Here is a 53,583-nt window from a genome sequence, read left to right on the forward strand (position 1 = left end):
CCACCGCACCCCGCCGTCTCACCCCGCTTCCCGCACCCCGGCTCAGGCCCGATCATGGTCCGGGAACCATCAAGGGCCTAGGAAAAGGGCCTGGGAAGAGGTGTGACGTGCGGCTGCGCTGTGCTGTGCTGGACGACTTTCAGAGGGTGGCGACCGAGGTCGTCGACTGGTCGCCGGTTGCCGACGAGGTGGAGGTCGTCTCCTTCGACACCCACCTGGACGGCGAGGACGCGCTGGCCGCGGCCCTGGCCGACTTCGACATCGTGGTGACGCTGCGGGAGCGCGTGCCCTTCCCCGGGTCGCTGATCGCTCGCCTGCCGCGGCTGAAACTGCTCGTCGCCTCAGGCATGCGCAACTCGGTCATCGACTACGCGGCCGCCGAGGAGCACGGCGTCACCGTGTGCGGCACGTCCAGTTCCTCCACCCCGCCCGTGGAGCTGACCTGGGCCCTGCTGCTCGGTCTGGCCCGCGGACTCGTCGAGGAGAGCAACTCCCTGCGCTCCGGCGGCCCCTGGCAGTCCACCGTCGGCGCCGATCTGCATGGTCGCCGCCTCGGGCTTCTCGGGCTCGGGAAGATCGGCAGCCGGGTGGCCCGGATCGGCCTCGCCTTCGGCATGCGCGTCAGCGCCTGGAGTCAGAACCTCACCGAGGAGCGCACCGCCGAGATCGGCGTCGAGCTCGCCCCCTCCCTGGAGGACCTCCTCGTGAGCAGCGACTTCGTCTCGGTCCACCTCGCGCTGAGCGACCGCAGCCGCGGACTGCTCGGTCCCGGCGAACTCGCCCTGCTCAAGCCGACCGCGTATCTGATCAACACCTCGCGTGCGGCCATCGTCGACCAGGAGGCCCTTCTCGCCGCCCTGCACGAGGGCCGGATCGCCGGCGCCGGTGTCGACGTCTTCGACATCGAGCCCCTGCCCGCCGACCACCCGATGCGTACCGCGCCCCGTCTCCTCGCCACCCCGCATCTCGGTTACGTCTCGCAGGCCAACTACACGACGTACTACGGCCAGGCGGTGGAGGACATCCGTGCGTTCCTCGCGGGCGCGCCCGTTCGACGCCTGCCCTGACGGGGCCGCTCCGACCCGCCTGCCGGGCGCCGCACGCGAGCGGCAGAGCGGCAGAACGGGCAGAGCGGCAGAATGGCAGAGCGGCGGCGGACCCGGACACCCGGACACACGCAAATGGCCGGGACCCGTATCGGGTCCCGGCCATTCCTGTCCGTCGGGTGGACTTACGCGACAGGTGCCGACGTGAACAATGGCGCCTCGGCTGCCCCGGACGTCAGGACTCCTTGCCACCGATGACGACACTGCTGCTGCAGCCCTCACTCGAACAGCTCTGCGCCTGGCTCGCGACGACGTGGATGTTGCCCTTTCCGTCGCGGTACACGGCCTCGTGGACGCAGCGAACGTTCCCCTTGCCGTCATCGACGCACTTGCCGGAGCCACTGGACCCGCCGGAGCCGTCTAGGGCGAAGGCCTGGCCGGCCCCGGCTCCGAGGAGAGCGACGCCCCACAGAACTCCCGCTACGACTGCGATCCTCTTTGCATTCGGCATGTCCATACTCCTTTACGTCGGTTCCCCGGGTGGACGACGGGGACCTTCGAGAACTTGCATCGGCAAACGCGAGGGGCGGGCCCCGGGCCCCGAAACGTCGTTCGAGTCTCGAGGCCCGCCCGGATCACTTGTTCAGCGACCGCCACCGAGAGCGAAGGCGTTGGTGCAGGACACCGACTTGCTCTGGTCAACGGGCTGGTTCGCCAGGATGTCCAGGACCTGGACGTTGATGCGGCCGATGTTGAGGACGCCCGACTGGCTCTCGTTGCCGCACGCGTTGGACTGCGTGCTGTCCACCTCGAGCGAGCCGTCGCCGGCCTGGCTGACGCCGGCGCCGAGGAAGGTGACGGTGCCGAGCGCGGCCATGACGACCGCGGCCTTCTGGAACTTGCGCATTACCTCTCCGTTTCTTGCGTCGCACACGGTCCGTTATGAACCGCCTACCGACAGTGTTCAACTTAGGAGAGGTTCGCGGCTTTTGACAGCCGAAACGCCGAGTCGCGCAATTTTCTCGGAATGTCGCCGGGGTCCCGCCGCGACACCGACGAGCGGTGGACCCGCACAACGACGAGCGAGCCCCGCGCCCGGACACATGGTCCGGACGCCGAGGCCCGCTCAGATCACCTGGTCAGCGACCGTTACTTGCCGATGCCGAAGGCGTTGGTGCAGGGCACCGAGGTGCTCTGGTCGACCGGCTGGTTCGCCAGGATGTCCAGGACCTGGACGTTGGCGCGGCCGATGTTCAGAACGCCCGACTGGCTCTCGTTGCCACAGGTGTTGCTCTGGACGCTGTCGATGTCCACGTTCGGCTTGTCCCCACCGTAGGCCTGGCTGACGCCAGCACCGAGGAAGCTGACGCTGCCGAGCATGGCCGCGACGACCGCGGCCTTCTGGTACTTGCGCATTACTTCTCCGTTTCTTGAGTTGACACGATCCGTGAGGGATCGGTCACTTACAGTCGTGACGGTAGACCATTTTTTGCCCCCTTTCCTCGACAAAACGCGCACAAGCGCAACTTTCATGAAAAAACCATCGTTGGGGCGGCCGTGACCGGTCCCCGGCCGTCGCGTTGAACGGGCAGTGCGGCCGCGCGTACCGCTGCCGCACCATTCCAAGTCACTAAGGAGAACGTGATGTCTCGCATCGCGAAGGTTGGCGCTGTCGCTCTCGGCACGGGCGCCGTGGTGCTCAGCGGGGCAGGTCTCGCTGCGGCCGACGCCGGCGCCAAGGCCGCGGCCATCGGCTCGTCCGGCGTCCTGTCCGGCAACGTGGTTCAGGTGCCGATCCACGCACCGATCAACGTGTGCGGCAACACCGTCAGCATCTTCGGCCTGCTCAACTCGGCGCACGACAACGTCTGCAAGAACGGCGAGGACAAGAAGGACGACGACAAGAAGAACAGCAAGAAGAGCAGCACGAAGAGCGGCCACCGTCACTGACGTGTGGTGTCCTCCCCCCGAGAGCCCCGGTGTCCTGAACGCCGGGGCTCTCCCCCGTCAGCCCGCGTCACCTCACGCGTATCGGTAGATCCGGCTGACGTCCTCCAGTTCGTCCGGCGTCACGCCCCACGGCGGCAGGCTCTGGTGCCGTGCCACGATCCGGCCGTGCTGCGCGTCGCCCGGGCGCGGCGGCGCCGCGGGGAGGTAGCGGACACCGCGGTGCCGGCGCTGCCAGCGGTACCACTGCAGGTCGATGAAGGCGTGGTGCAGCCAGAACACGGGGTCGTTGACGGAGGCCGCACCGAGCATGGCCCCGCCGACCCAGCCGTGCACGCGGTTGTGGTTGTGCCAAGGAGTGTCGCCCGGGCCGGTGCCCCAGCCCTCCACCTTGTTGCGGAAACCCCGTGTGACCGTCGAATCCCAGGGCGCCACGTCGTAGACGGGGTCCTTCAGTGCCCACTCCAGCTCGCTCTTCGTGGGCAGGGCGATCGGGTCGCGGGGGTGTCCGAGGTCCCGGGTGAGGAACACCTTGTCGGTCACGTTCACCTTGATGGCCCAGTGGCCCTCCCGATAGGCGAAGGGACCGGTCATCACCTGGTGGTCAAAGCGGCGCCCGTTACCGCCGAGGAGGTCCGCCGTCCAGGGCGCGGAGGTGGTGGTGCGGTCGCGCGTCCAGTCCCAGTACGGCACCGTCACCGAGGAGTCCACCCGGCGCAGCGCGCGCTCCAGCTCGAGCAGGAACCGCCGGTGCCACGGCAGGAAGGAGGGTGCCATGTGGGCGGCGCGCAGTCCCTGCTCGCCGTCGGAGGAGAAGTACTCGATGTGCATCCGCACGAACTCGTCGTACTCGCCTCGCCGTTTGACCTCGAGCAGCGCTTTGACGAACCGCCGCTTCTCGGCCCTGGTGAGCGTGGCGGCGTCCCTACGCGTGTACGCCATGACGATCCCCTGCGTGCATGTGCCCCGCGCCTGCCGGCCCCGGATCCAGGACGCGCAGCCCTTCACCGGGGCCGAGTTCGTCGACGGCGGCGCGGGCGGCCTCGATCGGTGACCGGTACGAGCAGTAGTGGTCGACCATGCTCAGCCAGGTGCCGTCGGCCCGGCGCATCAGATGCAGAGGGCGGTCGTCCACGGTTACGTGCCACCGGTCCTGCTCTCCGGGGCCGCGCCGTGGGGTACACACCGCGCGGATGCGGCGGCCGTGGTACGTCTCGGCGAAGACGGTGGCGTCCGGGACGTTCCCGGAGCCGGGGCGCCGAGGCCGGATGACGGCGGCCACCGGTGCCGCCAGGACCGCGGCGAGGGCGCAGACGGGCAGACGGCGCGTCACGTCCCGCCGTGTGCTGCCCGCCGGGGCGGGCTGCGCCGAGCCCGGCGCCTCCTCACCCTCCGGTCCTCCGCCGATGCTGACGACCATGGTCCACTCCTCGTCCGGTTCCGGTGTCGCAGCCGTAACCGCCGGACGTCCCGCGCGGTCACCGTCGCGCGGCCAAGCAAGTGATCGCCGGTGGCCGCACACGGTCGCGGCGCACAGAGCGGGCCGCGTCACCGGCCGGACACAAGGAGGGCCGGTCCGCGGACTTCCGCGGGCCGGCCCTCCTTACAGCTTCGCCCCAGCCTAGAACCACAGGTTGCCGTGCGCCGGCTTGGCACCCTCCACAGTGGACTGCGCCAAGGGGACGAGCGACTCCCTGCCCTGAACGACGGGGATCCTGGTGCTCACGCCGCCCGTGATGTCGGTGACAGCCAGCTCGCGAGGGCTCTCGGCAGCCGGAGCCGACTGCGGAGCCGGAGCCGACTGCGGAGCCGGAGCCGACTGCGGAGCCGGAGCCGACTGCGGAGCCGGAGCCGGCTGGGGAACTGGAGCCGACTGCGGAGCCGGGGCCCACTGGGGAGCCGGAGCCGACTGCGGAGCCGGAGCCGACTGCGGAGCCGGGGCACTCTGAACAGCGGGAGCAGACTGCACAGCGGGAGCGCTCTGAGCAACCGGAGCACTCTGGGCGACCGGCGCGGCCTGCACGTCCGGGACGCTCTGAGCGGCCGGCGCGCTCGGGGCGACCATCGCGTCCTGGGCGAACGCCGGTGAGGCGGAACCAGCGGCGATCAAGGACCCGGCAAAGACGGCGGCAGCCTTCAGAGACTTCATCGTGTTCCTTTCTTCGGCAACGCACGTCGCCGGAGGGGATTCTGTCGCCGTGCCTAACGAGCCCTGGCCTGGGCGGAAACCGAGATACCGAAGATTGCCAATACCTCATATGAGAGCTATTTAAGGACCGGGCCCCGGGAGGAACCGGAAGCAAAGGCGGAGACGGACGGGAAGCACAACAGTCGTGGTGCCGGCACCACGGGGCCGGCACCACGACTGGACGGGCGAGAGCCGTACGGCTACGACGCTCATGAAGCCGGCGGCAGCACCGGCTTGGGCAGCGTGATCTCCGGGAGTGTGACGGTCACCGCTGCAGGCTCCTGCGCCGGTGTCGAAGAGGTGCTGGACGACGTCGACGTGTCGGACGTGTCCTTCAGCAACAGGTCGCCTCCGAGCAGTGCGTCGAGGAGGTCGTCCACCCCGGTCAGCAGGTCGTCCACCGTGGGAAGTACGTCGCCCACACCCGAGGTGACCGCCCCCAGAAGGCCGTCGACGGCCTCGAGCACGGCGTCCAGCAAGTCGCTCACGGGGTCGGCGGCGCGCCGCTCGGGCGCCACCCTCGGTTGGGCGGTGAGCAGGAGGGGAGTCGACAGCAGCACGCCGGTCGGCACGGTCGAGACCGTGGGCGCGGCCGGGGCTGCCACACCCTTGGCGGCCGCCTCGGCCAGGGCGGCCTTGGCTTCGGCTCCCAGCTTCGTGGCCTCGGCCGCGGGCAGTCGGCCGTTGCTGCGGAGCGCGGCGTTCAGCAGGTCGGCGACGGGGGTGAGCTCACCCCAGTTGAGTGTCGCGATCTGCGCGAGACGCATGTCCGCGCCGGGAAGCCGGGCGTCGGGCGCCACATGAGCGTGCCCGCGGGCCGAGTCGGCCGCCATGGCGACGGGGCCGGTGATCCCGACCAGAAGGGCGGCGCACAGGGCGCTGGACGCGATGCGCCGTGCGGGCAGAGCACTCATGGAAATTCCTTTCGACGGCGTTGGATCTTGAGCCCACCGTGAAAGCGCCCGCGCCTTCCCGCAACCGCTCATACGCTTTTCGGGATTTAACAATTCCCCCATTCGCCGCGCCCACCCTGATCAGACGGTGTGTCAGGACGCCCCCTCCTCGGCCCCTCCCGGAGTAAGGCACCGGCCCGGCTCGAGTGGATGCGCTGACCGGCGTCGGGGGCGACGGCCGGAACCGGCAAAGTCCTGTAGTTTCACGATTCCGACACACTTGTCAGACTTCACCGAATTTCTTCGACTATGTCCGATTGTTGACTAGAGTTGCGAACCGCCCGACGCACTCCTCAGCGCGGACACATCGCACTCGTGGCGCTGCCGCCACGGCCACCTGTTCCGAAAGGGCAACGACCGGTCATGCGCCATTCTCTGGGCCCCGTGTTGCGTCGCGCGACCGTGGGCGTCCTGGCCCTTGCCGCCATGTGGGCAGCCGGCAGTTCCCCGGCCGCCGCGCCGGCCGCCGCGCCCGCACCGGAGGCCGAGAGCCTCACCTTCACCGAGCGGTACCGCGCACTGCAGCACGGCGGCATCGTGCGCGCGGCCAACACATCGATCACCTGCCGCACGGCCGAGGGGCCTTCGTGCACGGACACCCAGGCAGGAGGGTCCGGCGTGAACGGCGACTTCGACATGTTCTACGTCGATGTCGACCGCGACCCCAACACCTACAACTCCTCCCGCGCGGAGGTCCGCCTCCCCAGCGGCTCCCGGGTGACGTACGCGCGCCTCTACTGGGGCGGCAACCTGCGCGTGGGCGAGCAGAAGCCGCCGCAGGACAACGAGCGCGTGCTGATCGCCGAACCCGGCGGAGAGTACAAGGAGTTGGTCGCGGACACGACGGTCGGACACCGCGTGGCGGACGGCATGGACGCCTTCCAGGCCTCGGCCGACGTGACAGGGCTCGTGCGAGAGGGCGGGCCGGGCCTGTACACCGTGGCGCAGATCAACATCGCCATGGGCCGATCGGCGGCCGGAGCGTGGGGCGGCTGGACGCTGGTGGTGGCCTACGAGAACGCGTCGGAGCCACTGCGTCACCTCGCGCTCTGGGACGGCTTCACCCCGCTGAGGTCCGGTACGGCACCGGAGATCCGTGTGACCGATATGGGTTTCGCCGCGGACGCGTGGGGCCGTGCGGGCCTGGTGACGTACAACGGCGACCGCGGAACCACCGGCGACTCGCTCACCGTGACGACCGGCCAGTCCGAGTCCGCCCTCACCAACGCCGCCAACCCCCAGTACGACGTCCTCAATTCCACCATCAGTGAGCCCGGGGCGGATGCGGCACGTGTGCCCGCCTACGCCAACAACCTCGGCTACGACTCCGACGTGTTCGATCTCGGAGGCCTGCCGCACGCCGGTGACCAGGCGACCTTCCGGCTCCACTCCCAGCAGGACGCGGCGTGGGCCGGCGTGCTCTTCGTCGCCGTCGACGCACGGCGGTGACGTTGTCGCCGCCCGCCCCGAACACCTTAGCGAGCGAGGAATCCGCCCACATGCACCTGTCATCCACCGACCCTCTCCCCAGAGTCCTGCACCTCACCCAACCGGTGGACGGCGGCGTCGCGCGCGTCGTGACGGACCTGGTCCGGGCACAGCTGTCGGACGGCCTGGACGTCACCGTGGCCTGCCCCGACAGCGCGCTGACCACGAAGCTGCGGACGCTCGGCGCGCGCGTACGGCACTGGCACGCGACGCGGTCGCCGGGTACGTCGCTCGTCCGGGAGGTACGGCATCTGGCACGGGTGATCGACGAGGTGCGTCCCGATCTGGTGCACGCGCACAGCGCGAAGGCCGGGCTCGCCGGACGGCTCGCGGTACGCGGGCGGATTCCGACCGTCTTCCAGCCGCACGCATGGTCGTTCGAGGCGGTCAGCGGCGGCACCGCGGCCCTGGCGCTCATGTGGGAACGCTGGGGGGCACGTTGGGCCTCACGCGTGGTGTGTGTGAGCGAGGCGGAACGCGCCACCGGCATGGGTGCCAGGATCACCGGCCGGTGGACCGTCGTGCCCAACGGCATCGACCCCGAGCGCTTCCACCCGGCCGCCGCGGGCGCCGTGCGGGCCGGGCTCGCACCGCTCGCCGGCATCCACCCGGCCGCACCGCTCGCCGTGTGCGTGGGGCGGCTGTGCCGGCAGAAGGGGCAGGATGTCCTGCTGCGGGCCTGGGAAGCCGTCGTGCAGCAGGTGCCCGACGCCCGCCTCGTCCTGGTCGGCGACGGGCCGGACCACGACCGGCTTCGCGAAGGCGCCCCGCCGTCCGTGGTGTTCGCGGGAGCCGTCGCCGACGCCTCCCCCTGGTACCAGGCCGCCGATCTCGTCGTCCTGCCGTCCCGCTGGGAGGGCATGGCCCTGGCGCCACTGGAGGCGATGGCCTGCGGGCGGCCCGTGGTGGTCACGGACGTCGACGGCGCCCGCGAGAGCCTGCCGCCCTCCTTCGCCGCCCGGTGCCTGGTCCCGCCGGAGGACCCGGCCGCGCTGGCCCGGGCCGTCACCGAGTTGCTGGCCGATCCCCTGCTGTGCGAGTCGCTCGGCAGCCAGGGACGCCGGCACGTGCTGTCCACCCACGACGTGCGGTACACCGCCGAGGCCGTCTCGGACGTCTATCGCGACCTGCTCGGCCCATGGACCGCCACCACCCCCGGCGCTGAGCACGGTCAGCCGCTCGGCACCGGACGTGGCGCCGAGGCGACCCGGACAACGCAGCGCGTCGAGCCCACCGAGTACAGGGAGTCCATCCACTCGTGACCGCCGAACGTACCGTGCCCTCCCCCGGCGTACCGCCACGGGACCACGGGTCCTCACCAGTCTCGGTCATGCCGCCGCGCGGCACCGCCACCGGTTTCCGGTCGTCCGCCCCGCGGCGCCCGGCCCGCCCCGCCTCCCCCGTCCCGCTGCTCGTCGCGGACGGCGTCGCCGCCCTGGCGGGCGCACCGGCGCTCACCGATGGCCAGCGCCATCCCCTGCTCGTCACCCTGCTGATCGTCATGTCGCTGCTGCTGCGCCGGCGCGACGGACGGCCGCCGGTACCGGCGCTGCTGGACGAACTGCCCGCCGTGTGCGGCCGCATCGCGGTGGCCTGGCTGGCACTCGCGGCGCTCGTGGCGGCGTACCGGCCGGAGCACGCGTTGTCCCTGCGTACCGTGCTGACGGGCCTCGCCCTGCACGCGGTGGCCGGCTGTGTGCTGCGCGGAGCCGTGCACGCTCGGCGGCGCGGCGCGCTGCTGCGCCACCCGCACACCGCACTCGTCCTCGGCCCGGCCGTGACCGCGCAGCGCGTGGCCACCGCCGTACTGCGTCATCCGCGGTGCGGCGTGCGGCCGGTGGGGATCGTCACCGAACAGCCGGACGGCACCGAGAGCCTGCCGGTGCTGACGACCCCTGAGGAGGTCGAGCGTGCGGTCATCCAGAACGGGGTGCGGGCGGTGCTGGCCGTGCACCCCTCGGTACGGGCCGAACAGGAGCCGCTGCTGCGGGCGCTGGCCGAGTCGGGCTGTGTGGTCTGGGAGGTCGACGCCGAGTCCCCGTCGTACGCGACGCGGGAGCGGCTGGCCGGGTTCTCCTGCCGGCGCCTGGACATGTCCCCGGCCCGGCGCGGCAGCGCGGCCAAACGGGCGCTCGACATTCTCGTGTCGGGGACGCTGCTGGTGCTGGTCAGCCCGCTGCTGCTGGCCTTCGCCGTGGCGCTGCGGCTCAGCGACGGGCCGGGCGTGGTGTTCCGGCAGGAGCGCATCGGCAGGAACGGCAAGCCGTTCACGCTGCTGAAGTTCCGTACGCACCGCCCGGTCGACGAGCACGAGTCGGCGACCCGGTGGAGCGTGGCGAACGAGAACGAGATGCGCTGGTTCTGCCGGATGCTGCGGCGCACCTCGCTCGACGAACTGCTCCAGCTGTGGAACGTGCTGCGGGGCGACATGAGCCTGGTCGGACCACGGCCCGAACGCCCTTACTTCGTCGCGCAGTTCGGCCAGACCTACCCCGGTTACTCGGTCCGCCACCGCATGCGGACCGGCATCACCGGCCTCGCCCAGATCCACGGCCTGCGCGGCGACACCTCGATCGAGGACCGCTGCCGGTTCGACAACGCCTACATCGACGACTGGTCCCTGTGGCAGGACGTCTGCATCCTGCTGCGCACCGCGGCCACGGTGGTACGTCCCACGGGGAGCTGACAGAGGTGAGCCTCGCACTGACACCGCTCCCCCGCCGCGTCGCCGCCCTGGCGCCGGCCCTGCCCGTGATGGCCGTACCCGCCCTGCTGGCGCTGCCGCTGACGGCGGACGGCGCGGGGCCCGCCGACGTGCTCTCCGGGCTGGTGGTGGTGTACTGCGTGTTCCGTCTGCTGTTCGAACGGCGGCGCCCGTTGTCGCCCGCCGCCGCCGTGGTGCTGGGCCTGCCGGTGGTGGGGCTCGCGCTCGCCGCCATGGGGGCGTTCTCGTCCCAGGCCGGGCTCACCGGCCTGGGACGCTATCTGCAGACCTTCGTCCTCGTTCCGGCGGCCGTGCTGCTGCTGCTGCGCGACCGGTCCGGCTTCCGGCTGGTGGCCTGGTCGTTCGTGGGGCTGGGTCTGTGTCAGGGGGCCGTCGGCGTCCACCAGTTCGTCACCCGGACCGGCGCCTCCTACCAGGGCGAGAACATCCGGGCGGTCGGCACCTTCGGGGCGCACGACGTGATGGGCATGGCGACGGCGGTCGCCCTCGGCGTGGTGTGCGCGGTCGGGATCGCGCTGGGCCGGGTGTCCGTACGGCAGCGGGTGGCCGCCGCCGCGTGCGCTCTGGTGCTGCTGCTGCCGCTCGCGCTCTCCTTCAGCCGCGGAGCCTGGATCGCGACCGTCCTGACGTGCACCCTGCAGCTGGTGCTGACCGGGTTGCGGCGCGCGCTCAAGGTGGCGGCGGCCACGTTCGCCGCGGGTGTGATCCTGGTGGGCGGCTTCGGTGTGGGTTCGGCGGTTCTGCAGGAGCGGATCGACAGCATCGCCCAGGTCGCCGACGCCCCCGACCAGTCCGTCGTCGACCGGTACACCCTGTGGGCGTCCGCCACGGACATCTGGCGGCAGCACCCGCTGACAGGTGTCGGGCTGAAGGGCTTCCCCGAGTACCGGGACGGGCACGCCACGCTTGCGCTGTCGTCGGGCAGCGAGACCGACGGCCCGGGTATGAAGTACCAGAGGCAGCCGTTGCTGTCCCCGCACAACATGTACCTGCTGGTGCTGAGCGAGCAGGGCCTGATCGGGCTGCTCGCGCTCGCCGGGAGCTGGCTGGCGCTGCTGGTGTGCGGGACGCGGCGTCTGGTGCGCGTCCGCGCCCGCGGCCCGGGACTCGACTGCGGGCTCGTCGCCTGCGGGCTGCTGGTCTGGACGCTGACCGACTTCGTGTACGGAGACATCGGCGGTCCCTCGACCGTGCTGATGGCCGTGTCCATGGGGCTCGGGGCCTGGTGGGCGCTGACCGGCGAGGCGCGTGTGGACGCGCCCCGCAGCGAGGTGCCGGAACCCGCCGAGGAGGCCCTGGCGCGATGACGGTGGTGCCCTCGCAGTCCCCCGGGTCCGACACGGACGACGCGGCGACCGTGCCCCCGGCGCGTGCCGCCACCAGGGCCGGGGACCGTACCGACCCGGCCTCGGCGGCGTCGGTCTCCGGAAGTTTCCTGGCCAGGGCCGCGCTGGTCACGGCGTCGCTGTCCATCGTCGGCTCACTGCTCGGCCTGGTGCGCGACCAGTCGCTGGCGCGGCTGTTCGGCGCCGGGAGCGACACGGACGCCTTTCTGGTCGCGTGGACCGTCCCGGAGTTCGCCTCCACACTGCTCATCGAGGACGGGCTGGCGATCGCGCTGATCCCCGCGTTCAGCATGGCGCTGGCCCGCCGCGCCCGGGGCGCCCCGGGCGACCCGGTCCGCGCCCTGGTCGGCGCCACCCTGCCCCGGCTGTGCCTCGCCCTCGCCGCGGTGGCCGCGCTGGTCGCCGGCACCGCCCCCTACCTGGTCCAGGCCCTCGCCCCCGGCCTGCCCGACCCCCGGCTCGCCGCCGACTGCACCCGGATCACCGCGACCTGCGTGCTGGCCTTCGGGCTCGCCGGGTACTGCAGTGCCGCCCTGCGGGCCCACCGCTGTTTCCTCGCGCCCGCGGCGATCTACGTCGCCTACAACACCGGCATCATCGCCGCGATGTTCCTCCTCGGCGACGGCTGGGGCGTGCGCTCCGCCGCGGTCGGGGTCGCGGCGGGCGGCTGTCTGATGGTGGCGGTGCAACTGCCGTCGCTGTGGCGGCGACTGGCGTCGCGTACGACGCCCCTCGCCCGGGCCGGGGCGCCGGTCGAGGAGCGGCCGATGCAACTCGCCCTGGTCGCCGCCGTGCTCCTCTTCGCCCTGTGCCGTCAGTCGCAGGTCCTCGCCGAACGCTTCCTCGCCTCCGGCCTGCCCGCCGGTGCCATCTCGCACCTGAACTACGCGCAGAAGGTCGCCCAGATCCCGATGACGCTGTCGCTGATGGTGTGCACCGTCACCTTCCCGGTGGTGGCGCGGGCCCTCGCGGACGGCGACACCGCGCGGGCCCGCAGCCGCGTGGAGCGGGACCTGGCGCTCGCCTCGTGTGTGGTGCTGCTCGGCATGTGCGCGGTGATCGCCTGCGCCCCCCAGATGATCGAACTGCTCTTCCAGCGGGGCGCGTTCACCGCGGGCGACACCGCGGCGACGGCGGACGTCATGCGCGTGTACGCCCTCGGGCTGCTGAGCCAGACCCTGGTGGGCGCCCTCGTGCGCTCCTACTTCTCGGCCGGCCGGGCCAGCTGGTACCCCCTCGGCGCGATGGCGGCGGGCATCGCCGTGACGTCCTGGATCGGCGCCGCCACCGTGCACTCCTGGGGTGTGGCGGGGATCGCCGCCGCCAATGCGCTGGGCATCACCGTCACGGCCGTCCTGCTGCTCGCCGGACTGCGAACGGGCCGGCCGAACAACCCCCACAGCGTCTCGGTCGGTGTCCGGCGGGTCCTGGCCGAACTGAGCAGGCTGGTGTGCGCCGCGGTCGTCGCCACGGCCGCCGGTGCGTTCGCCGCGAGCCGGCTGCCGTCCCCGGCGGCGGGCCTCGCGGCCGGCTGCCTGACCGTGACCTTCGTCTTCGTCCCGCTCACCTGGGCCCTCGGTGCCCAGAGTCCCGCGTCCGCTCTGCGCTTCCTACGCGCCGTCACACGAAGGCTCACACATGGCCGCTTCCGTTGATTCCCTCGACACCGGCAGACCCCCGGCCCCGCACCGGGGTCCGGCCCCCTGGGTGGCGATGTACCACTCGGTGGGCGACTGCTCGGACGACCCGTACCGCATCACGGTCACGCCCGAGCGGCTCGGCAGGCAGCTGGCCTGGCTGCGCCGGCGCGGGCTGCGGGGCGTGTCCGTGACCGAGCTGCTCGCCGCCCGCGCCCGGGGCGAGGGGCGGAACCTGGTCGGGCTGACCTTCGACGACGGGTACGCCGACTTCGTCACCGACGCCCTGCCGCTGCTGCACCGCTGGGACTGCGGGGCCACCCTCTTCGTGCTGCCCGGACGGCTCGGCGGCGACAACGCCTGGGATCCGCTCGGCCCGCGCAAGCCGCTCCTGACGGCGGACGGCATCCGGCACGCGGCCGCCCAAGGAGTGGAGATCGGCTCGCACGGGCTGACGCACGTCGACCTCACCAAGGCGGACGACGTCACCCTCAAGGCCGAGGTCGCCGAGAGCCGCGCACAGCTCGAGGAGCTGACCGGCGCCCCCGTCGACGGCTTCTGCTACCCCTACGGCACGATCGACGCCCGCGCCGTCCAGGCCGTACGGGAAGCGGGCTACGCCTACGCCTGCGCCATCGACCCCGGCCCGCTGACCGGTCCGCACGCCCTGCCGCGCGTGTACGTCGGCCAGGACGACACGGCATGGCGCCTGCACCTCAAGCACTGGCTGCACCGGCTGCGCCGGCGCCCGGTGGAGGGCCTGTGAGATGAGGGCTCTGCACATCATCACCGGCCTCGGCGTCGGCGGGGCGGAACAGCAGTTGCGCCTGCTGCTGCGTCACCTGCCGGTCGACTGCGACGTCGTGACGCTCACCAACCCCGGTGCGGTCGCCGAGGGCCTCGCGGCCGACGGCGTCCGTGTCACGCATCTCGGCATGGGCGGCAACCGTGACCTGGCCGCGCTGCCGCGCCTGGTCCGGCTGATCCGCGCCGGCGGCTACGACCTGGTGCACACCCACCTGTACCGCGCCTGCGTCTACGGCCGGTTCGCCGCGCGCGTGGCCGGGGTCCGGGCGGTCGTCGCCACAGAACACTCCCTGGGCGACTCGCAGATGGAGGGCCGCAGGCTGACGGCGGGGGTGCGCGGGCTGTACCTCGCCAGCGAGCGGCTCGGTTCGGCGACGGTCGCCGTCTCCCCGACGGTGGCCGAGCGCCTGAAGCGCTGGGGCGTGCCCGCGCCCCGCATCGAGGTCGTCCCGAACGGCATCGACCTGGACCGCTTCCGCTTCGACCCGGAGCGGCGGGAGCACACCCGCCGGCGCCTCGGCCTGCCGGAGGACGCCTGGGTCGTGGGCGGTGTGGGCCGGCTCACCGCGGGGAAGCGGTTCGACGTCCTCGTCCGCGCGCTCGCCCTGCTGCCGGACGACCACCGGCTGCTGCTGGTGGGCGGCGGCCCCGAGGAGCACGCCCTGCGGCGCACGGCCCACGAGGCGGGCGTGGCCGACCGCGTGGTGTTCACCGGCGAACGTCCCTACGTGTCCGACGGCTCGCCCGGTCCGGACCTGCCCTCGCTCACGTCGGCGATGGACCTGCTCGCGTCCCCGTCCACGGAGGAGGCCTTCGGCCTGGCGGCCGTGGAGGCGCTGGCCGCCGGCCTGCCCGTGCTCTACGCCTCCTGTCCGGCCATCGAGGACGTGCGGCCGTCCGCCGCCGACGCCCGGCGTGTGCACGGCGGCCCCGAGGCATACGCCCGCGCGATCGCCGAGGTCCGCGAGGCCGGCGCCCGGCCGCGCACGGCCTCGGAGGTCGCCCACCACTACAGCATCACCCACTGCGCGGCCCGTCTGACGGACGTGTACGCGGCAGCGGTCTCCAGTTCACCGTCCCCCTCACTTCTGGGAGCCACCTCCTCATGACCGACACTCCGACCCGCCAGCGCCGCCTGTCCCCGGCTCGTCTCAAGGGACTTCCCCTGTGGTCCGTGCTCGCGGCCGGCACCCTCGCCGGGGGGCTGCTCGGCGGTGCGTACGGCTGGCTCACACCGTCCACGTACACGGCCACGAGCTACGTCATCGCCGTACCGACCGAAAAGTCCACGCCGGACGCCGCCCTCGGATTCGCTCAGGCGTACGGCCGGGTCGCCGGCCAGCTCGCCGTGCTCGGGGACGCGCAGGTGTACGCGGGTGTGCCCGTGCAGACCCTGCAGCGCAGTGTGCGCACGGCGACGTCGCCGGACGCGCCGATGGTCGCCGTCTCGGCCACTTCCTCGCGCCCCGGCCTCGCCGTCGACATGGCCAACGCGGTCACCCGCGCGCTGACCCGCCACGCCGAAGACAGCAGGGGCAACACCAACGTGCGGCTCGTGCCGTTCTCGCGGGCGGTGGAGCCGCGGGAGCCGACGTCCGCGTCACCGGCGGTGACCGGTCTGGTGGGGGCGAGCGCGGGCGGTCTGCTGGGCGGTCTGGCCCTGCTGGCGCGGCCGAGGAGGAACGGCCAGGACGACGAACCCGCCCAGGCCCCCTCGGTGCCCGGCCCCGCCGCCGCCGCCGATGTGCGCGGACAACGGTGACGACGGGGGGCCTGGCCGGACACGCCGGGGAGCGCTGTTTCGCCGCGCTCTACCACCAGTCGAAGCGGAGGCAGAGCTTCCCTCCGAGCCACTCCTCCACCCAACTGCCCAGGTCGAGCGGCGTGCAGTCCGCCGGGGGCGGCGGTGTGCTGGGCGGGGTCGGCTTCGGCGTGGGCGTCACGGGCGGGGTCGCCGAGTCGGTGCGGCCGAACAGGGCGGACCGGTAGAGGTGGGACGACCTCGGGTTGGCCCCGCACTGCCACACACCGTGCGGGCAGTAGTCGGTCAGCGTGTTGTAGAGCGGTTTGTGCTCCTCCATCCAGGCGAGCATGCGCCGCATGTACTCGGCATTGTCACCGTTGCGGAAGAGACCCCATTCCGGATAGGAAATGGGCTTGCCGTGAGCCTTCGCGAAATCCACGTGGTGCTGCAGCCCGTAGGGCTCTTTCACCTGTTGGTCGAACGACATCCCGGCCGGCTGGTCGTAGGAGTCCATGCCAATGATGTCGACCGTGTCGTCTCCCGGATAGCATTTCGTCCAGGGAACGGCGTCCACGCCACGACTGGGCGTGAAATCGAACCGAAACTTCTGGCCCGGCACGGAACGCATGGTGGTGACGATCCGATTCCAGTATTTCTTCCAGGCCTCCGGGTCCGGCCCACACCGATGGGTGTACGTGGTGCCGTTCATTTCCCAGCCGAGCACGATGACGGTGTCCGGCACCTGCAACTCCACCAGCCGCTCGGCGAGGACACGGAAGTGGTGATCGAACTCCCCGGCGACGCCTTGCCGCAGCAGCTGCCGGACCTCGCTGTCGGAGACGCCCTCCTCGTTGCGCTCCTGCATGGGGACGTTGAGGACGAGCATCCGGTCGGGCTTCTTGTTGCGCCAGTGCGCCCACACCTTCAGGAAGTCGGCGGAACCCTCGATGTCATGCCAGCGGTGGCCCGGCAGATACGTGTGGCCGGCGCGCAGCTCCGCACCGCCCAGCCAGTGGCTGAACAGCGGCATCCGGGCCACACCGCGGCCGTCGGACTTGAGGAAGACACCGAAGGCCGGGGCTTCCTGGCCCGCCACCGGAGTGGTGGCCGGGGCCGGCGCCGAGGGGAGGGGGACGGCCGCAGGAGTGAGGGCCGAGGGCGTGGCCACGGGCATCGGGCTCGGTGCCGGAGCCCGAGGATCGGCGGCTCGCGCCACCCCCACCCCCGCCGCGGGGCCGGACGCCAGGGCGGCCGACGCGGCGACCGCTGCCGCGCCCAAGGCCAGTCGGCGGACCCCGGCCCGCTTGTGCTGTGGGGCCATGCCTGTTCCTTTCTTCGCTCTCGTCCGGACCACTGCCACGGTTTGTGTTATTGACGGGCAGTCATATGAAGTCAGTCACAGAAAATCCAATAGCGCCACAACCGTTACGACTTTCGAGTGCCGGGCTCGCCCGTGCGGGTGAGCCGACCGAAGAGAAAGAGAGAATTCGTGTCGCTGCTCGACATCCGCGTCCCCGCTGTGCTGCTGCGGATCGACCGGAATCCCTTTCACCACGGAACCCTGGGGGCCGCGCGTTCGCTCGGCAGGTCGGGAGTGGAGGTACACGTCGTCGCGGATTCCGCGGAAAGTCCCGTGGGCGCGTCACGTTACGTACGGAAGATGCATCCCCCGCCGCTCCCGGGAGCCTCCCCGGACGACGTTCTCGCCGTGCTGCGCCGCGTGGCCGACGGGATCGGGCGCCCCGCCGTGCTGGTCCCGCTGGACGACGCGAGCGCCATCGCCGCGGGCCGGATGCGGGACGAACTCGCCCCGTCCTACCTGCTGCCCTCGATGCCGGGCACTCTCGCCGAACGCGTCGCCGACAAGGCGGAACTGGCCGCCGTGTGCGCGTCCACCGACGTCCCGCACCCGACGACGCTGATCCCGGACAGTCCCGCGGAGGTCGCCGACGCCATGCGGCGCCTCGGGCTGCCGGTGGTGGCGAAGTGGAGCCGGCCCTGGCTGCTGCCCGCCGGCAGCGGGCTGCGCAGCACGGTACTGGTCCGGTCCGTGCAGCAGGCCCGGGAGCTGTTCCTGCGCACCGAGGAAGCCGGTAGCCGGCTGCTGCTCCAGGCGTACCTGCCACCGGGGCCGGACCGGGACTGGTTCTTCCACGGCTACGCCGACCACTCGGGCGCCGTGCGCGCGGGCGGACCGGGCCGCAAGCAGGTGTCCTGGCCGCGCGGGGCGGGGCTGACCGCGGTCGGCTGCTGGACGCCCAACACGCAGGTGCAGGCGCTCGCCGAGCGGCTCACCCACGAGCTGGGCTACCGGGGCATCTTCGACCTCGACTTCCGCCGCTGCGGCGTGACGGGCCGCTACCACCTGCTCGACTTCAACCCGCGCGCCGGCGCCCAGTTCCGGCTCTTCGCGGACAGCGCGGGCCTGGACGTCGTACGGGCCCTGCACCTGGATCTGACGGGCCGTCCACTGCCGGACGGGGCCCCGATGGCCGGGCGGGCGTTCGTGGTGGAGAACTACGCCCCGCTGGCGGCGCTGCGCGCGGCGCCGGGCGGGCGTGAACTGGCCTGGTACGCCGCGGACGACCGCGCCCCCGGACGGGTCATGTGGGCCCAGTGGTGCCGGCACGTGTCCCGCCGGCTGCGTGAGCGGCTGGGCACGACGACAGCGCCCACGCCCCGGCTGATCCCCCGGGCGGCCTCGCCCTCCCTGACCGACAACGAGAAAGCGAGCAGTTGATGGTGTACGACCTTCTGGTGGTGGGCGCAGGCCCGTACGGCCTGTCCATCGCCTCCCACGCCGCGGCCGCCGGGCTGAACCTGCGCGTGTTCGGCCGGCCCATGGCCTCCTGGCGGGACAACATGCCCCGCGGCATGTTCCTGAAGTCGGAACCGTGGGCGTCCAACCTCTCCGACCCGGCCGGGCGGTGGCGACTGGACGTCTACTGCGCGGAGAACGGCCTGCCGGCACGTCACGCGACGCCGATTCCCGTCGAGGCGTTCGCGGAGTACGGCCTGTGGTTCGCGCGCCACGCCGTGCCGGAGGTGGACGAGCGCACGGTGACTCGTGTGGCGGCCGGGCCCGGCGGTTTCACGGCGGTCACCGAGGACGGTGAGGAGGTGCACGCGCGGACGGTCGCCCTGGCGGTCGGAGTGATGCCGTTCGTCGAGGTACCGCAGGCACTGCGCGGACTGCACCCCGCACTGGTGACCCACAGCAGCCACCACTGCGACCTCGACCGCTTCCGCGGCAAGGACGTCACGGTGATCGGTGGCGGTCAGGCGGCCCTGGAGACGGCGGCGCTGCTCGCCGAACAGGGCACGCGCGTCCGGGTGCTGGCGCGGGCGGAACAGCTGCGGTGGAACGATGTGCCGCCGCCCTGGGAGCGCCCCTGGTGGCAGTCGGTCCGCTCCCCCCACAGCGGGCTCGGCCCCGGCTGGCGGAACTGGTTCTACGCGGAGCGTCCCAACCTGTTCCGGCGGCTGCCGGAGCCGACCCGGGCGCGCATCGCGACCACCGCGCTGGGTCCTGCGGGCGCGTGGTGGGTGCGGGACCGGGTGGAGGGCGTGGTGGAGCTGCTGCCGGGCCATGAGGTCACCGCGGCCTGTGCGGTGCCGGGCGGGGTACGGCTGGACACGGTGAGCCGCGCCGGTGCCCTGCGCAGCCTGGAGACCGAACACGTCATCGCCGCGACCGGCTTCCGGGCGCGGTGCGACCGGCTCGGACTGCTCTCCCCCGAGTTGCGCGGCATGCTCGCGGCACTGCCGGACGGCTCCCCGGAGGTCGGGCGCAGCTTCGAGTCCTCCCACCCCGGCCTGTTCCTCGCGGGTCTGGTGACGGCCTCGGGCTTCGGCCCGGCCATGCGCTTCGTGCAGGGGGCGTCCTTCACGGCGTCGACCCTCGTCCGAGGTGTGCGCCGCCGGCTCGGGGCGACTCCGGCCGGCGGCACCGTCCCCGCACCGGTGGACGGCAGCCGGAGCGAGTCGCCGTCGCCGGTACGGCGCTGACGGGGAACCGCGCGGGAGACACGGGGGCCGCTGACGGCTACGGTGCCGTCAGCGGCCCGCCCCTGTGCCCCGGACTGCGGTAGGGGGTGCGGTGTGACGCGACGGCCGACACCCCCCGGATCATGTCGACGGGGGGTGCGGATGATGCTGGTCCCGGGAAGCCAGGGGCCTCGCACCGGGACCGTGCGGCGTGTGGCCCCCGGACCGGCTGTGGCCTGCCGCGGGTGGTGGCGGGCGCCGGTCCGGGGTGGGGTGCGGGTGCCGGGCGGGTCGCGTCCGGCACCCGGTGACAGCTAGCGGGACCAGGTGGTGCGACCGCGGCGGTACAGCATCACCCCGCCGGCCATCAGAGCGGCACTGGCGACCGAGGCGGCCACCAGGGCCTCGCTTCCGGTCTCGGCGAGCTGCGGCGGCCGGCCGCTCTCCTCTTCCGGAGTGGACGGCGCCTTGCCGTCCTCCTCGGGCGCGGACGGGGAGTCCGGCTTCTCCTCGTCGTGCGGGGTGGGACGGTCCTTGGCCGGCGGGACCGTCCGGTCCTCGTCACTCGGCTTCGAGGTGTCGTCCTCGCTGCCGTAGCCGCCGGAGGAGCCGTTGTGGCAGGAGTTCTCGGCCGCCTCGTTGAAGAACCCGAGTCCGGTGACGTTGTTGCCGCACACGTTCACCGGCACCTCGATCGGCACCTGCACGACGTTCCCGGATCCCACGCCGGAGGAACCCTTCGCGACCCCCGAGGCGTCCGTGCCGGAGCCCTTCCCCTTGTGCGAGCCGTTGCGGCAGACGTTGCCGAACGACTCGTTGAGCGCGGCGAGCACGTTGACGGTGTTGCCGCACAGGTTGATCGGCACGTCGACCGGCACCTGCACGTTGTTCCCGGACAACACACCGGCGGAGTCCTTCGCCACTCCCGACGCGTCCGAGTCAGCGAGGGCGGGGCTGCCGTACAGGGACAGAATCCCCGTGGCGGCGGCCGCCGCGAACGCTCCCTTGCTCAGGGTCTGTCGCATTGCAGTTGTCCTCCTGCTTGAAGAATGGGGGCAGCCGGCCGCGGAACGGAGATCCAGGTCCAAGGTCGGCGGTGTGGCGCACGAAAACTCGCAGCGCTGAACAGCAATGAGGTGTCTGGGGTGCTCGCTCGCGCCGAAGGGCTGCGGAGTCGGTTCAGCGTTCCTCGCCCATGCCCGTCGCGGCGGCCGGTCCGTCGGCAAGCGCCGTGGCAGCGGCCGTCACCGGCACGTCGATGGCAGGAGCGGCGGCGGCCGCGACGTTCATTGCCTCCTTGAGCACTGCGCGTTCCTTTCTCGTAGCGCCGCATGCTCTACTGCCTCATCAACCCGGTGCAGGAGAATTGGTTCCGCAAGTTCACCCGGTTGGCCCGCGTCGCAGGCCGAAACACCGCAACCGTGTTCAACCCCGGCGGTCCGCCAGTTCGATGGTCTCGGCGAGTTCACGCACCGCCCCGTCCTGAGTGGTCCGGGCCAGCGCGCGAGCACGGCCGGCGAGTTCCGCGAGGGGAACCGGGGCTCCGGGGAGGCGGTGGTAGCGGCCGTCGCCCGAGCGGAGGGCGTCGGCGAAGTAGGCCGCCACCGCGGTGACCTGGAAGCGGCTGGGGGCTGCACGCAGGGAGTCGTGGAGGGTACCGGTCTCCAGGTCGCCGGACTCCTCGTGGGGGTCGCGGGTCTCCGGGTCGAGCCAGCGGACGGTGGCGGTGGCCAGGTGGCCCTCGGCGCCGGGCCGGGTGCGGACGGCGTACAGGGCGGTGACGGTGTGGCCGGGGCCGACCTCGCCGCCGTCGACGCGGTCGTCGCGGAAGTCCTCGTCGGCGACCTGGCGGTCGTCGTAGCCGACCAGGCGGAACTCCTCGACGGTCTCGGGGTCGAAGGCGACCTGGGCCTTGGCGTCGCGGGCGGTGAGGTCGATGTTGCGCGGGAGTTCCTCGCAGAAGACCTTGCGCGCCTCGTCGGTGCCGGACACGTACACGGTGTGGCCGTCGCCCTTGTCGGCGAGGCGTTCCATCAGGGCGTCGCCGTAGTCGCTGCCGACGCCGACGCCGAAGAGGGTGATGCCGTGCTCGCGGCGTTCGCCGGAGATCCGTTCCAGGATCGTGTCGGCGTCGGTGTCTCCGGTGTTGGCGAGGGCGTCGGAGACGAGGACGACCCGGTTGGTCGCGCCCTCGCGCAGGCCCTCGACGGCCGTCTCGTAGCCGGTCTCGACTCCCGCGCCGAGGTTGGTGGAGTCGCGGGTGTCCAGCTCGGAGATGACGTCGTGGATCTCGTCGCGGTTGCCGTCGAGGCGGGTCATGGGCAGGGCGGTCTCGGCCTCGTCGCTGAAGGTGACGATCGCGACGGAGTCGTCGTCGCGCAGCCGGTCCGTCATCACCGCGAGGGACTCCTGGGCGAGGTCCAGCCGGCCCGGTTCGGCCATGGAGCCGGAGATGTCGATGACGAAGGTGAGGGCGGCGGGCGGGCGTTCGCCGGTGCGTTCCGTGGTGCGGGTGGCCAGGCCCACGCGGACCAGGGACCAGTCCTCGTCGTCCGTGCGAGCGCCGTCGACGGTGACCGAGAAGCCGTCGCCGTCGGGGCGTTCGTAGTCCTGGCGGAAGCTGTTGACGAACTCCTCGGGGCGGACCGTCGACGGGTCGGGGAGCCGGCCGTCGGCGAGGGTGCGGCGGGCGTAGTCGTAGGAGGCGGTGTCGACGTCGAGGGCGAAGGTGGAGAGGTGGTCGGGATCTTCTCGGCGGTCGTCCAGCTCGCTGGTGCCCCGGCTCTGGGCGGGCGCGGGCAGGCCGGAGGTGTCGCGGTCGGCGGCATTGCTGCCCTCGCCGCTGCCGCCTCCCCCGCTGCACGCGGTGAGCAGCAGCCCGCCCGCCACCGTCAGGGCGAGCAGCGCTTTTCGTGTCCGGAACCGCTCCATCGTCCGTACCCCCTGCATCCGTTGGCGTCGCCTTCTTGCGACTGTGACGGCGCAGGGGGCCGGAACGTGCGGTACGGAGCGTTGCGGAAGCGTCTCGAAGCGGCCACGGGGACCGGCCTTCGAGACCGGTGGGTGATCGTCCGTTGACCTAGGAGACGACGTCCTTGCGGGCGAAACCGCGGAAGGCCAGGGCGAACAGCACGAGCGCGTACGTTACGGAAATCGACGTGCCCTGGATCATGTCCGTCCACTGCAACCGTGGCTGGACGGCGTCGAGCCAGGCGTACTGCCAGTGCGCGGGCAGGAAGTGCCGCCAGTCGCCGAGGGCCGTCACCTCGTCGAGGACGCTGCCGATGATGGTCAGGAACACCGCGCCGCCGACCGCGCCGAGCGGTGCGTCCGTCCGGGTCGACAGCCAGAACGCGAGGGCCGCGGTGACCAGTTGGGACACCATGATGTACACGACGACGATCAGCAGGCGCTGGGCCGCGGTGCCGGTGGGCAGGGTGCCGCCGGTGGGCAGCTGGAGCGGGCCCCAGCCGTAGGCGGCCGTGCCGACGACGAGGGCGACGATCGGGAGCAGCACCAGCGCGGCCAGGCTCAGGCTGAGTCCGACGGCGAGCTTGGACCACAGCAGCCGGGCCCGGGGCACGGGGGCCGCGAGCAGGTAGCGCAGGGACGACCAGCTCGCCTCCGAGGCGACCGTGTCGCCGCAGAACAGGGCGACAGGGATGACGAGGAGGAAGCCGGCGCCGGAGAAGAGGTTGACGGCGGCGAAGTTGGCCCCGGACGCCGTCGCCGTGTCCATGAGGTTCACGCGGGTGTTGTTGCCGCCCGGGTCGCCGCCGACCTGGAAGGCGATGAGCAGGATGAGCGGCAGGGCGAACAGGACGCCGCCCATGACCATCGTGCGGCGCCGCTTCAGCTGCCGGACCAGCTCGACGCGGAAGGGCAGGGTGCGGCCCGCGCGGTAGCCGTCGGCGACCTCGACGGGCTCGGCCCGGTCGGCGAGCTTGCTCATGCTTCGGCTCCGATCAGGGTGAGGAAGGCGTCCTCCAGGCGGCGGTGCGGGCCGACCGACCGCACGGGCACGTCCAGCCGTACGAGTTCGGCGACCAGGCGCTGCGGGGTGCCGTCGGCGTCGAGCTGGACCAGGAGGCCCTCGTCGACGGGCACGGCCGAGGCGACACCCGGCAGGGCGGCGACCTTCTCGACGACGGGCTCGTCGACGGGCGTGGCCGTGCCCACCAGGAGGGTGTCGCCCGAGCCGACGATGTCCTCGACCGGGCCCGCCTGGACGAGCTGTCCGTGGTCCATCACGACCAGGTGGGTGCAGGTCTGCTCGACCTCCGCGAGGAGGTGGCTGGAGACGATGACCGTGCGTCCCGCGGCGGCGTAGCGGATCATCACCTCGCGCATCTCGCGGATCTGGGGCGGGTCGAGGCCGTTGGTCGGTTCGTCGAGGATGAGCAGGTCCGGCATGCCGAGCATGGCCTGGGCGATGGCCAGGCGCTGGCGCATGCCCTGCGAGTAGGTGCGCACCGCGCGGGCGAGCGCGTCGCCGAGGCCCGCGATCTCCAGGGCTTCGTCCATGTGCGCGTCCTCGGCGGGGCGGCCGGTGGCGCGCCAGTACAGCTCCAGGTTCTCGCGGCCGGACAGGTGCGGCAGGAAGCCCGCGCCCTCGACGAAGGCGCCGACCCGGGACAGGACCGGGGCGCCCGGGCTGATGGCGTGTCCGAAGACGCGGATCTCGCCGCCGTCCGGCTTGATCAGGCCCATCAGCATGCGCAGGGTGGTGGTCTTGCCGGCGCCGTTCGGGCCGAGCAGGCCGAGGACCTGGCCCTTCTCCACACGGAGCGACAGGTCCTTGACGGCGTACCGGTCGGAGGACTTGGCGTACCGCTTGGTCAGGTCCGTGATCTGGAGGGGCACGTCGGCCAGCTCGGGCTCCGGCGGGGCGGGGGCGGCCGTGCGGCGGCGTCCCGTGATGATCAGCGCCAGGGCGATCGCGGCGCCGGCGGCCGGCATCCACCACACCCAGGCGGGCAGCGGGCCCTGCGGGTTGCTCTCGCCGAGCGCCGACGGGACCTTGAGGTCGCCCTTGAGGGAGACGGTGTACGTGGCCGGGGCCGCCGGGGAGGCGTAGCCGAGGTCCGTGGAGGCGAGGACCAGGCGCAGCCGGTGGCCGTCCTCGACCTGGTGGTCGATCGCCGGGAGGGTGACGGTGACGTCCTTGCCCGCCTTGGCGCCCTCGACCCTGATGGGCGTGACCAGCTGGGAGGGCAGCACCGGCTGGGTGCGGCCGGGGCCGACGTCGTAGAGCTTGGCGAAGAGCACGGCGTCGTCGCTGGTGGACTTCACGTGGACGGTGGCCGTCGGGGAACCGGTGATCTGGGCGTCGTCCCGGAAGGGGGCCGACTCGAACGCGGCGAACTGGCCGGGGAAGTCCAGGGAGATCCCGACGCCGAGTGAGGACAGCTGGCTGAGGCCGCCCGCTCCGCCGAGGCCGGGCAGGGCGGAGACGCCGGGCGGGCTGGCGCCGGGCGGGTTGTCGAAGTTCTGCTCGCGGCCGGCCAGGGCGATGGAGCGCTGCTTGCTCTCCAGGCCGGGGTAGCGGTCCGAGGTCACGCCGGTCAGCCGGGGTTCGCCGTCGCCGGAGCCGAGGCCGAGGGTACGGGTGACGCGGAAGGCGGGGCCGGTGTCGACGCCCTTGTCGTCCTTGAGGTAGCGGTCGAACCAGCTCCGCACGCGGCCCTGGACGCGGCTCGTCTCCATGTCGCCGCCGTCGTGGCCGCCGGCGATCCAGTCGACGTCGACGGGGGAACCGTTGGCACGGATGGCCTTCGCCGCCTGGTCGGCCTGGCCGAGCGGGAAGAGGGAGTCGGACTGGCCCTGCATCAGCAGCGTCGGCACCTTGATGCGGTTGCCGACGGCGGAGGGCGAACGCTCGTCGAGCATCTTGCGCGCCTCGGCGTCCGGCTTGCCCGACTCCGCGACCCGCTCGTACATCCGGCACAGCGCGGGCTCGAACCGCTCGCAGCCGCCGCCGGAGTTGACGAAGATGCCGGCCCACAGCTTCTTGAACACGCCGTTCGGGAACAGCGCGTCGGCGAGGTTCCAGTACGTGATGGCCGGGGCGATGGCGTCCACCCGGTCGTCGTGCCCCGCCGTGAGCAGGGCGATCGCGCCGCCGTAGGAGCCGCCGGCCATGCCCACGCGGGGGTCGCCGGGCTTGTCGAGTTCGACCTGGGGCTGCTTGGCGAGCCAGTCGATGAGCTTCGAGACGTCGGCGACCTCGCCCTTGGGGTCGTTCAGCCCGATCTTCCCGTTCGACGTGCCGAAGCCGCGCGCCGACCAGGTCAGGACCGCGTAGCCGTCTCCGGCGAGATCCTCGGCCTGCTGCCGTACGTCGTTCTTGCTGCCGCCGAAGCCGTGGCCGAGCAGGACGGCGGGGCGGCGGCGGTCTCCTCCGGAGGTGAAGAACGAGGTGTCGATCCGGACGCCGTCCGCTGTGCCGAGGAGCCGGTCGGTGCGGTGGACCGGGGCGGTCTCGTCGTCGGCGACGGCCGTCCACGTGCCTGCGCCGGCGAGCACGACGACGGCGGCCCCGGCGGCGAGGAGCCGCCGGGGCCTCCGCAGCAGCCCGTTCAGTCCGGGCAGTCGAAGATCCATGCGTCAACGGTACGGGGTCAACCTGTCGATGAGTTGTCGACCAGAGACCGAAGTGCAGGGCCTTCCAGGGGTGTACACGGAGTTTTCGGCGTACTGCGGGTGGTGTACGGGGTGGAGCTCGGTCCGTCCGGTGAGTGGCCGTCTGCGGGTCCGTTGTGGCTTGTCGCGCCCACGCGGCGGAGCCGCACGTAGATCCAGCCCCGCGCCCCTGAGGCCCCTGCACCTCCGGGAGCGAAAAAGCTCAGTGGTTGCGCGGGAAGCCCAGGTCCACGCCCGCCGGGGCGTCGGCCGGGTCCGGCCAGCGCGTGGTGACGACCTTGCCGCGGGTGTAGAAGTGCGTGCCGTCGTTGCCGTAGATGTGGTGGTCGCCGAAGAGCGAGTCCTTCCAGCCGCCGAAGGAGTGGTAGCCCACGGGGACCGGGATCGGGACGTTCACGCCGACCATGCCGGCCTCGACCTCCAGCTGGAAGCGGCGGGCCGCGCCGCCGTCCCGGGTGAAGATCGCGGTGCCGTTGCCGAACGGCGAGGCGTTGATCAGGTCCAGGGCCTCCTCGTAGGTCTCCGTGCGCAGCACGCACAGGACCGGGCCGAAGATCTCGTCCTGGTAGGCCTTCGCGCTCGTCGGCACCTTGTCGAGGAGCGAGATGCCGATCCAGTGGCCGTTCTCGAAGCCGTCGACGATGTAGCCGGTGCCGTCGAGGACCACCTCGGCGCCCTCGGCCGCCGCGCCCTCGACGTAGGAGGCCACCTTGTCGCGGTGGACCTTGGTGATCAGCGGGCCCATCTCGGAGGCGGGGTCGTTGCCGGGGCCGATCTTGATCTTCTCGGCGCGCTCCCGGATCTTCTCCACCAGTTCGTCGCCGACCGCGCCGACCGCGACGACCGCCGAGATGGCCATGCAGCGCTCGCCCGCCGAGCCGTAGGCGGCGGACACGGCGGCGTCGGCCGCCGCGTCGAGGTCGGCGTCGGGGAGGACCAGCATGTGGTTCTTGGCGCCGCCGAGCGCCTGGACGCGCTTGCCGTTGGCGGAGGCGGTGGTGTGGATGTAGCGGGCGATGGGGGTGGAGCCGACGAACGACACCGCCTTCACGTCCGGGTGTTCGAGGAGCCGGTCGACGGCCACCTTGTCGCCGTGGACGACATTGAAGACGCCGTCCGGCAGGCCGGCCTCGGCGAGCAGCTCGGCGAGCTTGACCGACGCCGACGGGTCCTTCTCGGACGGCTTCAGCACGAACGTGTTGCCGCACGCGATGGCGAGCGGGAACATCCACATCGGCACCATCGCCGGGAAGTTGAACGGCGTGATGCCGGCGACGACGCCGAGCGGCTGGCGGAGGGAGGAGACGTCGACGCGGCTGGCCACCTGCGTGGACAGCTCGCCCTTCAGCTGGACGCTGATGCCGCAGGCCAGGTCGACGATCTCCAGGCCGCGCGCCACCTCGCCGAGGGCGTCGCTGTGCACCTTGCCGTGCTCTGCGGTGATCAGCTCGGCGATCGCGTCGCGGTTGGCGTCGAGCAGCGCGCGGAACTTGAACAGGATGGACGTGCGCTGGGCCAGGGAGGACTGGCCCCAGGTCGCGAAGGCCTCCTTGGCGGCTGCCACCGCCGCGTCCACCTCGTCGACCGAGGCGAACGCGACCTTCGTCGTCACCTCGCCGGTCGCCGGGTCGGTCACCGGCCCGTGTGTGCCCGAGGCGCCTTCGACGGTCTTACCGCCGATCCAGTGGTTGACGATCTTCGTCATGGCCGGGAACTCCTTCACAGATGGCGGCGTCGGGTGGAGACGTGCCGTTCGTACAGCTCGCGTGCCTTGACCGCGGACGGCCGTGTCGCGGTCTCGGCCACGGGTACATCCCACCAGGCCTGCGCGGGAGGCGCGCCCGACACTGTGTCTGCCGTTTGGGTCTCGACGTAGACACATGTGGGAGTGTCGGCGGCCCGGGCCTCGGCGAGCGCAGCTCCGAGGTCCCGCACGGTCTTCGCGCGCAGCACGCGCATGCCGAGGCTGGCCGCGTTGGCGGCGAGGTCGACCGGCAGCGGCGGCCCCGTGTAGGTGCCGTCCTCGGACGGGAAGCGGTAGGCGGTGCCGAACCGCTCGCCGCCCACCGACTCGGAGAGCCCGCCGATGGACGCGTAGCCGTGGTTCTGGATGATCAGGACCTTGATCGCGATGCCCTCCTGCACGGCCGTCACGATCTCCGTCGGCATCATCAGGTACGTGCCGTCGCCGACCAGCGCCCACACGGGCCGGTCGGGGGCGGCCATCTTCACGCCGATGGCGGCGGGGATCTCGTAGCCCATGCAGGAGTAGCCGTACTCCAGGTGGTACTGGTCGCGGGACCGGGTCCGCCACAGTTTGTGCAGGTCGCCGGGGAGGGAACCGGCGGCGTTGATGAGGATGTCCGACTCGTCGACCAGGGCGTCCAGGACGCCGAGGACCTGCGGCTGGGTCGGGCGGGTGTCCGGCTCGTCCACCTCGTAGCAGGCGTCGACGCGCTGCTCCCAGCGCTCCTTGTCCTCGGTGTACTCGGTGGCGTAAAGCGGCGCGACCCGGTGGCCGTGCATCTCCAGCCGCTCGGTCAGCTCCTCCAGGCCCGTGCGGGCGTCCGCGATCAGGGGCTGCCCGGCGAGCTTGTGGCCGTCGAAGGAGGCGATGTTGAGGTTGAGGAACCGGACGTTCTCGCCGGTGAAGAGGGTGCCGGAGGCGGTGGTGAAGTCGGTGTAGCGGGTGCCGACGCCGATCACCAGGTCGGCGGTGCGGGCGAGTTCGTCCGCCGTGGCCGTGCCGGTGTGGCCGATGCCGCCGACGTCCTGGGGGTGGTCGTGGCGCAGGGAGCCCTTGCCGGCCTGGGTGGAGGCGACCGGGATGCCGGTGGTCTCGGCGAACTCGGCGAGCGCCTCCTCGGCGCGGCTGTGGTGGACACCGCCGCCGGCGACGACCAGGGGCCGCTTCGCCGCGCGGATGATCCGGACCGCCTCGGCGAGCTCCGCCGGGTCGGCGCCGGGACGCCGTACGGTCCACACGCGCTCGGCGAAGAACTCCTCGGGCCAGTCGTACGCCTCGGCCTGTACGTCCTGGGGCAGTGCGAGGGTGACGGCGCCGGTCTCGACGGGGTCGGTGAGCACGCGCATCGCGTTCAGCGCCGACGGGATCAGGGCCTCCGGGCGCGTGATCCGGTCGAAGTACTTCGACACCGGGCGCAGACAGTCGTTGACCGACACGTCGCCCGCGTACGGCACCTCCAGTTGCTGGAGGACCGGGTCGGCGGGGCGGGTGGCGAAGATGTCGCCGGGCAGGAGCAGCACCGGCAGGTGGTTGATGGTCGCCAGGGCGGCGCCCGTGACGAGGTTGGTGGCGCCCGGGCCGATGGAGGTCGTGACCGCGTGCGTGGACAGGCGGCCCGACTGGCGCGCGTAACCGACCGCGGCGTGCACCATGGCCTGTTCGTTGCGGCCCTGGTGGTACGGCATCGCGTCGGTGTGCTCCAGGAGCGCCTGGCCGATGCCGGCGACGTTGCCGTGGCCGAAGATGCCCCAGGTGGCGCCGATGAGCCGCTGCCGTACGCCGTCGCGTTCGGTGTACTGGGCGGACAGGAAGCGTACGAGCGCCTGAGCGACCGTCAGCCTCGTCGTCGTGGTCATCGGTTTCCCCTCCCTATGGATGGTCACGGGTACGCAGGGGCCGTCGCGGGTGTTCACCACCGGGAGTGAACGCAGAGCGGACCTCCGGCGCGGGGCCGTAGCGGGCGGGGAGTTGTCGCTCGCTCTTCGCTCCTGCCAAAGCAAAGCGGCCTCCCGCGCCGGAGGCGATCTGGGCCCGGGCGTCACGGACACCCGGGAGGGGCGGCACGATCCGCAGGTCGGTCGCGGTGCCCTGGGGGATGTACGGCTCACTGCTCATGAAGCGGCCCTCACAGCAGTCCTACGGCGGTGTCCACGGCGGCGGCCACATCGCCGTCCGCCGGGTACAGCAGCGAACGGCCGACCACCAGCCCGCGCACGGTGGGCAGTTGGAGAGCACCGCGCCACTTCTCGTACGCCCCGTCCTGATCGTCGCCCACCTCGCCGCCCAGCAGTACGGCCGGCAGCGTGGAGGCGGCCATGACCTCGGCCATGTCGTCGGGGTTGTCGGTGACGGGCACCTTCAGCCAGGTGTAGGCCGAGCTGCCGCCCAGGCCCGAGGCGATGGCGATCGACCGGGTGACGGCCTCGGCGGACAGGTCGTTGCGCAGCCGGCCCGTCTCGTCGCGGCGGGAGATGAACGGCTCCACGAAGACGGGGAGCCGGCGGGCCGCCATGTCGTCGATGGCGCGGGCGGTGGACTCCAGGGTGGTGAGGGAGCCCGGGTCGTCGTAGTCGATGCGCAGGAGCAGCTTGCCCGCGTCGAACCCGAGGCGCTCGATGTCCTCGGGGCGGTGGCCGGTGAAGCGGTCGTCGAGTTCGAAGCGCGCGCCCTGGAGGCCGCCGCGGTTCATCGAGCCCAGGACGACCTTGCCGTCGAGGGCGCCGAGCAGGAGCAGGTCGTCGAGGATGTCGGCGGTGGCGAGGACGCCGTCCACGCCCGGGCGGGACAGCGCCAGGCAGAGGCGTTCGAGGAGGTCGGCGCGGTTGGCCATGGCCAGGCTGTGGCCGCCGACGCCGAGGGCGCCGCGGGCCGGGTGGTCGGCGGCGACGATCATCAGCCGGCCGTTGTCGTTCAGCAGGGGCCGGCGGGGGCGGCGGGCGGCGGCCTCGGCGATCGCCTCCGGGCGGTGGCTGCGCAGGCGGACGAGTTCGCAGACGTCGACGGTCACTGGACGGCCCCCACGGTGACGGCCGCCTCGATCTCGTCCGCGGTGGGCATCGCGGAGGAGCACTCCAGGCGGGAGGCGACGATGGCGCCGGCGGCGTTGGCGTGCCGCATGGTCTTCTCCAGGTCCCAGCCGGCCAGGAGGCCGTGGACGAGACAGCCGCCGAAGGCGTCTCCGGCACCGAGGCCGTTGAGGACGTTCACGGGCAGCGGCGGGACCTCGGCGGTGACGCCGTCGCGGTGGACGGCGAGGACGCCCTTCGGGCCCTGCTTGACGACGGCCAGCTCGACACCGGCGTCCAGGAGGGCCCGGGCGGCGGCGTGCGGCTCGCGCACACCCGTGGCGACCTCCACCTCGTCGAGGTTGCCGACGGCGACGGTGGTGTGGCGCAAAGCCTCCTGGTAGAAGGGGCGGGCCGCGTCGGGCTCGGTCCAGAACATCGGACGCCAGTCGAGGTCGAAGACCGTCGTGCCGGACCTGGCGCGGTGGGCGAGGGCCGCGAGGGTCGCCGTACGGCTCGGTTCCTCGCTCAGGCCCGTGCCCGTGACCCAGAAGACGCGGGCCTCACGGATGGCGTCCAGGTCGAGCTCGTGGGCGTCGATCTCCAGGTCGGGGGCCTTGGGCTGCCGGTAGAAGTACAGCGGGAAGTCGTCCGGCGGGAAGACCTCGCAGAAGGTGACCGGGGTGGGCAGGCCGGGGACCGGGGTGACCCAGCGGTCGTCCACGCCGAAGCCCTTCAGGGCCTCGTGCAGGTACGTGCCGAAGGGGTCGTCGCCGGTGCGGGTGATCACCGCCGTACGCCGCCCCAGGCGGGCCGCGGCGACCGCGACGTTCGTGGCGGAGCCGCCGAGGAACTTGCCGAAGGAGGTGACCTGCGGCAGCGGGACACCCGTCTGGAGCGGATACAGATCCACTCCGATGCGCCCCATGGTGATCAGGTCGTACGCCATCGGCTTCCCCTCGGTGTCGGCTCTCCCCGGCTTTGTAGCCCCCTTCACGAAGCCCTGTCAATGTTTTGTCCGGACATTCGGACCAGATCATGACAGCGCTTTCCGGTCTCGTGCGCATGTGTCCGCCGTGCGCGCCCCCCCGGTTCTCCAGTCTTCGCCTGATGCCGCGTCAAGGCACCCCGCCGGAACTCGGGCGAGCCCGTGTGCCCCGGCTGTGTCACAAACGCCCCCTTCCTGTCACAGGTGTCCCGTGTCCGCGACCCTTCCGTCACATCCGGCGCACAGGCCCTGCCCTGTGTCACGGGAGCGTCGTTGACCGGACACAGGCTTGTTGATCGCCAGCGCAGCGCCCGGCTCCCCCGACGGTCGTCCCGGCCACCGCCGCGGTGCGCGCGGGGAGGTGCACCTCATGACCGACCGAAGGCTCTGGTCCTACAAGGAGATCGCGGCACACATCCGGGTGCAGCCGGACACCGTGCGGTCCTACCGCAAGCACGGCCTGCTGCCCCCGCCCGACCACCTCGAGAACGGCAAGCCCTACTGGTACGCCGACACCGTCCGGGCCTGGGTGGCGTCCCGGCCCGGCAACCGCGCCCGACGAGCCGACTGATCCTCCCGGCCCGGCCCCGTGCCCCACCGCCGCGTGGGGCACGGCTGTCTCCGGGGAAGGATCAGCGCCACGGCTCGATGACCGTCGCACCCGCCGGGGACGCCGTCCCCATCGCCGCCAGGGCGGACGGGGCCTCGTCCAGCGGGATCGTGGACGTCACCAGCAGGTCGGGGCGCAGGACGCCGCCGCGGACCAGCTCCAGCATCGGCGGGTAGCCGTGCGCGGCCATGCCGTGGCTGCCGAGGAGTTCCAGCTCCAGGGCTGTCACGCGGGTCATCGGCACGGGTGTCGTGCCGGTCGGCGAGGGCAGCAGGCCGACCTGGACGTGCCGGCCCCGGCGGCGCAGGCCGTTCACGGAGGCGGCGCAGGTGGCGGGGGAACCGAGGGCGTCCAGCGAGAGATGGGCCCCGCCGCCGGTGAGGTCACGGACCGCCGCCGCGGGGTCCGGCACGGCCGACGCGTCCAGGCACTGCGCCGCCCCGAACTTGCGCGCCAGGTCCAGCGCCCGGGCCGACACGTCGACGGCCACGACCTGCGCGCCCGACGCCGCCGCGATCATCACCGCGGAGAGACCGACCCCGCCGCAGCCGTGCACCGCGACCCACTCCCCCGCCGCGACCCGGCCCTGCCGCACCACCGCCCGGTACGCCGTGGCGAACCGGCAGCCCAGGGAGGCCGCCGTCGCGAAGGACAGTTCCCCGGGGAGCGCCACGAGGTTGACGTCGGCGTGGTCCAGGGCCACGTACTGGGCGAAGGAGCCCCAGTGCGAGAAGCCGGGCTGCGTCTGCCGCTCGCACACCTGGTGGTCGCCCGCCGCGCAGGACGGGCAGGTGCCGCAGGCGCAGATGAACGGCACGGTGACCCGGTCGCCGGGCCGCCGGCGGGTCACCCGGTCGCCCACCGCCTCGACGACCCCGGCGAGTTCATGCCCGGGCACATGCGGCAGCGTGATGTCCGGGTCGTGGCCCTGCCAGCCGTGCCAGTCGCTGCGGCACAGCCCCGTGGCCTCGACCCGCACCACGACCCCGTGCTCCGCCGGCTCCGGATCGGCGACGTCCCGCACCTCGGCCGGCTCCCCGTACCGCTCGAACACAACGGCCCGCATGATCTACCGCCTTCCGTTCGTGCCCGGGGGCGGCGCCGGTTGTCCTCGCGCCCCCGAGCAGTCAGCGTCTCGGGGAACGCTAGCCCGTGCCGTGCGGGCCGTGCCGTCCGGACCCCTGCGGGAAGGAGTCGTGGAGTAATACCCCCTAGGGGTACAGTGGGGTATGCGGACCCCAAGGGTCCCCATGGCACCACACGCCTCGACGAGGAGTAACGAGATGACCGCCCAGACCGACACCACGGGCCCCGTCACCACCGTCTACAAGGTGAGCGGCATGAGCTGCGGACACTGCGAGGGCGCCGTCTCCGGCGAGATCTCCGAGATCTCCGGCGTCAGTTCGGTGACGGCCGTCGCCTCGACCGGCGAGGTCACCGTCGTCTCCGCCGCCCCGCTCGACGACGCGGCCGTGCGCGCGGCCGTCGACGAGGCCGGTTTTGAACTGGCCGGGAAGGCCTGACCGGTTCCGAGAGCACGAGACGCACAGGTCTGAGTCACCCCGGCCCTGGCACTCGTACCGACGTACGGGCCGTACGCCGCCGCCCCCGGCCCGTACGGCCCGTCCCGCTTCCCGGGCGCCCCGCATCACCTGGAGTACGGACATGACCAGCACCACCGCCAAGGCGCCGGCCGGCCGCGAGCCGGCGCTCGCCGAGGTCGAGCTGCTCATCGGCGGGATGACCTGCGCCTCCTGCGCGGCCCGCGTCGAGAAGAAGCTCAACCGCATGGACGGCGTCACCGCCACGGTGAACTACGCGACGGAGAAGGCCCGGGTCACCTACCCCGCGGGCACCGAGGTCGCCGACCTCATCGCGACCGTGGTGAAGACCGGGTACACCGCCGAGGAGCCCGCGCCCGCGCGCGAGGAGCCCGACGCAGAGGGCACGCACGCCGCCGGGGAGGACCCCGAGCTGTCGGCCCTGCGCCGCCGCCTCGCCGTCTCCGCCGCCCTCGCGGTGCCCGTGATCCTGCTGGCCATGATTCCGGCCCTCCAGTTCGACAACTGGCAGTGGCTCTCACTCACCCTCGCCGCACCGGTCGTCGTCTGGGGCGGGCTGCCCTTCCACCGGGCGGCCTGGACGAACGCCCGGCACGGCGCCGCCACCATGGACACGCTGGTCTCCCTCGGCACGCTGGCCGCGTTCGGCTGGTCCCTGTGGGCCCTGTTCCTCGGCGACGCGGGCATGCCCGGCATGCGGCACCCCTTCGAGCTCACGGTCTCGCGCGGCGACGGCGCCTCCTCGATCTATCTGGAGGTCGCCTCCGGCGTCACGGCGTTCATCCTGCTGGGCCGCTACCTGGAGGCCCGTTCCAAGCGCCGTGCGGGAGCGGCCCTCAAGGCGCTGCTGGAACTGGGCGCCAAGGAGGTGGCCGTGCTGCGGGACGGGCGCGAGGTGCGGATCCCGGCGCAGCGCCTGACCGTCGGCGACCGGTTCGTCGTACGGCCCGGCGAGAAGATCGCCACCGACGGCACGGTCGTCGAGGGCGTCTCGGCGGTGGACGCCTCGATGCTGACCGGCGAGTCGGTGCCGGTGGACGTGACGGCCGGGGACGCGGTCACCGGGGCGACGGTCAACGCGGGCGGCCGGCTCGTCGTCGAGGCCACCCGGATCGGCGCCGACACCCAGCTCGCGCGGATGGCGAAGCTGGTGGAGGACGCGCAGAACGGCAAGGCCGAGGTGCAGCGGCTCGCCGACCGGATCGCCGGGGTCTTCGTGCCGGTGGTCCTGCTGATCGCCGCCGCCACGGCCGGGGTGTGGCTCGGCCTGACCGGCGACGGCGTCGCCGCGTTCACCGCCGCCGTCGCGGTCCTGATCATCGCCTGCCCGTGCGCGCTGGGCCTGGCCACCCCGACCGCGCTGATGGTCGGCACGGGCCGCGGCGCCCAGCTCGGCATCCTCATCAAGGGCCCGGAGGTCCTGGAGTCCACGCGCCGGATCGACACGGTCGTCCTGGACAAGACCGGCACGGTCACCACGGGCCGGATGACCCTCCAGGAGGTCCATGTCACCGAGGGCGCCGACGAGAAGGAGGTGCTGCGGCTCGCGGGCGCCGTCGAGCACGCCTCCGAGCACCCCGTGGCCCGGGCGATCGCGCTGGGCGCCGCGGAGAGGGCCGGACAGCTCCCGGACGTCGAGCACTTCGAGAACGTCCCCGGGCGGGGCGTGCGGGGGCTCGTGGAGGGCCGTGAGGTCGCCGTGGGGCGGCTCTTCGACGACGTACCGCCGGAGCTGGCCCGCGCGCGGGACGAGGCCGAGCGGGCCGGCCGTACGGCCGTCGTGGTCGGCTGGGACGGCACGGCGAAGGCCGTCCTGGCCGTGGCGGACGCGGTCAAGGAGACCAGCGCGGAGGCGGTGCGCGAGCTGCGCGCACTGGGACTCACGCCGGTGCTGCTGACCGGGGACAACCGGGCGGTGGCCGATGCGGTGGCGAAGGCCGTCGGGATCGACCGGGTGATCGCGGAGGTCCTGCCCGAGGACAAGGTCGAGGCCGTACGGCGGTTGCAGGCCGAGGGGCGGGTCGTCGCCATGGTGGGCGACGGCGTCAACGACGCGGCGGCGCTCGCCACCGCCGACCTGGGCCTGGCCATGGGCACCGGCACGGACGCGGCGATCGAGGCGGGCGATCTGACGCTGGTGCGCGGCGATCTGCGGGTGACCGCGGACGCCATCCGGCTGTCCCGCCGGACGCTGGCCACGATCAAGGGCAACCTCGTGTGGGCCTTCGGCTACAACGTGGCCGCGCTGCCGCTGGCCGCCGCGGGACTGCTGAACCCGATGATCGCCGGGGCCGCGATGGCCTTCTCGTCGGTCTTCGTCGTCACGAACAGCCTTCGACTCCGGACATTCCGGTGAAGTCCCCCGAATTCGCCCTAAGTTCGCGGCGAACGTGATATGAGCCCCTCTGGAGTCCCGGGCCCGGCTCACATAAGCTCTTCACAAGGCGCGCGCATCATCCTTACGCTTGGGCCCCGGGCGGCATATCCGGGCTCTTGCGTATCTACTGGACAAACGCAAGAGACGCAGATCACAGTGATGTGAACGTAACCATCGAAGGGGTTCGAAGGTCTAAGTTGACGATGTCAGGCAGCGTCTTGGGGGGCGCCACCTGGCATCTGGAGATGTCTTGGGGGACCTCTCCAGAGATGCGTTGCCGGGGCACGTACACCGGGAAGCTTTGAGCGGCCCTCCCGGTCGTGCGTTGTCCCGGCAGACCGCACACCTCAGTACGGCGAGTTTTGCTCGTTGTGCTCACAGCGATTCAGGCGCTGTCCTCACAGACGCCCGGCCGGATCCCGTGGGGGGAATCCGCACCGGGACTGGGAAGGCGCCCTGGTCGTCGGCCCGTGGGGGGACCGGCGACAGGGCGCCTTCTTTTCTGCCTCTCGGCCCCTCGGGCCTGCTCGCGGCCTGCTCGCCCCGCACCCACGCAAGAGCCCCCGCACCCGCACAAGCGCGGATACGGGGGCCGAGCGGCACTACGACGCCTCAGCGCTCCTCGACGGGCACGAAGTCGCGCTCGACGACGCCCGTGTAGATCTGGCGCGGGCGGCCGATGCGGGAGCCCGGCTCCTTGATCATCTCGTGCCACTGGGCGATCCAGCCCGGCAGCCGGCCGAGGGCGAACAGGACCGTGAACATCTCGGTCGGGAAGCCCATGGCCCGGTAGATCAGGCCGGTGTAGAAGTCGACGTTCGGGTAGAGGCTGCGCGAGACGAAGTAGTCGTCGGAGAGCGCGTGCTCCTCCAGCTTCAGCGCGATGTCCAGCAGCTCGTCGGACTTGCCGAGGGCGGACAGCACGTCGTGCGCGGCGGCCTTGATGATCTTGGCGCGCGGGTCGAAGTTCTTGTAGACCCGGTGGCCGAAGCCCATCAGGCGGACGCCGTCCTCCTTGTTCTTCACCTTGCGGATGAAGTTGTCGACATCGCCGCCGGAGTCGCGGATGCCCTCCAGCATCTCCAGCACGGACTGGTTGGCACCGCCGTGCAGCGGGCCCCACAGGGCGTTGATGCCGGCGGAGATCGACGCGAACATGTTCGCCTGCGAGGAGCCGACCAGGCGGACCGTGGAGGTCGAACAGTTCTGCTCGTGGTCCGCGTGCAGGATCAGCAGCTTGTCGAGCGCGGAGACCACGGTCGGGTCCAGCTCGTACTCCTGCGCGGGGACCGAGAAGGTCATGCGGAGGAAGTTCTCCACGTAACCCAGGTCGTTGCGCGGGTAGACGAACGGGTGGCCGATCGACTTCTTGTACGCGTACGCCGCGATCGTCGGGAGCTTGGCGAGCAGACGGATCGTGGAGAGGTTGCGCTGGCGCTCGTCGAACGGGTTGTGGCTGTCCTGGTAGAACGTGGACAGCGCCGAGACGACCGAGGACAGCATGGCCATCGGGTGGGCGTCGCGCGGGAAGCCCTTGTAGAAGTTCTTGACGTCCTCGTGCAGCAGGGTGTGCTGCGTGATGTCGTTCTTGAACGACGAGAGCTCGTCGACGGTCGGCAGCTCGCCGTTGATCAGCAGGTAGGCGACCTCCAGGAAGGTGGAGCGCTCGGCCAGCTGCTCGATCGGGTAGCCGCGGTACCGCAGGATGCCCGCTTCGCCGTCCAGGTAGGTAATGGCGGATTTGTAGGCGGCGGTGTTGCCGTACCCGCTGTCCAGCGTCACCAGACCGGTCTGGGCGCGGAGCTTGCCGATGTCGAAGCCCTTGTCACCGACGGTGCTGTCGATCACCGGGTAGGTGTACTCGCCGTCGCCGTACCGCAGTACTACAGAGTTGTCGCTCACGTCATCCCTCACCGACGTTGTGCCTCTTCTTCGAGGTGCCCTGACTGTCTCTACCATCCCCCACTCGGCCCATGAGAGTGCACTCGGGGTCGACCATCGGGCCTATTGACGGCACTGAGTGCCGCCAACCTGTCCATCCTGCCCCCTCCTGCCCTCCCGGGGAAAGCACTGTGTGACCTTTCCGACTTGTTTGATCGATCATTTTTCCGTCCGTGGGTGCCGACGGGGGTGTGGTGGCCCTGACCCGGGGTCAGCTCCGCCGCCAGGCCGCCGGGTCGACCTCATCGTCCCGGGGCGGCGACGCCCGGCGCCCCCGCCCGAGGTCCAGCCCTCGCTCACCCTCCCCCTACCCTTCACGACTTCAGCCGATCGTCTTCAAAAGTCACACAGCCCAGGAGTGCGACGGTGAATTCCAACCACGAGTGAATGTCATCGCAACAAAAAGTATCCATTCCGTCCGACTCCCACTCGGCATGCAACTATTCAGCAGGCCCCAGATTCATTCCAGCCGCAGCCAAAGGGAGTTTCGTCATCGACGCGTACGGATCCGACCGCCCTCCGACTTCCCGCGATATTGAGGTGCACCTTCTCCGGCCGGAGGACATCGACGAGCTCATGGTGCTGGAGGAGGTCAAGTGGACAGAAGAACAGTCGGGTAGCCGTGAGGCTCTCGTCCGACGTATCGAGGAAAATCCGCAACTCAACGCCGGCGCTTTCTCCGTCACCACCGGCGAAGCCCTCACCTCGCTGTTCGTGAAGCCGATCACGGCCGAAAAGGCCCGGACGGCGCTTTCCTGGGCAGAATGCGCCCACGCCGATTCTCCGTACCCCTCTCCGCCGCCGTCTCCGAGCGCGAGACGTTCCCTCTTCGGCATCAGCCTCAGCAGCGTCGACGGTGACGCGGTGACGGCTGTCTTCCGATTCTTCCTTCCCCATGTCCGCGCACTCGGATACGACGAGGTGTATCTCGGGTCCCCCTTGCCCGGCCTGCATGCCTGGAAGCGCGCGAACCCCCAGGTGCCGGTCGGGGACTACGTGTACGCCCAGCGCAACGGCCTGCCCCTCGACCCTCAGCTGCGCTACTACCACGGCAAGGGGTTCCAGAGCATCGTCGCCTGCAAGGAGAACTACTTTCCGCACGAACGGTCACTGGACTATGCGGCCGTGATACGAGGCGATATAGACGATCTGATTCTGGCACTGCCCAGGGCAGCGGATCCTGTCCATTCCTGAAGGGAGGGGGATCATGCCCACGTTCCGGCCGCTGCCCGCTTCCGAGGAAGCACCCGCACATCATGTCCGTACGCGTACGCCCACGGTATTCCGAGCGGCAGCCGCCAGTTGGCCGGCCGTCAAGGATTGGAGCTTCCCGTACCTCGCCTCACTCGACCCCGGCCTCCCCGTGCAATTGGTCGCGGGAAACAGGGAGACCGAGAGGACTCGGTTCACGACGTCGACCCTTGGTTCCTACATCGGCCGTCTGACGCACGAGGCACCGCAGGACCACGTACTGACCTATCTCAAAGAGTTCGATCTTCTCAAGAAGTTTCCGCGGTTGCGCGCGGACCTCAGAAGCCGCGAACTCTTTCCCCCGGGGACGATCAGGTCGAGTGCCACATGGATCGGCCCTGCCCGCGCTCGTACCGGCTTGCACTGCGATCTCCTGGACAACCTCGCCGTTCAGCTCATGGGGACGAAACGCTTCTGTCTCGCCCACCCCGGGGCAGTGAAACGGGCCGGAGCGGAATCCCGGAAGTACGACGCGTGGGCCCGCCTGTCGCTGGTCGGCGCCGAGGAGCTGGCAGCCGGGCGGGAGCACGGCGACTTCTTCGTGGTGGATCTCGAGCCTGGCGATGTGCTGTACGTGCCCGCGTACTGGTGGCACGAGGTCGTCAACCTGACGCCGGGGGTGCTGCTCAGCGGCTTCTTCGGCCCGAGGACCCGGGTCCTGTCACGGTGGGCGTGGGTCCAGGCGCGCGAGTGCCTGCACCGGGCAGGGCTTCTCGGCCGTGGCGACTGCACCTGCCACGACCACTCCGACAGCAGAGCGCGGCGTTCTCCCGGCAGCGCGTGAACGCGTCGGCGTCAGTGTGACCCGTCCGGGAGCCGGCCCCCGGCCAGGCGGAAGTCCAGCGCCGTGCACCGCCGCCCCGCGGACACCGTACGGACCGCCTGGCCGAGGGCCTTGCGCGAACCGACCAGCACCACCAGCTGCTTGGCCCGGGTGACCGCCGTGTAGAGCAGGTTGCGCTGGAGCATCATCCAGGCGCCCGTGGTGACCGGGATGACGACCGCCGGGTACTCGCTGCCCTGGGAGCGGTGGATGGTCACGGCGTAGGCGTGAGCCAGCTCGTCCAGCTCGTCGAACTCGTACGGCACCTCCTCGTCCTCGTCCGTCCGCACGGTCAACCGCTGGTCGTCGAGGTTGAGGGAAGTCACCACGCCCACCGTGCCGTTGAAGACGCCGTTCTCGCCCTTCTCGTAGTTGTTGCGAATCTGGGTGACCTTGTCGCCGACACGGAAGACCCGTCCGCCGAATCTCTTCTCGGGCAGGTCGGGGCGGCCGGGGGTGACGGCCTGCTGGAGCAGGCCGTTGAGGGTGCCCGCGCCGGCCGGGCCGCGGTGCATGGGCGCGAGGACCTGCACGTCCCGGCGGGGGTCCAGGCCGAACTTGGCCGGGATCCGCCGCGCCGCCACGTCCACCGTGAGCCGCCCCGCCTCCTCCGTGTCGTCCTCGACGAAGAGGAAGAAGTCCTTCATGCCGTCGGTGAGCGGGTGTTGGCCGGCGTTGATCCGGTGCGCGTTCGTCACCACGCCCGACTGCTGGGCCTGCCGGAAGACCCGGGTGAGGCGGACGGCGGGGATCGGGCTCCCGTCGGCCAGGAGGTCGCGCAGCACCTCGCCCGCGCCGACGCTGGGCAGCTGGTCCACGTCCCCGACGAAGAGGAGATGGGCTCCCGGCGGCACGGCCTTCACCAGCTTGTTGGCGAGCAGCAGGTCCAGCATGGACGCCTCGTCGACCACCACCAGGTCGGCGTCCAGCGGGCGGTCCCGGTCGTAGGCCGCGTCGCCGCCGGGTTTCAGCTCCAGCAGGCGGTGGACCGTGGAGGCCTCGGCGCCGGTGAGCTCGGACAGGCGCTTGGCGGCCCGGCCGGTCGGGGCGGCGAGCACGACCTTCGCCTTCTTGGCGCGGGCCAGCTCCACGATGGAGCGGACCGTGAAGGACTTGCCGCAGCCGGGGCCGCCGGTGAGGACGGCGACCTTCTCGGTCAGCGCGAGCTTGACGGCGGCCTCCTGCTCGGGGGCGAGATCGGCGCCGGTGCGTGTTCTCAGCCAGCCGAGGGCCTTGTCCCAGGCCACCGCCCGGAAGCCCGGCATCCGGTCCTCGTCGGTGCGCAGGAGGCGCAGCAGCTGGGCGGAGAGGGAGAGTTCGGCGCGGTGGAAGGGGACGAGGTAGATCGCGGTGACGGGCTCGCCGCCGTCCGGGCCCGGGACCTTCTCCCGTACGACGCCGGGGTCCTCGCCGTCCTCCGCGGATTCGGCCAGCTCGGCGAGGCACTCGATGACCAGGCCCGTGTCGACCTGGAGGAGCTTGACCGCGTCCTTGATCAGCTGCTCCTCCGCGAGGAAGCAGTGGCCCTGGTCGGTGGACTGCGACAGCGCGTACTGCAGGCCGGCCTTGACGCGCTCCGGGCTGTCGTGCGGGATGCCGACGGACTGGGCGATCTTGTCGGCGGTGAGGAAGCCGATGCCCCAGACGTCGGCGGCGAGCCGGTAGGGCTGGTTCTTCACGACGGAGATGGACGCGTCGCCGTACTTCTTGTAGATCCGCACCGCGATGGACGTGGACACCTCCACCGTCTGGAGGAAGAGCATGACCTCCTTGATCGCCTTCTGCTCCTCCCAGGCGTCGGCGATCTTCTTCGTCCGCTTGGGCCCGAGGCCGGGGACCTCGATGAGCCGCTTGGGCTCCTCCTCGATGATCTGGAGGGTGTCCAGCCCGAAGTGCTGCGTGATGCGGTCGGCGAAGACCGGGCCGATGCCCTTGACCAGGCCGGAGCCGAGGTAGCGGCGGATGCCCTGGACGGTGGCCGGCAGGACGGTCGTGTAGTTCTCCACGTGGAACTGCTTGCCGTACTGGGGATGCGAGCCCCAGCGGCCCTCCATGCGCAGGGACTCCCCGACCTGGGCACCGAGCAGCGCGCCGACGACCGTGAGCAGATCACCGCCGCCTCTGCCGGTGTCGACCCGGGCGACCGTGTAGCCGTTCTCCTCGTTCGCGTACGTGATCCGCTCGAGAACGCCTTCGAGCACGGCGAGTCGCCGTTCGCCGGCGGGGGTTCCCGTCTGGTTGGGCATGATCCGACCGTACCGCCGAGGTACGACAGTCAGGCCTTTATGTGGCCTTCCTTGACGGCCGTCACGAACGCCGCCCAGCCGTGGGTGGAGAAGACCAGGGTGGGGCCGGGGGTGGTTTTGCTGTCGCGGACGGGGACGCCGGGGTGGTCGCGGGCGACTTCGAGGCACTCTCCTTGATCGCCGCCGCTGTAGCTGGACTTGTACCAGCCGGTGATGCTGCTTTCAGTGGTGACCATGCGCGTGTTCCTCCGCTGCCGCCCTGACGAGGGCCAGTGACTCCTGCTGCGACAACGCGTCGCTCAGGGCCAGAGAGTAGGCGGTCTGGCAGGCGCTCACCAGGGCTGGATCATCCATCAGGTTCCCGGTCTGGAAGCCCTCGACGTAGGCCACCGGGGCCGAGTCCTCGAACGTCATGAGCGTGAGCAGACTCTGCATGAGCGCGTGTGCCCCCACGCTGTACGGAAGGACATGCAAGCGCAGTCGTCCCGACTCGGCCATGTCCGCGATTTGTGGAGCTGCTCAGCCATGACCTGCGGCCCGCCGACGCAACGCCGGAGGACCGCCTCGTCGAGCAGGGTCCAGACCACAGGAGGCGCCGGCCCGTCGAGGATTCGTCGGCGCTCTGTTCGGATGACAACGAGCTCGTCAAGTTCCTCGGGCGTGTGGTTCGGCCGGTAGGCACGGAAGAGGGCCCGTGCGTAGTCGTCGGTCTGAAGCACTCCGGGGACCAGCGAAAGCGCGAACTGCTGGATCAATACGGCCAGTTGCTCAAGCTCGGCCACGGCTGCGAAGTGGTCGGTGTACTTCGACTCCAAGTCCTCCAGCCACCGCGCGAAGAACCCGTCCGTCCCCAGCACCCGGTCGATCCGCTGCGCGTCGTCCGGCTTCGGAAGGCGCCTCCCGGCCTCGAAGTGGCTGATCAGCGTGGGAGAACGCACGACCTGGTCGCTCAGTTCCTCCTGGGTGAGGCCGGCCGCAGTCCGCCGCAGCCTCAGCTCCTCCCCGTACTTCTCCCGCAGTGTTCGAGGCGTACGACGGTCGTCCATGCGGCCAACTCCTCTTCTTGACAAGCGCGATGTCAAGCTCCCACCCCTGGCAGCGCAGCCAGCGCCGACCCCACTCTGTGAGTGCTTCACCACAGAACGCAGTCACCGCAGGTCGGAAGGCGAGCAGGCATGACGGATGAGCAAGCGATGGCCGGGCGGCTGCTGCCCTGGACGACGGTCGAGGGCAGGCCGTGCTACCTCGTGGGCGATGGGACGGGGTACGTCTCGCGTCTCGCCGACGACATCGAGGACGTCCAGCTCGGCATGGCGGACGATCTGCTCGGCCACGCCGACGCGCTCCTCGCGGAACGTCGCGTGACAAGCGTGGAGCTGCACTATCTGGCCCTGCGGCTCACCGAGTCCCTGCGGGACGTGAAGCGGGTGGCGGAGAGCAGAGGGGCGCGGCTCGCACCGTCGCCATGACTCCGGCCAGGGAGCAGCGTCACTCTTCAGACCGCTGCTCGTGCCGGTGGGTGCCGCGGGCCAGTTCCTGGAGGAGCTCGTGCTCGGTCTTCCCGGTGTCCCGGGCCATCTTGCGCAGCAGCAGGGCGCAGAGGGCCGCCGCGCCGTCCATGAGGGCCTCGGTCGCCATGGGGTCCTCGCGCCGTCGTTCTGTCACGTAGGCCGTCAGCAGGTCGTTGCCGGAGACGTAGGCGGTCATGAACTCGATGCCGTTACGGAGACGGTCGTAGTCGCTGGTCATGGTCGAACCGTCCCACACCGTCACCGCGAGCTGCTGCGGCGGGCATACGCCCGGGCCGCGCGGGCGCGGTCGCCGCAGCGGGTGGAGCACCACTGGCGGCGGCCGTGGCGGAGCAGGTAGCGGTTGCAGGGCGGGGAGCCGCAGGCGGTGAGGCGTTCGGCGTCGGGGGACGTGAGCAGGTCGGCGGCGTCGGCGGCGAGGCTGGCCAGGGCCAGGTCGACGATCGCGGTGGTGGGGTGGGGGGCCGTGCGGTAGGGGCCGGTCTTGTCGTCCCACCGCAGCAGCGGGGCCGTGGGGACCCGGGTCATCGCGTCGTTGACGGCGGCCACGGCCGCGGGGAGGGCGGGCAGGCCTTCCGCGCGGGCGGCGAACAGCGACCTGATCTGTTCGCGCAAGGAGCGCAGCTGGGTCGCGCACACCTCCCGCATGCCGGCGTCGACCGGGGCGAGGCCGCGCCGGGTGAGCCAGTGGTTCGCCTGGTCGGGGGTACCCAGGAGGTCGACCGTGTGCCCGCCGGGCAGGGTGATCGCGCTGTTGACGAGGGCGAGGGAGGGGTGTTCCTCCTCGCCCTGTGCGGGCGGCGGGGCGGGCTGTCCGGTCACGAACTCTTCCATGCTTCTCATGGTACGGCTTGCGCGTATCCGTGAGGAGCGGGTACGTTCATCTCACGGTTCGAACACATCTATCCGTGAGGTTTTTGATGTCTGCCCTTTCTCCGCCGACCGCGCCCTTCCCCGTCCGCGTCTTCGGCGGTCCGACCGCCCTCTTCGAGTACGGCGGCCTGCGCTTCCTGACCGACCCGACCTTCGACGGCCCCGGTGACTACCCCCGCGGTGACGGCCGGTTCCTGACCAAGACCGCGCCCTCCACCACCAGCCCCGCCGACCTCGGCCGCGTCGACGTGGTGCTGCTCTCCCACGACGAGCACGCCGACAACCTCGACACCTCCGGCCGGGCCCTCCTCGCCGGCGTACCGCTGACCCTGACCACGCCCGGCGGCGGCGAGCGCCTGGGCGAGAGCCTGGGAGAGAAGGTCAGGGGCCTGGCCGACTGGGAGTCCGTCGAGGTGGAGCGCCCCGACGGTGGCACGGTCACCGTGACCGGTGTCCCCGCCGTGCACGGCCCCGGCCCCCGCGAGGAGGTCGAGCCGGTCACCGGCCAGGTCGTCGGGTTCGTCCTGACCGGCGAGGGCCTGCCCACCGTCTACGTCAGCGGCGACAACGCCTCCCTCGAAGCGGTCCGCGAGATCGCCGGCCGCTTCGCGCCCGTCGACACCGCCGTGCTCTTCGCGGGCGCTCCCCGCTTCTCCGTCCTCTTCGACAACGAGGTCATCGTTCTGGACAGCGCCATGGCCGCCGAGGCCGCGCGCATCCTCGGCGCCCGCCGCGTGGTCCCCGTGCACTACGACAGCTGGGCCCACTTCACCGAAGGGCGCGAGGAGTTGGCGGCGGCTTTCACCGCCGCGGGGCTGGCCGACCGTCTGGACTGGGGCGGACGCGACTGATCTGCCGTCACTTCCGCCAGAACAGGTGATGCGTCACCCCGCTCGGACTCGGCACGACATCGCAGTGGAACCGGTCGAACAGCTCCTCCGGCGACTCCCAGAGCCGTGAACCGGATCCGAGCTTCAGCGGCGAGACCGCGACATGGAGGGTGTCCACCAGGTCGGCTTCGAGGAACTCCCGGATGATCGTGGCTCCGCCGCCGAGCCGGACGTCCTTGCCCTGGGCGGCCTCCCGGGCCTGTTCGAGGACCGCGGCCGGCTCGCCGCCGACGAAGTGGAACGTCGTGTCGGACAGGGTGAACGAGGGGCGTTCGTGGTGGGTCATGACGAACACCGGCGTGTGGAACGGGGGTTCCTCGCCCCACCAGCCCTGCCACTCGTAGTCCTGCCAGGGGCCGCGCTGGGGGCCGAACTTGTTGCGGCCCATGATCTCGGCGCCGATGTTGTGCGCGAAGTCGCGCGTCAAGTAGTCGTCGAGACCGCGGCTCCCGCCGGGGTCGGTGCGATTGGGCCAGCTCGCCGTGGCGCCGGCCCAGGCGAACATCTGCCCCGGGTCGGCGTGCCCGAAGGGCCGCTCCAAGGTCTGGTGCTCACCGGCACCGAATCCGTCGCTCGAGACGTTGAAGTTCTGCACGCGCAGTAGCTGCTGCTGGGACACGGCGCTCCTCCTGAGGGGTGGTCGATGCCTGTGGTCGTCGATGCCCGTGGTGGTCGACGAGGGTTGGACCGCCCGGGCCGGCGAAACTCATCGGTGGCCCGATTTCCTCCGGCTCACCCCGCCTGCGCGACCACGTGCTCGATCACCTGCCGGAAGTCCTCGTTCGGGGAGAACTCCACGAACTCGCTGTCCTCCAGGGCGACCGGGACATGACCGGGCCCCCAGTAGTACGCCTGTCCCGCCTCGTACTCCTCCTCGCCGGAGGCCGTGCGCATCCTGATCCGGCCCTTCAGCAGAAAGCCCCAGTGGGGGACCTGGCACGCGTCGCCGGGCAGGCCCTCGAGGGCCGGGCCCATGTCCGTGCCCCGGGGCAGGCTGATGTAGCTGACCGACATGTCGCCCCCGATCGGCATGGTGCGTACCTCCACGCCGTCGCTTTCGAGCGCGACGGGTACGTCGTTCCGGGTCGCCGCCGTCATGAATCCTCCGCTCCGGCCCGTTCAGGGACCTCGCGACAACGGACCCCCTCCCTCCACCCTGAACCGCCGGGCAGCACCCCGCGACATCACGATCCGGTCAAGAGGTGCCCTCGGGGTCTTGATTTACCGACGTGTAATCGATTCCATCCAGGTCGATGTAATCGATTCCACGAGGAGGTGGAGCGGCGGTGGCCAGCATCAAGGACGTCGCTGCCGAGGCCGGCGTATCCGTCGCCACGGTCTCGCGCGTCCTGAACGACCACCCGTCGGTCAGCGCCGACGCACGCACCCGCGTGCTGGCCGCCGTCGAGTCCCTGGGCTACCGCCCGAACGCCGTCGCCCGCTCCCTGCGCACCGACCAGACCCACACCCTCGGCCTGGTCATCAGCGACGTACTGAACCCGTACTTCACCGAACTGGCCCGCTCCGTCGAGGAGGAGGCCCGCGCGCTCGGCTACAGCGTCATCATCGGCAACGCCGACGAGCGGCCCGACCTCCAGGACCACCACGTGCGCAACCTGCTGGACCGGCGGATCGACGGGCTGCTCGTCTCCCCCACGGACGGTGGCTCGCCGCTGATGCTGGACGCGGCCCGGGCGGGGACGCCCATGGTGTTCGTGGACCGGTGGATCCCGGGCGTGGACGTGCCGGTGGTCCGGGCGGACGGCCGGGCCGCCGTGCGGGATCTCGTGGCGCATCTGTACGGGCTCGGGCACCGGCGGGTCGCGATCATCGCGGGTCCGGCGGCGACCACGACCGGACGCGAGCGCGTGGAGGTCTTCAGGGAGGCTCTCCGGGAGCACGGGCTCGACCTCCCCGCGGCCTACACGGGCCAGGGCGACTTCCAGGCCGAGAGCGGGCGCCGGGTCACCGAGGGGTTCCTCGACCTGGCCGAGCCGCCCGAGGTCGTGTTCGCGGCCGACAACCTGATGGCGCTCGGCGCGCTGGACGCCGTACGCGCGCGTGGACTGCGCGTGCCGGACGACATCGCGCTGGCCGCGTTCGACGACATCCCGTGGTTCGTGCACACCGATCCGCCGGTCACCGCGATCGCCCAGCCCACGGGCGAGCTGGGCCGGGCCGCCGTACGGGCCCTGGTCGACCGCATCGAGGGGCGGCCCGGCGAGTCCGTCACCCTCCCCGCCCGCCTCGTCGTACGCCGCTCGTGCGGCGAGTCCCCCTCCCCAGTGCAAAGGAGCACGACGTGAGCAACCCGGACGAGTTGCTGCGCATCGAGGGCATACGGAAAACCTTCCCGGGTGTGGTCGCGCTGGACGGCGTGGACTTCGACCTGCGCCGGGGCGAGGTGCATGTGCTGCTCGGTGAGAACGGCGCGGGCAAGAGCACCCTCATCAAGATGCTCTCCGGCGCCTACACGCCCGACGCCGGGCGGATCCTGGCCGGCGGCGAGGAGGTGCGCATCCAGGGTGCGCAGGACTCCGAGCGGCTCGGGATCGCCACCATCTACCAGGAGTTCAACCTCGTTCCGGATCTGACGGTCGCCGAGAACCTCTTCCTGGGGCGGCAGCCGCGCCGGTTCGGGGTGATCGACCGCAAGCGGATGGAGGCCGACGCCGAGGTCCTCCTCGCGCGCGTGGGCGTGAACGTGTCGCCCCGCGCGCGGGTGCGCGAACTCGGCATCGCGCGCCTGCAGATGGTCGAGATCGCCAAGGCGCTCAGCCTCGACGCGCGGGTGCTCATCATGGACGAGCCGACCGCCGTGCTCACCTCCGAGGAGGTCGAGAAGCTCTTCGCGATCGTGCGCACGCTGCGCGAGGACGGCGTCGGCATCGTCTTCATCACACATCACCTGGAGGAGATCGCCGCCCTGGGTGACCGGGTGACGGTCCTCCGGGACGGCCGGAGCGTCGGGCAGGTCCCGGCCTCCACGCCCGAGGACGAGCTCGTACGGCTCATGGTGGGGCGGTCGATCGAGCAGCAGTATCCGCGCGAGCGGGCCGGCCGCGGTGCCGCCCTGCTGTCCGTCGAGGGACTCACCCGCGACGGTGTCTTCCACGACGTCAGCTTCGAGGTGCACGCCGGTGAGGTCGTCGGCATCGCGGGGCTGGTCGGCGCCGGCCGTACGGAGGTCGTCCGGGCCGTGTTCGGGGCGGATCCGTACGACAAGGGGGCCGTGAAGGTCGGCGGTTCCTCCCTCCCCAAGTACGACGTCAATGCGGCGATGACCGCGGGCATCGGGCTCATCCCGGAGGACCGCAAGGGCCAGGGCCTGGTGCTGGACGCGTCGGTCGAGGAGAACCTCGGTCTGGTGACGCTGCGGTCCGCCACGCGCGCGGGGCTCGTCGACCTCAAGGGGCAGCGCGAGGCCGCCGAGCGGATCGCGGGGCAGCTCGGGGTGCGGATGGCGGGACTCGGCCAGCAGGTGCGCACCCTCTCCGGCGGCAACCAGCAGAAGGTCGTCATCGGCAAGTGGCTGCTCGCCGACACCAAGGTGCTGATCCTCGACGAGCCGACGCGCGGTATCGACGTCGGCGCCAAGGTCGAGATCTACCAGCTCGTCAACGAACTCACCGCCGCCGGCGCGGCCGTCCTGATGATCTCCAGCGATCTGCCCGAGGTGCTCGGCATGAGCGACCGGGTGCTGGTGATGGCGCAGGGCCGGATCGCCGGCGAACTCTCCGCCGACGAGGCGAGCCAGGACGCCGTGATGGCACTCGCCGTCAGCACTCCGACGACCACGAGCACGAGCACGACTACGACCGGAACGGAGGCCTCCCGTGGCCACTGACACGCTCAAGAGCACCACGGGCGCGAGTGGCGCCACGGGCGGCCTGCGCCGCCTCCTGCTCGACAACGGCGCGCTCAGCGCCCTCATCGTCCTCGTCGTCGCGATGGCGGCGCTGTCCGGCGACTTCCTGACGACGGACAACCTCCTGAACGTCGGCGTGCAGGCGGCCGTCACCGCGATCCTCGCCTTCGGCGTGACCTTCGTGATCGTCTCGGCGGGCATCGACCTGTCGGTCGGCTCGGTCGCCGCGCTGTCGGCCACGGTCCTCGCGTGGAGCGCCACCTCGGCGGGCGTCCCCGTGTTCCTCGCCGTCCTCCTCGCCCTGGCGACCGGTGTCGCGTGCGGCCTGGTCAACGGCATCCTGATCTCCTACGGCAAGCTGCCGCCGTTCATCGCGACGCTGGCCCTGCTGTCGGTGGCCCGCGGTCTGTCCCTCGTCATCTCCGAGGGCTCCCCGATCCCCTTCCCCGACTCGGTCTCCCACCTCGGGGACACGCTCGGCGGCTGGCTGCCGGTGCCGGTCCTGGTGATGGTCGTCATGGGCCTGATCGCCGCGTTCGTGCTCGGCCGGACGTACATCGGCCGCTCGATGTACGCGATCGGCGGCAACGAGGAGGCCGCGCGGCTGTCCGGGCTGCGCGTGAAGCAGCAGAAGCTCGCGATCTACGCCTTCTCGGGCGTCTTCGCCGCCGTCGCCGGTGTCGTCCTCGCCGCCCGGCTGTCCTCCGCGCAGCCGCAGGCCGCCGACGGCTACGAACTGGACGCCATCGCCGCCGTCGTCATCGGCGGCGCCTCCCTCGCGGGCGGCACCGGCAAGGCGTCCGGCACGCTCATCGGCGCGCTGATCCTGGCCGTGCTGCGCAACGGGCTGAACCTGCTGAACGTGTCGGCGTTCTGGCAGCAGGTCGTCATCGGCGTCGTCATCGCGCTGGCCGTGCTGCTCGACACCGCGCGCCGCAAGGCCGGGGCGACCCCGGTCGCGGCCGGCACCGGCGGCGGCAGGGGCCGGCAGGCGGCGACGTACGCGCTCGCGGCCGTCGTCACCGTCGCGATCGTCGGCGCCACGTCCTTCCTGCACAACGGCTCCTCCTCGGCGAGCACCCCGAAGATGGGCCTGTCGCTGTCCACCCTCAACAACCCCTTCTTCGTGCAGATCCGGGCGGGCGCCCAGGCCGAGGCGGAGAAGCTGGGCGTGGACCTGACCGTCACGGACGCACAGAACGACGCCTCCCAGCAGGCCAACCAGCTGCAGAACTTCACCAGTTCCGGGCTCGGCGCGATCATCGTCAACCCGGTCGACTCGGACGCGGCGAGCAACTCGGTGAAGGCCGCCGACCAGGCGAAGATCCCGGTCATCGCCGTGGACCGGACCGTCAACAAGGCGGCGGTGGACACTCTCGTCGCCTCCGACAACATCGCCGGCGGTGAACTCGCGGCCAGGACCATCGCCGACAAGCTGGGCGGCAAGGGCAAGATCGTGATTCTCCAGGGCCAGGCCGGCACCTCGGCCGCCCGTGAGCGCGCCCAGGGCTTCGCGAACGGCCTCAAGGCCTACCCGGGCATCCAGGTCGTCGCCCAGCAGCCCGCCGACTTCGACCGCACCAAGGGCCTCGACGTGATGTCGAACCTGCTCCAGGCCCACCCGGACGTCCAGGGCGTGATCGCCGCCAACGACGAGATGGCGCTCGGCGCGATCAAGGCCCTGGGCTCCAAGGCCGGCACGTCGGTCTCCGTGGTCGGCTTCGACGGCACGCCTGACGGACTGAAGGCGGTCGAGGGCGGCACGCTGTACGCGTCCGTGGCGCAGCAGCCGTCCCAGCTCGGGAAGATCGCCGTGGACAACGCCCTGAAGGCCCTCCAGGGCAAGGAGGTCGAGGAGACGGTGAAGGTGCCGGTGAAGGTCGTCACGAAGGAGAACGTGGCCGGGTTCAGCGGCTGACATCGGGGAACGGCGGGCGGTCGTCCACCTCCTGGTGGGGCCGCCCGCCCATGTCACTCACGTGGGGAGACAACACATGTACGACTACGACCTCCTGGTCGTGGGGTCGGCCAACGCCGACCTGGTGATCGGTGTCGAGCGCCGGCCCGGTGCCGGCGAGACCGTGCTCGGCTCCGACCTGGCCGTCCACCCGGGCGGCAAGGGCGCGAACCAGGCGGTCGCGGCCGCCCGGCTCGGGGCCCGTACGGCTCTGCTGGCCCGGGTCGGCGACGACGCGTACGGCCGGCTGCTGCTCGACTCGCAGCGCTCGGCCGGCGTGGACACGGTGGGTGTCCTGGTGGGCGGCGCGCCGACCGGCATCGCGCTGATCACGGTCGACCCGTCCGGGGACAACAGCATCGTGGTCTCGCCGGGCGCGAACGGCCGGCTGGCCCCGGAGGACGTCAGCGCCGCCGGGAGCCTCTTCCACGCCTCCCGGGTGGTCTCGGCGCAGCTGGAGATCCCGCTGGAGACGGTGGTGGAGGTCGTACGGAACCTGGCGCCGGAGAGCCGGTTCGTGCTGAACCCCTCGCCGCCGCGGCCCCTTCCGCAGGAGGTGCTGGCGGCGTGTGACCCGCTGATCGTCAACGAGCACGAGGCGAAGGTGATCCTGGGCTCGGCCGCCGTCGGGGACGGCCCGGAGGACTGGGCGCGGATCCTGCTCGCGAAGGGCCCGCGGTCGGTGGTGGTGACGCTGGGCGCGGAGGGGGCGCTGGTCGCCTCGGCACAGGGGGTCTCGCGGGTGCCGTCCGTGAAGGTGGGCGCCGTGGACACGACCGGCGCGGGTGACGCGTTCACCGCCGCGCTGGCCTTCCGGCTGGGGGCGGGTGAGTCCCTCGCGGAGGCGGCCGCGTACGCAGCGCGGGTCGGGGCGGCGACCGTGACGAAGGAGGGCGCGCAGGCGTCCTTCCCGACGGCGGCGGAGGTCGCTGCGCAGTGAAGAAGGCAGGAATCCTGAACCGTCATCTCGCCGGTGCGCTGGCCGAACTGGGTCATGGGGACGGGGTGCTGGTGTGCGACGCGGGCATGCCCATTCCCGACGGCCCCCGGGTGGTGGACCTCGCCTTCCGGGCCGGGGTGCCGGCGTTCGCCGAGGTGCTGGAGGGGCTGCTGGCCGAGCTGGTGGTGGAGGGGGCGACTGCGGCGCAGGAGGTGCGGCGGGCGAATCCGGCGGCGTCGACGCTGCTGGACGGGCACTTCCCCGCGCTGGACCTCGTCCCGCACGAGCGGCTCAAGGAGCTGTCGGCCGGGGCCCGGCTGATCGTCCGCACGGGCGAGGCACGGCCGTACGCGAACGTGCTGCTGAGGTGCGGTGTCTTCTTCTGAGGCTGCTTCTTCAAGAACCTTCTTCTTCAAGGGGGCCCGGTCCGTGGACCGGGCCCCCTCGGCTTTCCCCTCCCGTCAGG

Annotated in this window: 48 protein-coding genes and 2 pseudogenes; 24 read left to right on the forward strand and 26 right to left on the reverse strand. The window is 71.5% G+C overall.

Going from position 1 to position 53,583, the window contains the following annotated elements:
* The first annotated feature begins 107 nt into the window (after positions 1 to 107).
* Complete coding sequence (locus CCL05_RS01505; protein WP_086558639.1) at positions 108 to 1,067, forward strand: D-2-hydroxyacid dehydrogenase family protein; 960 nt, start codon at positions 108 to 110, stop codon at positions 1,065 to 1,067.
* Positions 1,068 to 1,281: 214 nt separating this feature from the next.
* Here the strand turns inward: CCL05_RS01505 and CCL05_RS01510 are convergent, their stop codons facing one another.
* From CCL05_RS01510 to CCL05_RS01520, 3 genes are all read right to left on the reverse strand, one after another.
* On the reverse strand, positions 1,282 to 1,557 hold the full coding sequence (locus tag CCL05_RS01510; protein WP_086558685.1) for a hypothetical protein: 276 nt from the start codon (positions 1,555 to 1,557) through the stop codon (positions 1,282 to 1,284).
* A gap of 132 nt (positions 1,558 to 1,689) precedes the next feature.
* Positions 1,690 to 1,953 (reverse strand): hypothetical protein, encoded by a 264-nt coding sequence (locus CCL05_RS01515; RefSeq protein ID WP_086558640.1) that lies wholly within the window; start codon positions 1,951 to 1,953, stop codon positions 1,690 to 1,692.
* Positions 1,954 to 2,195: 242 nt separating this feature from the next.
* A complete protein-coding gene (locus CCL05_RS01520) occupies positions 2,196 to 2,462 on the reverse strand; it encodes a hypothetical protein (RefSeq protein WP_086558641.1) in 267 nt (88 codons plus the stop codon).
* Positions 2,463 to 2,690: 228 nt separating this feature from the next.
* Between CCL05_RS01520 and CCL05_RS01525 the strand changes: the two genes are divergently transcribed.
* A complete protein-coding gene (locus tag CCL05_RS01525; protein WP_086558642.1) occupies positions 2,691 to 2,996 on the forward strand; it encodes a chaplin in 306 nt (101 codons plus the stop codon).
* Positions 2,997 to 3,068: 72 nt separating this feature from the next.
* Here CCL05_RS01525 and CCL05_RS01530 read toward each other — a convergent pair whose 3' ends face one another.
* From CCL05_RS01530 to CCL05_RS01545, 3 genes are all read right to left on the reverse strand, one after another.
* Entirely contained in the window at positions 3,069 to 3,935 is an 867-nt protein-coding gene (locus tag CCL05_RS01530) for a tyrosinase family protein (RefSeq protein WP_086558643.1), read from the reverse strand.
* The gene (locus CCL05_RS01535) at positions 3,919 to 4,413 is read right to left on the reverse strand and encodes a tyrosinase family oxidase copper chaperone (RefSeq protein WP_086558644.1); all 495 of its coding nucleotides are present in this window, start codon (positions 4,411 to 4,413) and stop codon (positions 3,919 to 3,921) included. Before CCL05_RS01535 ends, CCL05_RS01530 begins: the two co-directional genes overlap by 17 nt.
* 977 nt (positions 4,414 to 5,390) lie before the next feature.
* Positions 5,391 to 6,095, reverse strand: coding sequence for a hypothetical protein (locus CCL05_RS01545; protein ID WP_086558646.1), 705 nt, complete (start codon positions 6,093 to 6,095; stop codon positions 5,391 to 5,393).
* A 402-nt stretch (positions 6,096 to 6,497) separates the two neighbouring features.
* Here CCL05_RS01545 and CCL05_RS01550 point away from each other — a divergent pair, with 402 nt between their 5' ends.
* From CCL05_RS01550 to CCL05_RS01585, 8 genes are read left to right on the forward strand one after another with little or no spacing between them, the layout of a single operon-like run.
* Positions 6,498 to 7,583 carry a DUF3344 domain-containing protein gene (locus CCL05_RS01550; RefSeq protein ID WP_086558647.1) on the forward strand — a complete coding sequence of 362 codons (1,086 nt, stop codon included), beginning with the start codon at positions 6,498 to 6,500 and terminating at the stop codon, positions 7,581 to 7,583.
* A gap of 50 nt (positions 7,584 to 7,633) precedes the next feature.
* Positions 7,634 to 8,884, forward strand: coding sequence for a glycosyltransferase (locus CCL05_RS01555; protein ID WP_086558648.1), 1,251 nt, complete (start codon positions 7,634 to 7,636; stop codon positions 8,882 to 8,884).
* Positions 8,881 to 10,308, forward strand: a complete 1,428-nt coding sequence (locus tag CCL05_RS01560; protein WP_086558649.1) for an exopolysaccharide biosynthesis polyprenyl glycosylphosphotransferase — start codon at positions 8,881 to 8,883, stop codon at positions 10,306 to 10,308. Before CCL05_RS01555 ends, CCL05_RS01560 begins: the two co-directional genes overlap by 4 nt.
* Before the next feature lie 5 nt (positions 10,309 to 10,313).
* Positions 10,314 to 11,654 carry an O-antigen ligase family protein gene (locus tag CCL05_RS01565; protein WP_086558650.1) on the forward strand — a complete coding sequence of 447 codons (1,341 nt, stop codon included), beginning with the start codon at positions 10,314 to 10,316 and terminating at the stop codon, positions 11,652 to 11,654.
* The gene (locus CCL05_RS01570; protein WP_086558651.1) at positions 11,651 to 13,348 is read left to right on the forward strand and encodes a lipid II flippase MurJ; all 1,698 of its coding nucleotides are present in this window, start codon (positions 11,651 to 11,653) and stop codon (positions 13,346 to 13,348) included. Before CCL05_RS01565 ends, CCL05_RS01570 begins: the two co-directional genes overlap by 4 nt.
* Positions 13,332 to 14,096 (forward strand): polysaccharide deacetylase family protein, encoded by a 765-nt coding sequence (locus CCL05_RS01575; protein WP_086558652.1) that lies wholly within the window; start codon positions 13,332 to 13,334, stop codon positions 14,094 to 14,096. Before CCL05_RS01570 ends, CCL05_RS01575 begins: the two co-directional genes overlap by 17 nt.
* 1 nt (position 14,097) lies before the next feature.
* Entirely contained in the window at positions 14,098 to 15,246 is a 1,149-nt protein-coding gene (locus CCL05_RS01580) for a glycosyltransferase (RefSeq protein ID WP_086558653.1), read from the forward strand.
* The gene (locus CCL05_RS01585) at positions 15,243 to 15,899 is read left to right on the forward strand and encodes a YveK family protein (RefSeq protein WP_086558654.1); all 657 of its coding nucleotides are present in this window, start codon (positions 15,243 to 15,245) and stop codon (positions 15,897 to 15,899) included. Before CCL05_RS01580 ends, CCL05_RS01585 begins: the two co-directional genes overlap by 4 nt.
* 49 nt (positions 15,900 to 15,948) lie before the next feature.
* Here the strand turns inward: CCL05_RS01585 and CCL05_RS01590 are convergent, their stop codons facing one another.
* Positions 15,949 to 17,202 (reverse strand): glycoside hydrolase family 26 protein, encoded by a 1,254-nt coding sequence (locus tag CCL05_RS01590; RefSeq protein ID WP_086558655.1) that lies wholly within the window; start codon positions 17,200 to 17,202, stop codon positions 15,949 to 15,951.
* Positions 17,203 to 17,370: 168 nt separating this feature from the next.
* Between CCL05_RS01590 and CCL05_RS01595 the strand changes: the two genes are divergently transcribed.
* Entirely contained in the window at positions 17,371 to 18,621 is a 1,251-nt protein-coding gene (locus CCL05_RS01595; RefSeq protein WP_086558656.1) for a carboxylate--amine ligase, read from the forward strand.
* Entirely contained in the window at positions 18,621 to 19,889 is a 1,269-nt protein-coding gene (locus tag CCL05_RS01600) for an NAD(P)-binding domain-containing protein (RefSeq protein ID WP_208641311.1), read from the forward strand. The genes CCL05_RS01595 and CCL05_RS01600 overlap by 1 nt, the downstream gene beginning before the upstream one ends.
* 293 nt (positions 19,890 to 20,182) lie before the next feature.
* Here the strand turns inward: CCL05_RS01600 and CCL05_RS01605 are convergent, their stop codons facing one another.
* The 10 genes and pseudogenes from CCL05_RS01605 to iolC all read right to left on the reverse strand — a co-directional run bounded on the left by CCL05_RS01605 (position 20,183) and on the right by iolC (position 32,211).
* Positions 20,183 to 20,893 (reverse strand): chaplin, encoded by a 711-nt coding sequence (locus CCL05_RS01605; RefSeq protein WP_086558657.1) that lies wholly within the window; start codon positions 20,891 to 20,893, stop codon positions 20,183 to 20,185.
* 154 nt (positions 20,894 to 21,047) lie between these two features.
* On the reverse strand, positions 21,048 to 21,173 hold the full coding sequence (locus tag CCL05_RS47055; RefSeq protein WP_279629918.1) for a hypothetical protein: 126 nt from the start codon (positions 21,171 to 21,173) through the stop codon (positions 21,048 to 21,050).
* Positions 21,174 to 21,293: 120 nt separating this feature from the next.
* The gene (locus CCL05_RS01610; RefSeq protein WP_086558658.1) at positions 21,294 to 22,817 is read right to left on the reverse strand and encodes a vWA domain-containing protein; all 1,524 of its coding nucleotides are present in this window, start codon (positions 22,815 to 22,817) and stop codon (positions 21,294 to 21,296) included.
* Positions 22,818 to 22,947: 130 nt separating this feature from the next.
* Complete coding sequence (locus tag CCL05_RS01615; RefSeq protein ID WP_086558659.1) at positions 22,948 to 23,820, reverse strand: ABC transporter permease; 873 nt, start codon at positions 23,818 to 23,820, stop codon at positions 22,948 to 22,950.
* Positions 23,817 to 26,471: a CocE/NonD family hydrolase gene (locus CCL05_RS01620; RefSeq protein WP_086558660.1), complete on the reverse strand. Its 2,655-nt coding sequence runs from the start codon at positions 26,469 to 26,471 to the stop codon at positions 23,817 to 23,819. Before CCL05_RS01620 ends, CCL05_RS01615 begins: the two co-directional genes overlap by 4 nt.
* Positions 26,472 to 26,712: 241 nt before the next feature.
* Positions 26,713 to 28,215 carry a CoA-acylating methylmalonate-semialdehyde dehydrogenase gene (gene mmsA, locus CCL05_RS01625; protein ID WP_086558661.1) on the reverse strand — a complete coding sequence of 501 codons (1,503 nt, stop codon included), beginning with the start codon at positions 28,213 to 28,215 and terminating at the stop codon, positions 26,713 to 26,715.
* Between the two features lie 14 nt (positions 28,216 to 28,229).
* On the reverse strand, positions 28,230 to 30,113 hold the full coding sequence (gene iolD / locus CCL05_RS01630) for a 3D-(3,5/4)-trihydroxycyclohexane-1,2-dione acylhydrolase (decyclizing) (RefSeq protein ID WP_086558662.1): 1,884 nt from the start codon (positions 30,111 to 30,113) through the stop codon (positions 28,230 to 28,232).
* 79 nt (positions 30,114 to 30,192) lie between these two features.
* A pseudogene (locus CCL05_RS45820) lies at positions 30,193 to 30,300 on the reverse strand (5-deoxy-glucuronate isomerase); the annotation flags it as partial.
* An 82-nt stretch (positions 30,301 to 30,382) separates the two neighbouring features.
* Positions 30,383 to 31,264 carry a Cgl0159 family (beta/alpha)8-fold protein gene (locus CCL05_RS01640; protein WP_086558664.1) on the reverse strand — a complete coding sequence of 294 codons (882 nt, stop codon included), beginning with the start codon at positions 31,262 to 31,264 and terminating at the stop codon, positions 30,383 to 30,385.
* Positions 31,261 to 32,211 carry a 5-dehydro-2-deoxygluconokinase gene (iolC, locus tag CCL05_RS01645; RefSeq protein WP_086558665.1) on the reverse strand — a complete coding sequence of 317 codons (951 nt, stop codon included), beginning with the start codon at positions 32,209 to 32,211 and terminating at the stop codon, positions 31,261 to 31,263. The genes CCL05_RS01640 and iolC overlap by 4 nt, the downstream gene beginning before the upstream one ends.
* A 409-nt stretch (positions 32,212 to 32,620) precedes the next feature.
* Here iolC and CCL05_RS01650 point away from each other — a divergent pair, with 409 nt between their 5' ends.
* Complete coding sequence (locus CCL05_RS01650; RefSeq protein ID WP_086558666.1) at positions 32,621 to 32,821, forward strand: helix-turn-helix transcriptional regulator; 201 nt, start codon at positions 32,621 to 32,623, stop codon at positions 32,819 to 32,821.
* 61 nt (positions 32,822 to 32,882) lie between these two features.
* Here CCL05_RS01650 and CCL05_RS01655 read toward each other — a convergent pair whose 3' ends face one another.
* The gene (locus CCL05_RS01655; protein WP_086558667.1) at positions 32,883 to 33,926 is read right to left on the reverse strand and encodes a zinc-dependent alcohol dehydrogenase family protein; all 1,044 of its coding nucleotides are present in this window, start codon (positions 33,924 to 33,926) and stop codon (positions 32,883 to 32,885) included.
* Between the two features lie 217 nt (positions 33,927 to 34,143).
* On the opposite strand from CCL05_RS01655, the gene CCL05_RS01660 reads away from it, so the two are divergent.
* Entirely contained in the window at positions 34,144 to 34,383 is a 240-nt protein-coding gene (locus CCL05_RS01660) for a heavy-metal-associated domain-containing protein (protein WP_086558668.1), read from the forward strand.
* A gap of 142 nt (positions 34,384 to 34,525) precedes the next feature.
* Positions 34,526 to 36,778, forward strand: coding sequence for a heavy metal translocating P-type ATPase (locus CCL05_RS01665; RefSeq protein WP_086558669.1), 2,253 nt, complete (start codon positions 34,526 to 34,528; stop codon positions 36,776 to 36,778).
* 633 nt (positions 36,779 to 37,411) lie between these two features.
* Here CCL05_RS01665 and CCL05_RS01670 read toward each other — a convergent pair.
* Positions 37,412 to 38,701: a citrate synthase gene (locus tag CCL05_RS01670; RefSeq protein ID WP_086558670.1), complete on the reverse strand. Its 1,290-nt coding sequence runs from the start codon at positions 38,699 to 38,701 to the stop codon at positions 37,412 to 37,414.
* 615 nt (positions 38,702 to 39,316) lie between these two features.
* On the opposite strand from CCL05_RS01670, the gene CCL05_RS01675 reads away from it, so the two are divergent.
* Both CCL05_RS01675 and CCL05_RS01680 read left to right on the forward strand, forming a co-directional pair.
* Positions 39,317 to 39,934 (forward strand): hypothetical protein, encoded by a 618-nt coding sequence (locus tag CCL05_RS01675; protein WP_143589799.1) that lies wholly within the window; start codon positions 39,317 to 39,319, stop codon positions 39,932 to 39,934.
* Positions 39,935 to 39,947: 13 nt separating this feature from the next.
* Positions 39,948 to 40,775 carry a cupin-like domain-containing protein gene (locus CCL05_RS01680; RefSeq protein ID WP_086558672.1) on the forward strand — a complete coding sequence of 276 codons (828 nt, stop codon included), beginning with the start codon at positions 39,948 to 39,950 and terminating at the stop codon, positions 40,773 to 40,775.
* A gap of 11 nt (positions 40,776 to 40,786) precedes the next feature.
* Here CCL05_RS01680 and recD2 read toward each other — a convergent pair whose 3' ends face one another.
* The 3 genes and pseudogenes from recD2 to CCL05_RS01695 form a co-directional block, all read right to left on the reverse strand.
* Positions 40,787 to 43,060 (reverse strand): SF1B family DNA helicase RecD2, encoded by a 2,274-nt coding sequence (gene recD2 / locus CCL05_RS01685; protein ID WP_086558673.1) that lies wholly within the window; start codon positions 43,058 to 43,060, stop codon positions 40,787 to 40,789.
* 29 nt (positions 43,061 to 43,089) lie between these two features.
* On the reverse strand, positions 43,090 to 43,296 hold the full coding sequence (locus CCL05_RS01690) for a DUF397 domain-containing protein (protein WP_086558674.1): 207 nt from the start codon (positions 43,294 to 43,296) through the stop codon (positions 43,090 to 43,092).
* Positions 43,283 to 44,106: pseudogene (locus CCL05_RS01695) on the reverse strand (helix-turn-helix domain-containing protein). Before CCL05_RS01695 ends, CCL05_RS01690 begins: the two are co-directional and overlap by 14 nt.
* A gap of 129 nt (positions 44,107 to 44,235) precedes the next feature.
* On the opposite strand from CCL05_RS01695, the gene CCL05_RS01700 reads away from it, so the two are divergent.
* Positions 44,236 to 44,529: a hypothetical protein gene (locus CCL05_RS01700; protein ID WP_086558675.1), complete on the forward strand. Its 294-nt coding sequence runs from the start codon at positions 44,236 to 44,238 to the stop codon at positions 44,527 to 44,529.
* A gap of 19 nt (positions 44,530 to 44,548) precedes the next feature.
* On the opposite strand, the gene CCL05_RS01705 is transcribed toward CCL05_RS01700, so the two are convergent.
* Positions 44,549 to 44,809, reverse strand: a complete 261-nt coding sequence (locus CCL05_RS01705) for a hypothetical protein (protein WP_086558687.1) — start codon at positions 44,807 to 44,809, stop codon at positions 44,549 to 44,551.
* A gap of 20 nt (positions 44,810 to 44,829) precedes the next feature.
* Positions 44,830 to 45,423: a CGNR zinc finger domain-containing protein gene (locus CCL05_RS01710; protein WP_086558676.1), complete on the reverse strand. Its 594-nt coding sequence runs from the start codon at positions 45,421 to 45,423 to the stop codon at positions 44,830 to 44,832.
* Between the two features lie 86 nt (positions 45,424 to 45,509).
* On the opposite strand from CCL05_RS01710, the gene CCL05_RS01715 reads away from it, so the two are divergent.
* On the forward strand, positions 45,510 to 46,313 hold the full coding sequence (locus tag CCL05_RS01715) for an MBL fold metallo-hydrolase (protein ID WP_086558677.1): 804 nt from the start codon (positions 45,510 to 45,512) through the stop codon (positions 46,311 to 46,313).
* A gap of 7 nt (positions 46,314 to 46,320) precedes the next feature.
* On the opposite strand, the gene CCL05_RS01720 is transcribed toward CCL05_RS01715, so the two are convergent.
* Entirely contained in the window at positions 46,321 to 46,971 is a 651-nt protein-coding gene (locus CCL05_RS01720; protein WP_086558678.1) for a dihydrofolate reductase family protein, read from the reverse strand.
* Between the two features lie 113 nt (positions 46,972 to 47,084).
* A complete protein-coding gene (locus tag CCL05_RS01725; protein ID WP_086558679.1) occupies positions 47,085 to 47,450 on the reverse strand; it encodes a cupin domain-containing protein in 366 nt (121 codons plus the stop codon).
* Between the two features lie 188 nt (positions 47,451 to 47,638).
* Here CCL05_RS01725 and CCL05_RS01730 point away from each other — a divergent pair, with 188 nt between their 5' ends.
* From CCL05_RS01730 to rbsD, 5 genes are all read left to right on the forward strand, one after another.
* Positions 47,639 to 48,658 (forward strand): LacI family DNA-binding transcriptional regulator, encoded by a 1,020-nt coding sequence (locus tag CCL05_RS01730; protein ID WP_086558680.1) that lies wholly within the window; start codon positions 47,639 to 47,641, stop codon positions 48,656 to 48,658.
* Positions 48,655 to 50,199: a sugar ABC transporter ATP-binding protein gene (locus tag CCL05_RS01735; RefSeq protein WP_086558681.1), complete on the forward strand. Its 1,545-nt coding sequence runs from the start codon at positions 48,655 to 48,657 to the stop codon at positions 50,197 to 50,199. Before CCL05_RS01730 ends, CCL05_RS01735 begins: the two co-directional genes overlap by 4 nt.
* The gene (locus tag CCL05_RS01740) at positions 50,189 to 52,138 is read left to right on the forward strand and encodes an ABC transporter permease/substrate-binding protein (protein ID WP_086558682.1); all 1,950 of its coding nucleotides are present in this window, start codon (positions 50,189 to 50,191) and stop codon (positions 52,136 to 52,138) included. Before CCL05_RS01735 ends, CCL05_RS01740 begins: the two co-directional genes overlap by 11 nt.
* A 76-nt stretch (positions 52,139 to 52,214) precedes the next feature.
* Positions 52,215 to 53,117 carry a ribokinase gene (locus CCL05_RS01745; RefSeq protein WP_086558683.1) on the forward strand — a complete coding sequence of 301 codons (903 nt, stop codon included), beginning with the start codon at positions 52,215 to 52,217 and terminating at the stop codon, positions 53,115 to 53,117.
* On the forward strand, positions 53,114 to 53,503 hold the full coding sequence (rbsD, locus tag CCL05_RS01750) for a D-ribose pyranase (RefSeq protein WP_086558684.1): 390 nt from the start codon (positions 53,114 to 53,116) through the stop codon (positions 53,501 to 53,503). Before CCL05_RS01745 ends, rbsD begins: the two co-directional genes overlap by 4 nt.
* Positions 53,504 to 53,583 lie beyond the last annotated feature (80 nt).

Origin of the sequence: Streptomyces africanus (genome assembly GCF_002150735.1) — a bacterium.
GTDB lineage: Bacteria > Actinomycetota > Actinomycetes > Streptomycetales > Streptomycetaceae > Streptomyces > Streptomyces africanus.

What these genes read in the sequence shown, in the direction of transcription:
- CCL05_RS01510 (WP_086558685.1), bottom strand. Translation starts at nt 1,557, where the DNA reads ATGCCGAATGCAAAGAGGATCGCAGTCGTAGCGGGAGTTCTGTGGGGC.
- CCL05_RS01515 (WP_086558640.1), bottom strand. Translation starts at nt 1,953, where the DNA reads ATGCGCAAGTTCCAGAAGGCCGCGGTCGTCATGGCCGCGCTCGGCACC.
- CCL05_RS01520 (WP_086558641.1), bottom strand. Translation starts at nt 2,462, where the DNA reads ATGCGCAAGTACCAGAAGGCCGCGGTCGTCGCGGCCATGCTCGGCAGC.
- CCL05_RS01525 (WP_086558642.1), top strand. Translation starts at nt 2,691, where the DNA reads ATGTCTCGCATCGCGAAGGTTGGCGCTGTCGCTCTCGGCACGGGCGCC.
- CCL05_RS01530 (WP_086558643.1), bottom strand. Translation starts at nt 3,935, where the DNA reads ATGGCGTACACGCGTAGGGACGCCGCCACGCTCACCAGGGCCGAGAAG.
- CCL05_RS01535 (WP_086558644.1), bottom strand. Translation starts at nt 4,413, where the DNA reads ATGGTCGTCAGCATCGGCGGAGGACCGGAGGGTGAGGAGGCGCCGGGC.
- CCL05_RS01545 (WP_086558646.1), bottom strand. Translation starts at nt 6,095, where the DNA reads ATGAGTGCTCTGCCCGCACGGCGCATCGCGTCCAGCGCCCTGTGCGCC.
- CCL05_RS01550 (WP_086558647.1), top strand. Translation starts at nt 6,498, where the DNA reads ATGCGCCATTCTCTGGGCCCCGTGTTGCGTCGCGCGACCGTGGGCGTC.
- CCL05_RS01555 (WP_086558648.1), top strand. Translation starts at nt 7,634, where the DNA reads ATGCACCTGTCATCCACCGACCCTCTCCCCAGAGTCCTGCACCTCACC.
- CCL05_RS01570 (WP_086558651.1), top strand. Translation starts at nt 11,651, where the DNA reads ATGACGGTGGTGCCCTCGCAGTCCCCCGGGTCCGACACGGACGACGCG.
- CCL05_RS01575 (WP_086558652.1), top strand. Translation starts at nt 13,332, where the DNA reads ATGGCCGCTTCCGTTGATTCCCTCGACACCGGCAGACCCCCGGCCCCG.
- CCL05_RS01580 (WP_086558653.1), top strand. Translation starts at nt 14,098, where the DNA reads ATGAGGGCTCTGCACATCATCACCGGCCTCGGCGTCGGCGGGGCGGAA.
- CCL05_RS01585 (WP_086558654.1), top strand. Translation starts at nt 15,243, where the DNA reads ATGACCGACACTCCGACCCGCCAGCGCCGCCTGTCCCCGGCTCGTCTC.
- CCL05_RS01590 (WP_086558655.1), bottom strand. Translation starts at nt 17,202, where the DNA reads ATGGCCCCACAGCACAAGCGGGCCGGGGTCCGCCGACTGGCCTTGGGC.
- CCL05_RS01600 (WP_208641311.1), top strand. Translation starts at nt 18,621, where the DNA reads ATGGTGTACGACCTTCTGGTGGTGGGCGCAGGCCCGTACGGCCTGTCC.
- CCL05_RS01605 (WP_086558657.1), bottom strand. Translation starts at nt 20,893, where the DNA reads ATGCGACAGACCCTGAGCAAGGGAGCGTTCGCGGCGGCCGCCGCCACG.
- CCL05_RS01610 (WP_086558658.1), bottom strand. Translation starts at nt 22,817, where the DNA reads ATGCAGGGGGTACGGACGATGGAGCGGTTCCGGACACGAAAAGCGCTG.
- CCL05_RS01615 (WP_086558659.1), bottom strand. Translation starts at nt 23,820, where the DNA reads ATGAGCAAGCTCGCCGACCGGGCCGAGCCCGTCGAGGTCGCCGACGGC.
- CCL05_RS01620 (WP_086558660.1), bottom strand. Translation starts at nt 26,471, where the DNA reads ATGGATCTTCGACTGCCCGGACTGAACGGGCTGCTGCGGAGGCCCCGG.
- mmsA (WP_086558661.1), bottom strand. Translation starts at nt 28,215, where the DNA reads ATGACGAAGATCGTCAACCACTGGATCGGCGGTAAGACCGTCGAAGGC.
- iolD (WP_086558662.1), bottom strand. Translation starts at nt 30,113, where the DNA reads ATGACCACGACGACGAGGCTGACGGTCGCTCAGGCGCTCGTACGCTTC.
- iolC (WP_086558665.1), bottom strand. Translation starts at nt 32,211, where the DNA reads ATGGCGTACGACCTGATCACCATGGGGCGCATCGGAGTGGATCTGTAT.
- CCL05_RS01650 (WP_086558666.1), top strand. Translation starts at nt 32,621, where the DNA reads ATGACCGACCGAAGGCTCTGGTCCTACAAGGAGATCGCGGCACACATC.
- CCL05_RS01655 (WP_086558667.1), bottom strand. Translation starts at nt 33,926, where the DNA reads ATGCGGGCCGTTGTGTTCGAGCGGTACGGGGAGCCGGCCGAGGTGCGG.
- CCL05_RS01660 (WP_086558668.1), top strand. Translation starts at nt 34,144, where the DNA reads ATGACCGCCCAGACCGACACCACGGGCCCCGTCACCACCGTCTACAAG.
- CCL05_RS01665 (WP_086558669.1), top strand. Translation starts at nt 34,526, where the DNA reads ATGACCAGCACCACCGCCAAGGCGCCGGCCGGCCGCGAGCCGGCGCTC.
- CCL05_RS01675 (WP_143589799.1), top strand. Translation starts at nt 39,317, where the DNA reads ATGGTGCTGGAGGAGGTCAAGTGGACAGAAGAACAGTCGGGTAGCCGT.
- CCL05_RS01680 (WP_086558672.1), top strand. Translation starts at nt 39,948, where the DNA reads ATGCCCACGTTCCGGCCGCTGCCCGCTTCCGAGGAAGCACCCGCACAT.
- recD2 (WP_086558673.1), bottom strand. Translation starts at nt 43,060, where the DNA reads ATGCCCAACCAGACGGGAACCCCCGCCGGCGAACGGCGACTCGCCGTG.
- CCL05_RS01690 (WP_086558674.1), bottom strand. Translation starts at nt 43,296, where the DNA reads ATGGTCACCACTGAAAGCAGCATCACCGGCTGGTACAAGTCCAGCTAC.
- CCL05_RS01700 (WP_086558675.1), top strand. Translation starts at nt 44,236, where the DNA reads ATGACGGATGAGCAAGCGATGGCCGGGCGGCTGCTGCCCTGGACGACG.
- CCL05_RS01705 (WP_086558687.1), bottom strand. Translation starts at nt 44,809, where the DNA reads ATGACCAGCGACTACGACCGTCTCCGTAACGGCATCGAGTTCATGACC.
- CCL05_RS01710 (WP_086558676.1), bottom strand. Translation starts at nt 45,423, where the DNA reads ATGGAAGAGTTCGTGACCGGACAGCCCGCCCCGCCGCCCGCACAGGGC.
- CCL05_RS01715 (WP_086558677.1), top strand. Translation starts at nt 45,510, where the DNA reads ATGTCTGCCCTTTCTCCGCCGACCGCGCCCTTCCCCGTCCGCGTCTTC.
- CCL05_RS01725 (WP_086558679.1), bottom strand. Translation starts at nt 47,450, where the DNA reads ATGACGGCGGCGACCCGGAACGACGTACCCGTCGCGCTCGAAAGCGAC.
- CCL05_RS01745 (WP_086558683.1), top strand. Translation starts at nt 52,215, where the DNA reads ATGTACGACTACGACCTCCTGGTCGTGGGGTCGGCCAACGCCGACCTG.